This is a genomic window from Roseateles sp. GW821-FHT09G03 (assembly GCF_059416045.1).
In genome coordinates, this window is sequence record NZ_JBWKOK010000004.1 from 185,061 (window position 1) to 240,884 (window position 55,824).

49 protein-coding genes and 2 tRNA genes (1 of these 51 cut by a window edge) are annotated in these 55,824 nt (G+C 69.7%); 21 read left to right on the top strand and 30 right to left on the bottom strand.

Annotation, left to right across the window (positions count from 1 at the left end; all coding sequences use genetic code 11):
* Positions 1–2: 2 nt before the first annotated feature.
* From AC07OZ_RS16280 to hemC, 6 genes are all read right to left on the bottom strand, one after another.
* A tRNA-Arg gene (locus AC07OZ_RS16280) sits at positions 3–76 on the bottom strand.
* A gap of 110 nt (positions 77–186) precedes the next feature.
* Positions 187–263 (bottom strand) — tRNA-Arg (locus AC07OZ_RS16285).
* 105 nt (positions 264–368) lie between these two features.
* Positions 369–1,616, bottom strand: a complete 1,248-nt coding sequence (locus AC07OZ_RS16290) for a heme biosynthesis HemY N-terminal domain-containing protein (protein WP_495468136.1) — start codon at positions 1,614–1,616, stop codon at positions 369–371.
* 10 nt (positions 1,617–1,626) lie between these two features.
* Positions 1,627–2,796, bottom strand: coding sequence for a uroporphyrinogen-III C-methyltransferase (locus AC07OZ_RS16295; RefSeq protein WP_495468137.1), 1,170 nt, complete (start codon positions 2,794–2,796; stop codon positions 1,627–1,629).
* Positions 2,793–3,647 carry a uroporphyrinogen-III synthase gene (locus tag AC07OZ_RS16300; RefSeq protein ID WP_495468138.1) on the bottom strand — a complete coding sequence of 285 codons (855 nt, stop codon included), beginning with the start codon at positions 3,645–3,647 and terminating at the stop codon, positions 2,793–2,795. Before AC07OZ_RS16300 ends, AC07OZ_RS16295 begins: the two co-directional genes overlap by 4 nt.
* Positions 3,647–4,576, bottom strand: a complete 930-nt coding sequence (gene hemC, locus AC07OZ_RS16305; RefSeq protein ID WP_495468139.1) for a hydroxymethylbilane synthase — start codon at positions 4,574–4,576, stop codon at positions 3,647–3,649. Before hemC ends, AC07OZ_RS16300 begins: the two co-directional genes overlap by 1 nt.
* 432 nt (positions 4,577–5,008) lie before the next feature.
* On the opposite strand from hemC, the gene ppc reads away from it, so the two are divergent.
* On the top strand, positions 5,009–7,765 hold the full coding sequence (gene ppc / locus AC07OZ_RS16310; protein ID WP_495468546.1) for a phosphoenolpyruvate carboxylase: 2,757 nt from the start codon (positions 5,009–5,011) through the stop codon (positions 7,763–7,765).
* Positions 7,766–7,855: 90 nt separating this feature from the next.
* Here the strand turns inward: ppc and AC07OZ_RS16315 are convergent, their stop codons facing one another.
* Both AC07OZ_RS16315 and AC07OZ_RS16320 read right to left on the bottom strand, forming a co-directional pair.
* A complete protein-coding gene (locus tag AC07OZ_RS16315) occupies positions 7,856–8,683 on the bottom strand; it encodes a LytR/AlgR family response regulator transcription factor (RefSeq protein ID WP_495468140.1) in 828 nt (275 codons plus the stop codon).
* Between the two features lie 94 nt (positions 8,684–8,777).
* On the bottom strand, positions 8,778–9,968 hold the full coding sequence (locus AC07OZ_RS16320) for a sensor histidine kinase (protein ID WP_495468141.1): 1,191 nt from the start codon (positions 9,966–9,968) through the stop codon (positions 8,778–8,780).
* Between the two features lie 162 nt (positions 9,969–10,130).
* Here AC07OZ_RS16320 and argH point away from each other — a divergent pair, with 162 nt between their 5' ends.
* The 3 genes from argH to AC07OZ_RS16335 are packed head-to-tail and all read left to right on the top strand — an operon-like array spanning position 10,131 to position 13,406.
* Positions 10,131–11,609 (top strand): argininosuccinate lyase, encoded by a 1,479-nt coding sequence (gene argH, locus AC07OZ_RS16325; RefSeq protein WP_495468142.1) that lies wholly within the window; start codon positions 10,131–10,133, stop codon positions 11,607–11,609.
* A 2-nt stretch (positions 11,610–11,611) separates the two neighbouring features.
* Entirely contained in the window at positions 11,612–12,103 is a 492-nt protein-coding gene (locus AC07OZ_RS16330; RefSeq protein WP_495468143.1) for a hemerythrin domain-containing protein, read from the top strand.
* 55 nt (positions 12,104–12,158) lie between these two features.
* Positions 12,159–13,406 (top strand): DNA polymerase Y family protein, encoded by a 1,248-nt coding sequence (locus AC07OZ_RS16335; RefSeq protein ID WP_495468144.1) that lies wholly within the window; start codon positions 12,159–12,161, stop codon positions 13,404–13,406.
* Between the two features lie 28 nt (positions 13,407–13,434).
* Here the strand turns inward: AC07OZ_RS16335 and AC07OZ_RS16340 are convergent, their stop codons facing one another.
* Positions 13,435–13,881: a YbaN family protein gene (locus AC07OZ_RS16340; RefSeq protein WP_495468145.1), complete on the bottom strand. Its 447-nt coding sequence runs from the start codon at positions 13,879–13,881 to the stop codon at positions 13,435–13,437.
* A gap of 101 nt (positions 13,882–13,982) precedes the next feature.
* On the opposite strand from AC07OZ_RS16340, the gene AC07OZ_RS16345 reads away from it, so the two are divergent.
* Together AC07OZ_RS16345 and AC07OZ_RS16350 are read left to right on the top strand one after the other, a co-directional pair.
* Entirely contained in the window at positions 13,983–14,924 is a 942-nt protein-coding gene (locus AC07OZ_RS16345; protein ID WP_495468146.1) for a LysR family transcriptional regulator, read from the top strand.
* Positions 14,925–15,027: 103 nt separating this feature from the next.
* The gene (locus tag AC07OZ_RS16350) at positions 15,028–16,179 is read left to right on the top strand and encodes an alpha-hydroxy acid oxidase (RefSeq protein ID WP_495468147.1); all 1,152 of its coding nucleotides are present in this window, start codon (positions 15,028–15,030) and stop codon (positions 16,177–16,179) included.
* Between the two features lie 83 nt (positions 16,180–16,262).
* On the opposite strand, the gene AC07OZ_RS16355 is transcribed toward AC07OZ_RS16350, so the two are convergent.
* The gene (locus tag AC07OZ_RS16355; RefSeq protein WP_495468148.1) at positions 16,263–18,422 is read right to left on the bottom strand and encodes a S46 family peptidase; all 2,160 of its coding nucleotides are present in this window, start codon (positions 18,420–18,422) and stop codon (positions 16,263–16,265) included.
* Positions 18,423–18,661: 239 nt separating this feature from the next.
* Between AC07OZ_RS16355 and AC07OZ_RS16360 the strand changes: the two genes are divergently transcribed.
* The 3 genes from AC07OZ_RS16360 to AC07OZ_RS16370 are packed head-to-tail and all read left to right on the top strand — an operon-like array spanning position 18,662 to position 20,515.
* Positions 18,662–18,925: a hypothetical protein gene (locus tag AC07OZ_RS16360; protein WP_495468149.1), complete on the top strand. Its 264-nt coding sequence runs from the start codon at positions 18,662–18,664 to the stop codon at positions 18,923–18,925.
* Positions 18,926–18,974: 49 nt separating this feature from the next.
* Positions 18,975–19,667, top strand: coding sequence for a DNA adenine methylase (locus AC07OZ_RS16365; protein WP_495468150.1), 693 nt, complete (start codon positions 18,975–18,977; stop codon positions 19,665–19,667).
* Positions 19,664–20,515: an 8-oxoguanine DNA glycosylase gene (locus AC07OZ_RS16370; RefSeq protein ID WP_495468151.1), complete on the top strand. Its 852-nt coding sequence runs from the start codon at positions 19,664–19,666 to the stop codon at positions 20,513–20,515. Before AC07OZ_RS16365 ends, AC07OZ_RS16370 begins: the two co-directional genes overlap by 4 nt.
* Before the next feature lie 16 nt (positions 20,516–20,531).
* Here the strand turns inward: AC07OZ_RS16370 and AC07OZ_RS16375 are convergent, their stop codons facing one another.
* Positions 20,532–21,434: a LysR family transcriptional regulator gene (locus tag AC07OZ_RS16375; RefSeq protein ID WP_495468152.1), complete on the bottom strand. Its 903-nt coding sequence runs from the start codon at positions 21,432–21,434 to the stop codon at positions 20,532–20,534.
* A 114-nt stretch (positions 21,435–21,548) separates the two neighbouring features.
* Here AC07OZ_RS16375 and AC07OZ_RS16380 point away from each other — a divergent pair, with 114 nt between their 5' ends.
* A complete protein-coding gene (locus AC07OZ_RS16380) occupies positions 21,549–22,799 on the top strand; it encodes an L-dopachrome tautomerase-related protein (RefSeq protein ID WP_495468153.1) in 1,251 nt (416 codons plus the stop codon).
* Positions 22,800–22,801: 2 nt separating this feature from the next.
* Here AC07OZ_RS16380 and AC07OZ_RS16385 read toward each other — a convergent pair whose 3' ends face one another.
* A complete protein-coding gene (locus AC07OZ_RS16385; protein ID WP_495468154.1) occupies positions 22,802–24,352 on the bottom strand; it encodes a methyl-accepting chemotaxis protein in 1,551 nt (516 codons plus the stop codon).
* A 100-nt stretch (positions 24,353–24,452) separates the two neighbouring features.
* Positions 24,453–26,921, bottom strand: coding sequence for a DNA internalization-related competence protein ComEC/Rec2 (locus AC07OZ_RS16390; RefSeq protein WP_495468155.1), 2,469 nt, complete (start codon positions 26,919–26,921; stop codon positions 24,453–24,455).
* Between the two features lie 63 nt (positions 26,922–26,984).
* On the opposite strand from AC07OZ_RS16390, the gene AC07OZ_RS16395 reads away from it, so the two are divergent.
* The 4 genes from AC07OZ_RS16395 (at position 26,985) to AC07OZ_RS16410 (ending at position 30,071) form a co-directional block, all read left to right on the top strand.
* Complete coding sequence (locus AC07OZ_RS16395; protein ID WP_495468156.1) at positions 26,985–27,452, top strand: RidA family protein; 468 nt, start codon at positions 26,985–26,987, stop codon at positions 27,450–27,452.
* Entirely contained in the window at positions 27,452–27,949 is a 498-nt protein-coding gene (locus tag AC07OZ_RS16400; RefSeq protein ID WP_495468157.1) for a disulfide bond formation protein B, read from the top strand. The genes AC07OZ_RS16395 and AC07OZ_RS16400 overlap by 1 nt, the downstream gene beginning before the upstream one ends.
* A gap of 49 nt (positions 27,950–27,998) precedes the next feature.
* On the top strand, positions 27,999–28,388 hold the full coding sequence (locus tag AC07OZ_RS16405) for a VOC family protein (RefSeq protein ID WP_495468158.1): 390 nt from the start codon (positions 27,999–28,001) through the stop codon (positions 28,386–28,388).
* A gap of 93 nt (positions 28,389–28,481) precedes the next feature.
* Positions 28,482–30,071, top strand: coding sequence for an alkaline phosphatase D family protein (locus AC07OZ_RS16410; protein ID WP_495468159.1), 1,590 nt, complete (start codon positions 28,482–28,484; stop codon positions 30,069–30,071).
* Between the two features lie 4 nt (positions 30,072–30,075).
* Here AC07OZ_RS16410 and AC07OZ_RS16415 read toward each other — a convergent pair whose 3' ends face one another.
* From AC07OZ_RS16415 to AC07OZ_RS16445, 7 genes are all read right to left on the bottom strand, one after another.
* Positions 30,076–30,699, bottom strand: coding sequence for a helix-turn-helix transcriptional regulator (locus AC07OZ_RS16415; protein WP_495468160.1), 624 nt, complete (start codon positions 30,697–30,699; stop codon positions 30,076–30,078).
* A gap of 297 nt (positions 30,700–30,996) precedes the next feature.
* The gene (locus AC07OZ_RS16420; RefSeq protein ID WP_495468161.1) at positions 30,997–32,385 is read right to left on the bottom strand and encodes a DUF1501 domain-containing protein; all 1,389 of its coding nucleotides are present in this window, start codon (positions 32,383–32,385) and stop codon (positions 30,997–30,999) included.
* 43 nt (positions 32,386–32,428) lie between these two features.
* The gene (locus AC07OZ_RS16425; RefSeq protein ID WP_495468162.1) at positions 32,429–34,180 is read right to left on the bottom strand and encodes a DUF1800 domain-containing protein; all 1,752 of its coding nucleotides are present in this window, start codon (positions 34,178–34,180) and stop codon (positions 32,429–32,431) included.
* A gap of 354 nt (positions 34,181–34,534) precedes the next feature.
* Complete coding sequence (locus AC07OZ_RS16430; protein ID WP_495468163.1) at positions 34,535–35,929, bottom strand: DUF1501 domain-containing protein; 1,395 nt, start codon at positions 35,927–35,929, stop codon at positions 34,535–34,537.
* A 20-nt stretch (positions 35,930–35,949) separates the two neighbouring features.
* On the bottom strand, positions 35,950–37,674 hold the full coding sequence (locus AC07OZ_RS16435) for a DUF1800 domain-containing protein (RefSeq protein WP_495468164.1): 1,725 nt from the start codon (positions 37,672–37,674) through the stop codon (positions 35,950–35,952).
* A gap of 358 nt (positions 37,675–38,032) precedes the next feature.
* On the bottom strand, positions 38,033–38,671 hold the full coding sequence (locus AC07OZ_RS16440; RefSeq protein ID WP_495468165.1) for a 3-oxoacid CoA-transferase subunit B: 639 nt from the start codon (positions 38,669–38,671) through the stop codon (positions 38,033–38,035).
* 10 nt (positions 38,672–38,681) lie between these two features.
* Positions 38,682–39,383 (bottom strand): CoA transferase subunit A, encoded by a 702-nt coding sequence (locus tag AC07OZ_RS16445; protein ID WP_495468166.1) that lies wholly within the window; start codon positions 39,381–39,383, stop codon positions 38,682–38,684.
* A gap of 155 nt (positions 39,384–39,538) precedes the next feature.
* Between AC07OZ_RS16445 and AC07OZ_RS16450 the strand changes: the two genes are divergently transcribed.
* From AC07OZ_RS16450 to AC07OZ_RS16465, 4 genes are all read left to right on the top strand, one after another.
* The gene (locus tag AC07OZ_RS16450; protein WP_495468167.1) at positions 39,539–39,961 is read left to right on the top strand and encodes a PaaI family thioesterase; all 423 of its coding nucleotides are present in this window, start codon (positions 39,539–39,541) and stop codon (positions 39,959–39,961) included.
* Between the two features lie 10 nt (positions 39,962–39,971).
* On the top strand, positions 39,972–40,526 hold the full coding sequence (locus AC07OZ_RS16455) for a LuxR C-terminal-related transcriptional regulator (protein ID WP_495468168.1): 555 nt from the start codon (positions 39,972–39,974) through the stop codon (positions 40,524–40,526).
* A 267-nt stretch (positions 40,527–40,793) separates the two neighbouring features.
* Positions 40,794–41,156, top strand: coding sequence for an HU family DNA-binding protein (locus AC07OZ_RS16460; protein WP_067269564.1), 363 nt, complete (start codon positions 40,794–40,796; stop codon positions 41,154–41,156).
* A gap of 106 nt (positions 41,157–41,262) precedes the next feature.
* Positions 41,263–43,209 (top strand): B12-binding domain-containing radical SAM protein, encoded by a 1,947-nt coding sequence (locus AC07OZ_RS16465; protein ID WP_495468169.1) that lies wholly within the window; start codon positions 41,263–41,265, stop codon positions 43,207–43,209.
* A 127-nt stretch (positions 43,210–43,336) separates the two neighbouring features.
* On the opposite strand, the gene AC07OZ_RS16470 is transcribed toward AC07OZ_RS16465, so the two are convergent.
* Positions 43,337–44,650: a cyanophycinase gene (locus tag AC07OZ_RS16470; protein WP_495468170.1), complete on the bottom strand. Its 1,314-nt coding sequence runs from the start codon at positions 44,648–44,650 to the stop codon at positions 43,337–43,339.
* 157 nt (positions 44,651–44,807) lie between these two features.
* A complete protein-coding gene (locus tag AC07OZ_RS16475) occupies positions 44,808–45,428 on the bottom strand; it encodes an FMN-dependent NADH-azoreductase (protein ID WP_495468171.1) in 621 nt (206 codons plus the stop codon).
* An 85-nt stretch (positions 45,429–45,513) separates the two neighbouring features.
* On the opposite strand from AC07OZ_RS16475, the gene pdxR reads away from it, so the two are divergent.
* From pdxR to AC07OZ_RS16490, 3 genes are all read left to right on the top strand, one after another.
* Positions 45,514–46,938, top strand: coding sequence for a MocR-like pyridoxine biosynthesis transcription factor PdxR (gene pdxR / locus AC07OZ_RS16480; RefSeq protein WP_495468172.1), 1,425 nt, complete (start codon positions 45,514–45,516; stop codon positions 46,936–46,938).
* Between the two features lie 85 nt (positions 46,939–47,023).
* The gene (locus tag AC07OZ_RS16485) at positions 47,024–47,491 is read left to right on the top strand and encodes a carboxymuconolactone decarboxylase family protein (protein WP_495468173.1); all 468 of its coding nucleotides are present in this window, start codon (positions 47,024–47,026) and stop codon (positions 47,489–47,491) included.
* 2 nt (positions 47,492–47,493) lie between these two features.
* The gene (locus AC07OZ_RS16490) at positions 47,494–47,814 is read left to right on the top strand and encodes a DMT family transporter (RefSeq protein WP_495468174.1); all 321 of its coding nucleotides are present in this window, start codon (positions 47,494–47,496) and stop codon (positions 47,812–47,814) included.
* Between the two features lie 51 nt (positions 47,815–47,865).
* Here the strand turns inward: AC07OZ_RS16490 and AC07OZ_RS16495 are convergent, their stop codons facing one another.
* The 8 genes from AC07OZ_RS16495 to AC07OZ_RS16530 all read right to left on the bottom strand — a co-directional run.
* Positions 47,866–48,957, bottom strand: coding sequence for a threonine aldolase family protein (locus tag AC07OZ_RS16495; RefSeq protein WP_495468175.1), 1,092 nt, complete (start codon positions 48,955–48,957; stop codon positions 47,866–47,868).
* 135 nt (positions 48,958–49,092) lie between these two features.
* Positions 49,093–49,842 (bottom strand): SDR family NAD(P)-dependent oxidoreductase, encoded by a 750-nt coding sequence (locus tag AC07OZ_RS16500; protein ID WP_495468176.1) that lies wholly within the window; start codon positions 49,840–49,842, stop codon positions 49,093–49,095.
* 100 nt (positions 49,843–49,942) lie between these two features.
* A complete protein-coding gene (locus AC07OZ_RS16505; RefSeq protein ID WP_495468177.1) occupies positions 49,943–50,527 on the bottom strand; it encodes a TetR/AcrR family transcriptional regulator in 585 nt (194 codons plus the stop codon).
* A gap of 71 nt (positions 50,528–50,598) precedes the next feature.
* Positions 50,599–52,866, bottom strand: a complete 2,268-nt coding sequence (locus tag AC07OZ_RS16510; protein ID WP_495468178.1) for a xanthine dehydrogenase family protein molybdopterin-binding subunit — start codon at positions 52,864–52,866, stop codon at positions 50,599–50,601.
* Positions 52,863–53,336 (bottom strand): (2Fe-2S)-binding protein, encoded by a 474-nt coding sequence (locus AC07OZ_RS16515; protein ID WP_495468179.1) that lies wholly within the window; start codon positions 53,334–53,336, stop codon positions 52,863–52,865. Before AC07OZ_RS16515 ends, AC07OZ_RS16510 begins: the two co-directional genes overlap by 4 nt.
* A gap of 156 nt (positions 53,337–53,492) precedes the next feature.
* Positions 53,493–54,785, bottom strand: coding sequence for a PepSY-associated TM helix domain-containing protein (locus tag AC07OZ_RS16520; protein WP_495468180.1), 1,293 nt, complete (start codon positions 54,783–54,785; stop codon positions 53,493–53,495).
* 13 nt (positions 54,786–54,798) lie between these two features.
* Positions 54,799–55,503 carry a hypothetical protein gene (locus AC07OZ_RS16525; protein WP_495468181.1) on the bottom strand — a complete coding sequence of 235 codons (705 nt, stop codon included), beginning with the start codon at positions 55,501–55,503 and terminating at the stop codon, positions 54,799–54,801.
* Position 55,504: 1 nt separating this feature from the next.
* On the bottom strand, positions 55,505–55,824 hold the final stretch of the coding sequence (locus AC07OZ_RS16530; RefSeq protein ID WP_495468182.1) for a TonB-dependent siderophore receptor. It continues 2,227 nt past the right edge of the window; only the last 320 of its 2,547 coding nucleotides appear in the window; its start codon lies beyond the right edge, outside the window — the gene reads right to left on this strand; its stop codon occupies positions 55,505–55,507.

The following is a 55,824-nucleotide window of genomic DNA, read 5'->3' on the forward strand; positions in this document are numbered from 1 at the left end:
GGTGCGGCTGGCAGGATTCGAACCCACGACCCCTTGGTTCGTAGCCAAGTACTCTATCCAACTGAGCTACAGCCGCTCGACTTTTACTGATCAGGAACCGCCGTCGTGGAAACGATTCCAGGTTTTTGTTGTTACTTCTTTTTTGCTTGCCGAATCTCCGGTGACCCGGACATTCAACAGTTTTTCTGGTGCGGCTGGCAGGATTCGAACCCACGACCCCTTGGTTCGTAGCCAAGTACTCTATCCAACTGAGCTACAGCCGCTGAAAGACTGCGACTATAGCATGCGTTTTTGAGGGTCTGCAAGTATCTCGGCGAAAAATCATTCCATGACCCGAACCGCAGGCCACTCCCGCCGCCCTCGAACCCTCACCCCAGGCGCGCGGCGGCTTCGTAGCAGCGGGCGCGACGCTCCGCGTCATCGTCCTGGTCCGCCATCTCGGCCAGACGCAGCCAGCTGCGACGACGGGCATTGAGCGTCAACTCACGATCCTCGGCCGCCTGTTCCAGCATCAGACGCGCCTTGCCCCACAGCTGACGCTCCGCCAGCGCGTGGCCCAGCGCGAAAGCCATCGTGCCGTCACGCGGGAAGCGCTGCACGGCGCCCTCCAGCCGCTGCAGCCATTCGGGTCCCAGTCCCGGCATGCACAGCACCAGCGCCTCGGCCAGCGCCTGACGCTCATCGGCGCCCTGCTCCGCGATCGATTCCCAGAACGGCCGCAACCAGCCTCGGCCATCCTCGGGCGCACCGAGGCCCGCCGCGCAGTTCGCGGCCCGCGAGGCCACGAACACATCCCTCCGGTCAGACGCGTCGAGTTGCTGCCAGATACCGCGCAGTTGATCGATGTCGCGTGCCGTGTCCAGCGCCTCGCAGGCGAGCGAACGCAGCAGCCCCTGCGCCGCCGACTTCGAGAAGCCCTGGTGCTTGGCCAGCAGGCGCGCGGTGCGCAGCGCCTCGAGCGGCTCGTGGGCGAGCCGGCTGCCTTGCAGCTTCAGCCGCAGCGCCTGCGTCCGGCGCGCGACGCCCGGGGTCAGTTCGCCCAGCAGGCCCAGCGCGCGTGGCGCATCGCGATCGTCGAGCGCCCATTCGGCGGCCAGCAATCTCGCGCCCTCTTCCTGCACGCGGGCGCCCGCCGAGGTCGCCGCCACCTGCAGGGCCTGGCGCAAGTGCTCATCGCGATTGCGGCGATCCTGCAGCTTGTGGGCGCTCTGCGCAGCCACCAGGTGCGCCAGGGCCATGAAGGCACCGTCCTGCGCCAGATCGGGCGTCTGCGCCTGAATGGCGAGCGCGCGCTGCGCCGCCTTCTGCGCGCGGCTGTAGCGGGCGCCGAAATATTCCGCCCAGGCCTCGCGCAAGGCGATCTGGGCGCTGCGTTCGCGCTGGGCCATGCGCCACAGGCGCGCGCGCTTGGGCAGCGTCAGCAGCGCGTCCAGCGTCTGCATCAGCGTCATCAGCGCGAAGCAGCCCGCCACCAGCAGCAGCAGGAACAGGTTGAGCGACAGGTCCATGCGCCAGCCGCGCCAGTAGAAGCTGGCGAGGCCGTCGTTGTTGCCCAGCGTGAGCGCCGCCACCACGGCGGCGACGAACAGCAGCACCAGCCAGATCACCATGCGCATGGCGATCTCCTCAGCGCGCGACCGCGCTCAGCGCGGCCAGCGTGTCGTCGGGGCGCGGCACGCTCACCTGACGGGACTGGCCCTGCACCTGGCGCAGCAACTCCGTCGTCTGGGTCAACTTGCGGGAACGCGCGTCGAAATAGCGGTCCAGCATCGCCTGCGCCTCGCGCAGGTCGACCTGCGCGGTGTCGAACTGCCGGCTCAGCAGCGCCAGCCGGGCGTTCAGCAGCCGCAGCTTGAGGTTCTCGCGGAGGAAGAAGGATTGCTCCGGCGCGATCAGCGCGGCTTCGGGATGCTCGATGCGCGTCACGCGCAGCAGACCGCGGGCTTCGCGCCAGACGTCACCGGACAGCGTCGTCCAGCGATCGCCGGCCTGGTCCCAGAGGCGGGTCCACCAGCCGGGTTCGCCGTCCTCGGCGGCCTGCGACGCGCCCGCCGAAGCCCCGGAAGCAGCTTTCCGCGACACGGCGGTCTTCACGGCGACGGGCGACGGGGTCGGGTGTTGCGCGGCGGGCGTCGCAGCCGCTCCCGCCGGATCCTGCCCGGGCTGGGCGACGGCCAGCAGCGGCAGGTCGTCGACCTGGCGCACGACCTCGTCCAGCTTGATCGTCAAGGTCGACACGTCGACGACGCTGACCGCCTTGATGCGCTCCAGGTCGCGCGTCACCGCGCGGCGGACGCCTTCCAGGCGCGGTTGCTTGTAGCGGCCCAGCCGCTCGTCGGCCTGGCGCAGCGCGGCCACCAGCGGCTCGGCGCTGCCGGTGATCGTGCTCTGCTGCATCGCGACCCGCAGCGAGGCCTCGATGTCGCCGACGACGTTCTCGTCGCGCGAGCGGTTCATCGACTGCATCAGCGTCTCGAGCTGCTCGCGCTGCACGGCGACCTCGGCCAGCCGCGCATCCAGCAGCGCGACCTTGGCCGCGGTGTCGCGGCTCAGGTCCTGCGCCTGGCGCGCCTGGTCGCGGGCGATGTTGGCCTCGCTCTGGCTGCTGTCCTGGCGCCGGACCAGTTCCTGTTCGACCTGCTTGAGCCGCTGCTGGCTCTGCCAGGCCAGACCGAGGGCCAGCAGGGCCACCAGGCCGACGCCGGCCACGACGGCCTGGGTCAAGGTGGCGCCGGATTGCCGGGCGGGCTTGTGGGTCGACGGAACGTCGGCCGCGGGGGTGGTGGTCTCGCTCACGTCGGCGATTCTAGGGTGGACCCTGACAGCATCCGGAAGCCGGCCGCGACGGCCTCCGCTTCCGGTCGCACCAAAACCACATGCCCCACGCCGAGGGCTTGTGCGCGGGCCGCGATGCGCTCGTGGGTCGCCAGCGCCCGGACGTGTCCCCACATTGGGAGAGACGGGTCGCCGCCCGCCCCCTCGACGGTGCCCCCCCGCGTCCCCTTTTCGAGGGCCTCCAGGTGTCCGATCGCCTCTGAACTGCTGAAGAGCCAGACATGGCGCTCCGGCGCTGCCAGCGCTTCGCGCAGGAGCGCAGCGGTCTCCTGGGACAGCCGGGGACAGGCCCGGCGGTAGACGCTGACCGCCGACACCTCGGCGCCGGCGTCGCGCAGCCGGTCGCCGAGCCATTCCCGCCCGCCATCGCCGCGCACCAGCAAGGCGCCGCGGCCGGACCAGTCCGCTCCCGCGACGCGGACCAGCTCCGGCCAGAGATGCTCCGAGTCGAGGCTGTCCGACTCCGCCGGCGGCTGCACCACACGCGCCGGCGGCACACCATGCTCGAGCAATGCTCGCGCGCTGCCCGGGCCGACAGTGGCTGCCCAGGTCCGCTCGGGCCAGACGGCGCCGGCGGGACGATGGTCGAAGAACTGCTCGACCGCGTTGGGACTTACGAACATCGCCAGATCCAGGTCCGGCAAGGTCGTCCAGGCGGCCGCGATGGGTTTCGGATCGCTGGCCGGTTCGATGTCGATCAGCGGGAGTGAGGCGGTCGGCACGCCCAGGGCCGCCATCCGTCTTGCCCAGTCGTCGGCCTGGGCCTGCGGCCGGGTCAGCAGCAGCCGGACCGGGGCGACGGCTTGCGCCATCAGACGTCCTTCAGATACTCGGTGGCGCCGAGCTCGCGCAGCGCCGAGGCGGCGGCGATGCCCAGCGTTTCGGCGGCGGCCAGATCCCCCACCGTCGCCTGCGAGCCCGCCCGCAGGAGGGCCCGTTCCGGCTCAATCGGGTGTCCCAGCGCAACGGAGAGCGTCAATCGGCCGTCCGCGGCCCAGACCGCATGCGCGGCCAGCGGCATCGAGCAACTGCCGCCGAGCTCGCGCGAGACCGCGCGCTCCGCCGCGGCGGCCAGCCAGGTCGGCCGGTGCGCCAGCGCCTCCAGATGCGCGGTCAAGGGCGCCTGGCCCGCGCGGATCTCGACGCCCAGCGCGCCCTGCCCGGCGCACGGGATCATCTCGTCGACCTCGAAATACTGCGTGATGCGACCGTCCAGGCCCAGGCGCTTCAGACCGGCGGCGGCGAGCACGATCGCGTCGTACTGGCCCTCGTCGAGCTTGCGCAGCCGCGTGTCGAGGTTGCCGCGCAGCGGTTCGATGCGCAGGTCCGGCCGCAGATTCTTCAGCTGGGTCACGCGCCGCAGGCTGGACGTGCCCACGCACGCGCCCTGCGGCAGCGCCGCCAGGTTCGCGTAGGCCGGCGACACGAGCGCATCGCGCGGGTCCTCGCGTTCGAGTACCGCCGCGAGCACGAAGCCCTCCGGCAGTTCCATCGGCACATCCTTCAGCGAGTGCACCGCGAGTTGCGCGCGGCCGTCCTCGAGCGCCGTCTCCAGCTCCTTCACGAACAGGCCCTTGCCGCCGACCTTGGACAGCGTCCGGTCCAGGATCTGGTCGCCGCGCGTGGTCATCCCGAGCAGCGTCACGTCGAGGCCGCGCGCGCGCAGCAGCGCCTGCACATGTTCCGCCTGCCAGAGGGCCAGCCGGCTCTCGCGCGTGGCGATCACGAATTCTTGGTTCATGGGGCGGCATGCTAGCCGAGCGGCGCCCCCTGTCCTCGGTCCCGCAGTCCCTCCATGGAGGGAAGCTCGTTTGCCGCGAAGCGTGGCTTGCGCGATCCCGGAGCAAATCGCTGCGGATCGCGGCGCCCGCGCCACGCTGGCGGGCGAGTCGCGCACGAAGAAACTGCTAAAGTCAACCGAAGGTAACTTCGTTACATCACCCCTCCCCCTGGTCCCTGACGAACCTCTGACGCCGCCATGCCCGCCAGTACCACCGCCTCCGCCTCGAAGTCCCGCGCCAAGGCCCGCACCCAGCCGGCCGCAACACCTGCCCCCCAGCCGGGCAACAAGCCCAAGCCGACGCCGAAGACGAAGCCGGCGACCCGGCCTCCCGCCAAGGCAACGACCGGCACCCGCTCGATCAAGACGATCAAGGACAAGAACCAGCCGCTGATGGACGACATCCGCCTGCTGGGCCGCATCCTGGGCGAGGTGATCCGCGAGCAGGAGGGCCGCGAGGCCTACGAACTGGTGGAGCGCGTGCGGCAGCTGTCGGTGGCCTTCCGCCTGAAGCGGGACACGCAGGCCGGCAAGCAGATGGACAAGCTGCTCAAGAGCCTGTCGGGCGAGCAGACGGTGAGCGTGATCCGTGCGTTCAGCTACTTCTCCCACCTGGCCAACATCGCCGAGGACCGTCACCACGTCCGCCGCCGCGAGGTGCACGAGCGCGAGGGTTCCTTGCAGCCGGGCTCGCTGGGCTATGCGCTGGAGCGGCTGTTCGACGCCGGCGTGCGGCCGGCGGAAGTCGCGAAGACGCTGGCGCACGGCTTCGTGTCGCCGGTGCTGACGGCCCACCCGACCGAGGTGCAGCGCAAGAGCATCCTGGACGCCGAGCGCGCCGTCGCCGAACTGGTCGGCGCGCGCGACCGCCTGCACACCGAGCGCGAACTGGCCGCGAACGAGCTCCTGATCCGGGCCCGCGTCACGCAGCTCTGGCAGACGCGGATGCTGCGCTACTCGAAGCTCACCGTCGCCGACGAGATCGAGAACGCGCTGAGCTACTACCACGCGACCTTCCTGCGCGAGATCCCCAAGCTCTACACCGAGCTGGAGGAAGCGCTGCCGGGCGAGGACGTCCCGCCCTTCCTGCGCATGGGCCAATGGATAGGCGGCGACCGCGACGGCAATCCCAACGTCACCGCCGACACGATGCGTCTCGCGCTGCGCCGCCAGAGCGAGCTGGCGCTGCGCCACTACCTGACCGAGATGCATGAGCTGGGCGCGGAGCTGTCGATCTCGCTGCGCCTGGCCGGCGTCACGCCGGCGATGCAGGCCCTGGCCGAGCGCAGCCCCGATCAGAACGAGCACCGGATGGACGAGCCCTACCGGCGCGCGCTGACCGGCATGTACGCGCGGCTGGCCGCGACGCTCGAGTCGCTGACCGGCACCGAGGCGCTGCGCCACGCGGTCGCGCCGCAGGATCCCTACCTGTCCCCCGAAGACCTGCTCGCGGACCTGCGCGTGATCAAGGAATCGCTGGAGCACCACCATGCGCACGCGCTCATTGCCCCGCGGCTCAAGCCGCTGATCCGCGCGGTGCAGGTCTTCGGCTTCCACCTGGCGACGCTGGACCTGCGCCAGAGCAGCGATCAGCACGAGCTCACCATCGTCGAGCTGCTGAAGAACGCACGCGTCTGCGAAGACTACTCGGCCCTGGGCGAACAGGAACGCCGCGCGCTGCTGGTCGATCTGCTGAACCAGACGCGGCCGCTGCGGGTGCTGGGTGCCGAGTACAGCGAGCGCGCCTTGGGTGAGCTCGCGATCTTCGAGACCGCGCGCGAATCGCTGAAGCGCTTCGGCCGCGAGGCGCTGCGCCACTACATCATTTCGCACACCGAGGACGTCAGCGACCTGCTGGAAGTGCAGCTGCTGCTGAAGGAAGTCGGCCTGCTGCGCGGCACGCTCGATGGCGACGCGATCAGCGACCTGATCGTGGTGCCGCTGTTCGAGACCATCGCCGACCTGCGCAACGCGCCCGGCATCATGCAGGGCTTCTACGAGCTGCCCGGCATGGCCGCGCTGGTGCGCCGCTCCGGCGGCGAGCAGGACATCATGCTGGGCTACTCCGACTCCAACAAGGACGGCGGCGTCTTCACCAGCAGCTGGGAGCTGTACCGCGCCGAGATCGCGCTGGTGAAGCTCTTCGACGAACTGCGCCAGCAGGGGCCGCTGACGCTGCGGCTCTTCCACGGCCGCGGCGGCACGGTGGGCCGCGGCGGCGGTCCGAGCTACCAGGCCATCCTCGCGCAGCCTCCGGGCACGGTGAACGGCCAGATCCGGCTCACCGAGCAGGGCGAGGTCATCAACTCCAAGTACGCCAACCCGGAGATCGGCCGGCGCAACCTGGAGACGCTGGTCGCCGCGACGCTCGAGGCCACGCTGCTGCATCCCACCAAGCAGGCGCCGCAGGCCTTCATGACCGCGGCGCAGGCGCTGTCGGACGCGAGCTTCGCGGCCTACCGCGGGCTGGTCTACGACACGCCGGGCTTCGCCGACTTCTTCTTCGCCACGACACCAATCCGCGAGATCGCGGAACTCAACATCGGCTCGCGCCCGGCCTCGCGCAAGGCGACGCGTGCGATCGAGGATCTGCGGGCGATCCCCTGGGGCTTCAGCTGGGGACAGTCGCGCATCACGTTGCCGGGATGGTGCGGCTTCGGCTCGGGCGTCCAGGACTTCCTCGGCAAGGGCAAGGGAGAGGACAAGGCGGGCCGCGACGAGAAGCTGGCGCTGCTCAAGCGCATGCACAAGCAGTGGCCCTTCTTCAAGACGCTGCTGTCCAACCTGGACATGGTGCTGGCCAAGGCCGACCTGGACATCGCGCGGCGCTACCTGGAGCTCGTCGAGGACAAGCGCCTGGCCAAGCGGATCTTCGGCGCGATCGAAGCCGAGTTCGCCCGCACCGAGGAAGCCATCGCGCTGATCACCGGCGAGAGCGGCCGCCTCGCGGCCAATCCGGCGCTGGCCCGCTCGATCGAACACCGGTTCCCCTACATCGATCCGCTGAACCACCTGCAGGTCGAGCTGATGCGGCGCTACCGCGCGATCCCGGCGGAGAAACGCGCGGAGGATCCGCGGCTGGAACGCGTCCAGCGCGGGATCCACCTGTCCATCAACGGCATCGCGGCCGGCCTGCGCAATACGGGCTGAGGCGACACGGCACTGAGGCGCTCCGCTTCAGTGCCGCAGCCCTTCAACGGGCCTGCGATTGAGCGGGCCTGCGCTTGAGCGGGTCGCGCTTCAGCGCTGACCCGCCAGCGCCTCGCGCACCGCGGCGACCTGCCGCCGCGAGACGGCGAGCCACTCGTTGACATGGGCGATCCGGACCGCCCAGCCGAGTTCGCCGCCGTTCTCCCCGTCGCTGTCGGCGGGCCCGTCGGTCGGCACGTGGCGCTCGAGTTCCCGCACCGCCGACCGGGCGACCAGCGCGTTGCGATGCACGCGCAGGAAGCGGTCGCCCAGGCGCTGTTCCAGATCGCTGAGCGAGCCGTCCATGACATGGCTCTGCGTCGCCGTGCGCAGCGTGAGGTACTTGAGCTCGGCCTTGAAATAGAGCACCTCGGCCAACGGCACGCGCAGCAGCCGTCCGCGCTCGGTGATGTTGATGACCGGCGCCTCGACGCCCGGCGACGATTCCTGTCCGTTGACGTCGCGCTCCTCGCGCGCCTTGGCGGCGGCCCGTTCGTCGATGCGCTGCACCGCTCTCGAGAGGCTGGCCTGCAGCCGCTCGCGCCGCACCGGCTTGGTCAGGTAGTCCAGCGCCTCCAGCTCGAAGGCCAGCAGCGCATGCTGCGCATGCGCGGTGACAAAGACGATGGCCGGCGCGAAGGGCCGCCCGCGCAGCGCCTGCGCCAGTCCCAGCCCGTCCAGGCCCGGCATCTGCACGTCGAGCAGGATCAGGTCGCAGGCATGGTCCTTGAGCCACGCCAGCGCCTGGTCGCCGCTGCCGGCCTCGGCCACGACCTCGGCGCGCGGTTCCTCGTTGGCCTCGACCAGACCGCGCAGGCGCAGGCGCGCCAGCGGCTCGTCGTCGACGATCAGAACCCTCAACGGTGGATGCGTCAGCATGTCCTTCCCTCCCGTCCCAATACGATGTCTGCGCTGTTTGCGCCGTCTGCCCCGTGGGCGTTCACTGCTGTCGTCGCCATCGTGAGCCGCTCCGTCATCGCGGCATCACGATGCGCACCACGAAACGTCCCTCGCCGGGACCGGCTTCCAGGCGCGCCGCCACGTCGTGCATCAGCCTCAGGCGCTGCCGCACGTTGCGCAGCGCCAGCCCGTGTCCCTTGCCGCGCGTCGGCAGTCCGACCGTGTTGACGACGCGGATCTCGATCTCGCTGCCGCGCGCGCGCGTCACGATGTCGACGTCGCCGCCGCCGTCGTTGGGCTCGACGCCATGGCGCACGGCGTTCTCCACCAGCGGCTGCAGCAGCAGCGGCGGCACGCGGGCCTCCGCGGCATGCGGATCGAGCTGCCAATGCACGCGCAGCCGGTCGCCGAAGCGCAGCTGCTCGATCGCCAGATAACGACGCGCCAGTTCGACCTCCTGGTCCAGCCGCACGCCTTCGGCCGTGGGTCCCGCGTCCGCGAGCGCCACGCGGAACAGCTCGGCCAGATCCTCCAGGACCTCCTCGGCGCGGTTCGGATCGACGCGCACCAGCGCGATCGCGGTGTTCAGCGTGTTGAAGAGGAAGTGCGGCCGGATGCGCGACTGCAGTTCCACCAGCCGAGCGAGCGCGTCCGCCGGCGCCTGCGCACGCTCGCGGAGCTTGAGCCAGCCGAGCAGCACCCCCGCCGCCAGCGCGCCGGCCAGCACCGCCGCGCCGCGCTGCAGGGTGCCGAGGGCGCCGATGTCCACCGCCTCCAGCAGTTGCACCCCGCCGTGCGCGCACAGCGCACCGAGCGCGATCGGCAGCGTCCATTGCGCCCACTCGGGCAGGCGCGCCAGCACCTGCTTGGCCGCGCAGACGATCAGCAGCCAGGCCAGCACGCCGCTCAGCGCCGCGACCGAGGCGCCGCCCATGGACCAGGCCCATTGCGCCATCGTCTGCGAGGTCATCGCCAGCCCCAGCGACAGCACCAGCTGCACGCCCAGCACGGCGCGCAGCACCAGACCGACGTGGCAGACATCGAAGCGCCGCTGCGCGTCGATCAGGCGCGGCGGCTCGGCGGGCCGCGCGTCCAGGCGGGTCTCCTCCCAGGCGGGCTGCAGCGGCATCGGCCGGCTCTCCGACGGCTGCGTGCTCATCGGCTGCGTGGACGGCTCCAGCGCGTCCAGACCTTCCCGGGACGGCTGGGTCGAGCGCCACGGGTCCTTCCCCGGCGTTCTCCCGTTGCTTGCCTTCGTGGCCATCGGATCCTCCCGTCCCCGCACTATCCGCCCTCCGGCTGCAGCCCCCTCGGGCGCCCCGGTGGCGCCCCTTTAGAATCGGCGGCTCATTCTCACCCAGGCGTCCGGCCGCTTCCTATGCGGACACGCCCGGGGCGCCGCGAAGTCGTAACGCCTTGCAAGCCGATGTCCTCCTCCCCCACTGACCAACTGCCCGACGGCCAACCCGCCGACAACCAGCTCGCCAACAAGTCGCAAGCCTGGTCCGCACTTTTCTCGGAGCCGATGAGCGACCTGGTCAAGCGCTACACCGCCAGCGTCGACTTCGACAAGCGCCTGTGGGCCGCCGACATCCAGGGCTCGCTGGCGCACGCGGACATGCTGGCCGCGCAGGGGATCCTCGGCGCCGAGGACTTCGCCGCGATCCAGAAGGGCATGGCGCAGATCCGTGAGGAGATCGCCTCGGGCCGTTTCGAATGGAAGCTGGACCTGGAGGACGTCCACCTGAACATCGAGGCCCGCCTGACCGAACTGGTCGGACTGGCCGGCAAGCGCCTGCACACCGGCCGCAGCCGCAACGACCAGGTCGCCACCGACGTGCGCCTGTGGCTGCGCGGCGAGATGGACACGCTGGCCGGCCTGCTCGCCGAATTGCAGCGCGTGCTGGTCGACCAGGCCGAGCGCCATGCCGACGTGATCCTGCCGGGCTTCACCCACCTGCAGGTCGCGCAGCCGGTGGCCTTCGGTCATCACCTGCTGGCCTACGTCGAGATGTTCGCCCGCGACGTCGAGCGGCTGCTGGACGCCCGCAAGCGCGTGAACCGCCTGCCGCTGGGCGCCGCCGCGCTGGCCGGCACCAGCTACCCGCTGGACCGCGAGCGCGTCGCGCGCACGCTGGGCATGGAAGGCGTCGCGCAGAACAGCCTGGACGCCGTCAGCGACCGCGACTTCGCGATCGAGTTCAGCGCCGCGGCCGCGCTGATCATGGTGCACATCTCGCGCCTGTCGGAAGAACTGATCCTCTGGATGAGCCAGGCCTTCGGCTTCATCGCGCTGCCGGACCGCTTCTGCACCGGGTCGAGCATCATGCCGCAGAAGAAGAACCCGGACGTGCCCGAGCTGGCGCGCGGCAAGAGCGGCCGCGTGGTCGGCCACCTGATGGGCCTGATCACGCTGATGAAGGGCCAGCCGCTGGCCTACAACAAGGACAACCAGGAAGACAAGGAGCCGCTGTTCGACACCGTCGACACGCTCAGCGACACGCTGCGGATCTTCGCGGAGATGATGGCCGGGCTGACGGTCAAGGCCGACGCGATGGAACGCGCGGCGCTCAAGGGCTACGCGACGGCGACCGACCTGGCGGACTACCTGGTCAAGCAGGGCCTGGCCTTCCGCGACGCGCACGAGATCGTCGCGCACGCGGTGAAGACGGCGCAGGCGCAGGGCATCGACCTGTCGGCGCTGCCGCTGGACGCGCTGAAGCAATTCGATGCGCGCATCGGCGAGGACGTCTACGAAGTGCTGTCGCTCAAGGGCTCGCTGAACGCGCGCAACATCCTCGGCGGCACGGCGCCGGCGCAGGTGCGCGCGCAGGTGGCCCGCCACCGCGCGCGTCTGGGCGCGAGCGACGCGACCAGCGGCGCCAACACCGTCGCGAAGGCTTGAGCATGAGCGCCCTGGCCTGGACCGACGAGCTCGTGCTGAATCAGCCGGAGCTCGACCACACGCACGAGGAATTCGTCGCGCTGCTGAACCGCTACGCCGACACGCTCGATCGCGGCGAGGACGCGCTGCCCGCATTCAAGGAACTGCTCGCCCACACGGAGGAGCACTTCGCGATGGAGGAGCGCTGGATGGCGGCGACCGGCTTCGAGCCGGAGAACTGCCACAGCAGCCAGCATGCGATGGTGCTCAACGTGATGCGCGAGGTGGTGCGCTACGCCGAGGAACTGGGCGACCGCGAGCCGCTGGCGATCGTGCGCACCGAGCTGTCGCAGTGGTTCCCCGGCCATGCCGAGATGATGGACGCGGCGCTGGTCTACACGATGGAGCAGCGCGGTTTCGATCCGAAGACCGGCGAATGCCGTGATCCGATCAAGGCGCCTGCCGGGGCCGAGGACACCGTGTCGGCCTGCGGCTCGACGAGCTGCGGACACTGACCGTCGCCGCCCCTGCTGACAGCGAGTGTCAGCGCCGGGGCTCACAATCCCTCGCATGGCCGAGCCGACGCCAGCGTTGCCCGATCGCCTGATCGCTCATCTGGACATGGACGCGTTCTACGCGTCCGTGGAGCTGCTGCGTTATCCGGAACTCAAGGGCCTGCCGGTGGTGGTCGGCGGCCGGCGCGCCCACACGCCGCACGAGCGGCCCGACGGCACGCGCGAATTCTTCAAGCTGGCCGACTACACCGGCCGCGGCGTCGTGACGACGTCCACCTACGCGGCGCGCGATCTGGGCGTGTTCTCCGCGATGGGGCTGATGAAGGCGGCGCTGCGCGCGCCGCAGGCGATCCTGCTGCCGGCGGACTTCGACTCGTACCGGCACTTCTCGCGGCTGTTCAAGGCGGCGGTGCGCGAGATCGCGCCGGTGATCGAGGACCGCGGCATCGACGAGATCTACATCGACCTGACCGACGTGCCGGGCGCGCGCGAGGCGGTCGGTCACGACCCGCTCGGCGGCGTGCGCGCAATCGCACGGGAGATCAAGAATTCGGTGCAACGCGCGACCGGGCTGACCTGCTCGATCGGGGTGACGCCGAACAAGCTGCTGTCCAAGATCGCGTCGGAGCTCGACAAGCCCGACGGCCTGACGCTGATCATGATGGAGGACCTGCCGACGAAGATCTGGCCGCTGCCGGTGCGGCGCATCAACGGCATCGGGCCGAAGGCCGGCGCGAAGCTGGAGAGCCTGGAGATCCACACGATCGGCGAGCTCGCGGCCGCGGCGCCGGAACTGCTGCTGCAGCACTTCGGCACAGGCTACAGCGCCTGGCTGCGCCAGACGGCCTGGGGCCTCGACGAGCGGCCGGTGGTGACCTACAGCGAGCCCGTGTCCATCAGCCGGGAGACCACCTTCGAGCGCGACCTGCACGCCAGGCGAGACCGGCCGGAGCTGTCGCGCATCTTCACCGCGCTGTGCGAGCAGCTCGCCTCGGACCTGCAACGCAAGGGCTACCTGGGGCGCACCATCGGCATCAAGCTGCGCTTCGAAGGCTTCCGCACGGTGACGCGCGACCTGACCCTGGACGCACCGGTGCAGGACGCGGCCTCGATCCGGCACGCGGCGGGGCTGTGCCTCAAGCGCGTGGACCTCAGCCAGCGGCTACGACTGCTCGGCGTGCGGGTCGGCAAGCTGAGCCGGCCTGGAGACATCGAGCCGAAGACGCGCGGACGTGCCGCGCCCGCGCCGAAGGACGATTCGCCCGCGAGGCCGAAGCCGGAGAACCTGACGCTGTTCAGTTGAGAGGTGAAGCGATTGAGACCACGCTTCATCAACGGGCCGTAGGGAGCCTCCAGAGCCAGAGCCCTACCGCCAGACAGCAGACGGCGGGTAGCCACGGCAGGACCGGCATGACGAAGGCGGAAATGATCGAGCTGATCGCCATCATTCCCCACGCCATCTGCTTGGCCCGGAGCGGCACCGCACGATTGGCGCGCCACTGGACGATCATCGGCCCGAAGCGGGGATGGCCGACGAGCCACGCCTCGCAGCGCGCAGACCCGCGCGCGAAGCAGAACGCCGCCAGCAGGACGAACGGGGTCGTGGGCAGCAGCGGCAGGAAGATGCCGATCAGGCCGAGCACCAGGCTCAGCGCACCGCCCACCATCCACGGGAGACGGCGCCACAGGGAAGCCTGCTCCAGCACACGCACGGTCGCGTCGTCGGCCGCGGCCTCATCGGCGGCGGCAGTCAGGCTTCTCTCGGGAACTTCGGACATCGCGCCACTGTAGCCGCGCTGTGAGGTGCCACGTGCGCTCGCCATCCATCGACCCTGCCGATCCGCCGGCTCGCGAGGCCGCTGAAGCTACAGTCGCGCCCATGAGCGACTCCTCGCGCCTCCCCGTCGGCGAGCCCCTGGCCGACACCTTGCGCCTGCCCTCGATCGACGGCCTGCTGGCCTTCGAGGCCGTCGCGCGGCTCGGCAGCCTGGAGCGCGCCGCCGAAGGGCTCCACGTCAGCGCGAGCGCCGTCGGCAAGCGCATCGCGACGCTGGAAGAACGGCTCGGCCAGCCGCTGCTGACGCGCAACCCGCTGCGTCTCACCGCCGCCGGCAAGGAGTACCTCGCGCAGGTCCGGACCGCGCTGTCACTGCTGGCCGCCGTGCCGCTGCACCGGCGCGAGCAGCAGCGCGTCGTCCGGCTCAGCATCACCAGCCCGCCGACCTTCGCCCGGCAGGTGCTGGTCCCCGCCCTGCCCGGCTTCGAGGCCGCGCATCCGGACATCGAGCTGGAACTGTTGCTGTCGACGCCCTACCTGGACCAGCCCGCGCCGCCGGCCGATGTCGAGATTTTCGCGGGGACCCTGCCGGCGGGCGGCGAGGTGCTGCTGGACGACGTCATCACGCCGATGGCCGCGCCGTCGCTACTCGCGCGCCTGCCGGCGATCCACGCGCCGGCGGACCTGGCCGCGGCCCCGCTGCTGCGCACGCCGCTGCAACCCTGGCAGCCGTGGCTGCGCGCCGCCGGACTCGACTGGCCCGAGCCCGCGCAGGGCACGCGTTTCGTCGACCTGGGCCTGACGCTCGAGGCCGCCGCCTGCGGCCAGGGCATCGTGCTCGGCCGGCCAAGCCTGGCCGCGACCTACCTGCGGGGCGGCGCGCTCAAGCGCCTGTTCGACCTCGCCGTGCCCGCCGCGATGCCCTACGGCCTGGTGCGGCACGCCGACGGCGACGCGGCGCGCGCCTTCTCGCGCTGGCTCGTCCGGCATTGCCGGACGCTGAGCACCGCATCGGATGCGGCCGAGAGCGCAGGCACGGCCTGACCGGCGCCCTCCGGGAACTCCCTGAGGCCGCCGGAACGTTCCTCCGACCCGGCCCGCGAAACTTTCCGGCCCGTCGCCGCGCGGCTCCCCTAGCATTCCGCGCATGAGCGTCATCACCTGCATCGAAGACCTGCGCGTGCTCGCGCAGCGCCGTGTCCCGCGCATGTTCTACGACTACGCGGATTCCGGCTCCTGGACCGAGAGCACCTACCGCGCCAATGAATCCGACTTCCAGTCCATCAAGCTGCGCCAGCGCGTGGCCGTGAACGTGGAAGGCCGCAGCACCGCGGCCACGATGATCGGCCGGCCGGTCGCCATGCCTGTCGCGATCGCGCCGACCGGCATGACCGGCATGCAGCACGCGGACGGCGAGATCCTCGGCGCGCAGGCCGCCGAGGCCTTCGGCGTGCCGTTCACGCTGTCGACGATGAGCATCTGCTCGATCGAGGACATCGCCGCGCACACGACCGCGCCGTTCTGGTTCCAGCTCTACGTGATGAAGGACAAGGGCTTCATCCACAGCCTGATCGACCGCGCCAAGGCCGCGAAGTGCGAGGCACTGGTGCTGACGCTGGACCTGCAGATCCTCGGCCAGCGCCACAAGGACCTGAAGAACGGCCTCTCCGCGCCGCCCAAGCTCACGCTGCCCAACCTGATCAACATGGCGACCAAGCCGCGCTGGTGCCTGGGCATGCTGGGCACGCCGCGGCGGCAGTTCGGCAACATCGTCGGCCACGTGAAGGGCGTCGGCGACATGGGCTCGCTGTCCGAATGGACCGCCAAGCAATTCGATCCGCAGCTGAGCTGGAGCGACGTGCAGTGGATCCGCGACCGCTGGGGCGGCAAGCTGATCATCAAGGGCATCATCGACGAGGAGGACGCGAAGCTCGCCGCGGCCACCGGCGCCGACGCGCTGATCGTCAGCAACCACGGCGGACGCCAGCTCGACGGCGCGGAGTCCAGCATCCGCGCGCTGCCGCGCATCGTCGAGGCCGTCGGCGACCGTCTCGAGGTGCACCTGGACGGCGGCATCCGCTCGGGCCAGGACGTGCTCAAGGCCTGGGCCCTGGGTGCGCGCGGCACCTACATCGGCCGCGCGTTCCTGTACGGCCTCGGCGCAATGGGCCGGCCCGGCGTGACGAAGGCGCTGGAGATCATCCACCGCGAACTGGACCTCACGATGGCCTTCTGCGGCCACCGCGAGCTTCGCCACGCGGGCCGCGACATCCTGCTGCCGGGCACCTTCCCGCAATGAGCGCCTGAAACGCAAACGCCCCGCGCGAGGCAGGGCGTTGCGTGGAGCGACCGCCAGGATCGCTCAGCAGGAAGACCGCGCGATCACAGCGCGTTCATTTCCTTCAGCAGGCGGTCCGCCTTGTCGACGACCTTCATCTGCCACAGCATGTAGCGCGCATCCAGGCAGATGCTGCGGTTCATGTGGTCGTTGAAGTCCCAGTCGGAGATCACCGCGTCCAGCGTGCCGTCGAACAGCAGGCCGACCAGTTCGCCGTTGCCGTTCAGCACCGGCGAGCCGGAGTTGCCGCCGGTCGTGTCCAGCGTCGCCAGGAAGTTCACCGGCACCGAGTCCAGCGCCTTCACGCCGTACTTGTCGAACTGGCGCGCCTTGATCGCGGCGAGCTGCTCGGCGGGCGCGTTGAACTCGCCCGTGCCGGTGTGCTTGGCCACGATGCCGCGCAGCGTCGTGAACGCGGTCCAGGTCGTGCCGTCCACGCCCGGCGAACGGCCCTTCACCTGGCCGAAGGCCACGCGCAGCGTGCTGTTCGCATCCGGATAGACCGGCTGGCCGAGGCTGCCCTTGAAGTCGATCTCGGCCTGCATCGTCGCGGCATAGGCCTGTTGCGTCTTGCCGGCCAATTCCTTGTCGCGGTTCTCGCGCGCTTCCTCGTCGGCATGCAGCGCCACGGCGGCCTTGACCAGCGCGTCGGTGCTGCCTTCGAAGGCCGCGGCATCACGCGACAGCCAGGCAGTGCGCTCCGCCTTGTCGGTCAGCTTCGTGCCCGCGTACAACGCGTCGACGCGCGCCGTCACGGCCGCCGCGTCCATGCCGGCGCGCACGCCCAGCGCGTTCAGGAACGCGGCGTTCAGCTGATCGGCCGGCAGGGCCAGGTATTGCGTCAGGAAGTGGCTGACCACCTTCTTCTCGGTGATCTCGTCGAAGCGGCGGTCCAGCGTTTCCACGGCCTGCTTGCGGCGCAGCTGGTCGCGGTCCTGATAACCGGTCTTGCGTTCCGCGTCCGGCTTCTTGCGCTGCAGCGCCTGCTCGTACAGGTCGCTCGCGCTCTTCACGAGCAAGGGCGTCGCGTAGCTCAGCAGGAACTCGCGGCGCACGATGGCCTGGCGCTCGGCGATCAGGCGTTCCACCTCCACCAGCGACGGGCCGTAGGCGGCGCGGCGCTTGGCGTCGGCGTTCACCCAGGCCTTCATCTGGTCGAAGGCCGCCTGCTTGCGCGCGAGGATGTCGCTGCCCGCGTAGCTGGCCATCTGGCCCTGGTAGTTCTTGTAGTAGTTGTTGACGCCGGCGACGGTGTTGGCCAACTTGATCTCGGCATCACGGCGGCCGGCGGTGGCCTCCTTGATCAGGTCGAGCTGCTCGCCCATCGCCTTCACGCGGTTCGGGAAGTCCCACGAGAACGCGAAGTCGACTTCCGAGGGCAGGCGATGGCGGTTCGTGCGGCCCGGGTAACCGGCCACGGCCACGAAGTCGTTCTCGTTCAGCGGCGCGCTCGCCATCTTCAGGAACTGCTGCGGCTGGAAGGGCTTGTTGTCCTTGCTGAAGTCCGCCGGCTTGCCGTCCGGGCCGACGTAGGCACGGTAGAAGCTGTAGTCGCCGGTGTGGCGCGGCCACATCCAGTTGTCGGTGTCGCCGCCGAAGAGGCCGACGCCTTCGGCCGGCGCATGGACCAGGCGCACGTCGCGGATCTCCAGCTGCTTGGTCAACTGGTACATCAGGCCGCCGTAGAACGCGCCCACCGAGCAGCGGTGGCCGGCGTCCTTCTCGCACGCGGCGACCAGCGACTTCTCGTTGGCCTCGATCGCGTCGATGCGGGCCTTGCCCTGCAGCGCGGCGGTCTTCTTGTCGATGACCTTGTCGGTGACGTCGGTCAGCGCGACCGTGACCAGGATGCGGCTGCCCGGCGCGGCCGGCAGTTCATCGGCCAGCGACGCGGCCAGGAAGCCGTTCTTCAGCAGGTCCTTCTGCGGCGTCGAGTTGTACTGGATGCTGCCGAAGGCGCAGTGGTGGTTGGTCACCACCAGGCCTTGCGGGGACACGAACGAGGCCGTGCAGCCGCCCAGGCTCACCACCGCGCCCATCGGATACCCCAGCGGCTGCGACAGCCGCGCCGGGTCGAATTTCAGGCCCAGGGCCTTCATGTCCTTGGCCACCAGCGGCAGCTGCTGCGGCATCCACATGCCTTCGTGCGCCTGGGCGCCGGCCGCGGCGTACAACGCCAGCGCGGCCCACATCAGTCGTTTCATTCGCGGGACTCCTGTCCACCTTCTGAGAAGGGGCGAACCATACACGAGCCCGCCGGCCCGGCCCCGTGCCGGTCGGCACCCGGCCCCCATGCCGCATGGCGGGATAACCCGGAGTTCCAGTCGGGCTCCACGAGCGTGGGATGGGGAAACCCTGACTCCAAACTTACACTCTCGCCCATCCGATCCCCGGCCCGTTCCGGCCCTTCCGAACCCCCTCTCCCGTCGTCCAGGAGCCCGCCATGACTCTCAAGCAGCTCAGCCAGGTGAAGCGCTGGATGGTGATGCACAGCGCCCGTCACCCGGTGGAGCTGGCGGTCTGGAACATCGTGCTGACGATCTGGATGCTGGGTTTCATGGGCGTTCCGGGCGCGTTATTGATCCAGGCGTGGATCGCACTGCCGTTGTGCCTGATGGCCTGGCTGCTGCCGATGGCCTACACCGGCGGCCGTCGCCGCCTGCACCGGTCGGGCCGCCTGCGCTGCGACTGGTTGACGGCGCTCTGAGCCTCCCGGCGCCTTGACATCATCGTCACTTCTGACGATGATCCGGCGCATGAAGTATCCAGGCGGCAAGGGCAAGACGTACCAGCACGTCATCAACCTGATGCCTCCGCACCGGGTGTACATCGAGACGCATGTCGGCGGTGGCGCGGTCCTGCGCCACAAGCTGCCGGCGGCGCGTTCGATCGCCATCGACGCCGACGAACGGGTCATCGCTCACTGGCAAGACCTGGCCCTGCCCGGTGTCGAGCTGGTGCATGGCCGTGCCGAGGACTTCCTCGCACGGCACCGTTTCGAGGGGGACGAGCTGGTCTACGTGGACCCGCCCTATCACCCCGAGACGCGTCGGCAGACGCGCATCTACCGGCATGAATACGACGCCGCGGACCACGAGGCGCTGCTCGCGCAACTCGCGGCGCTGCCGTGCCGGGTGATCGTGTCGGGTTATGCGCATCCGTCGTACGACGCCCTCCTGCGGGGGTGGCGGACGGCGGAGTTTCGCGCGAAGACCCACACCGACGTGCGCACGGAGACGCTGTGGTTCAACTTCGAACCGCCTGAGATGCTTCACGACAGCCGGCACCGCGGAGCCACCTTCCGCGAGCGCCAGACCCACAAGCGGCGTCTCGAACGCCTTCAAGAGCGTGTCCATGCCATGGATCCGGTCGAGCGCGCCGCGTTCGCCCAATGGCTGAACACCACCTATCCAGCCGCCCAGAGAGGCGGCGTTCCCCTTCTCCCATGACCCAGATCGTTGCCCTCGTCTCCCGCCACGGCTCCCTCCAAAGAGAACTTCCCGACCCCCATCACCTCCTGCTGACCGGCGTGCGCTGGGGCGCCGTCGAGGAATTCCCTACCCCGGCCTACTGGACACAGCAGGCCTTGCGCCACCGCCTCGATCGCCTGGATACGGCACAGCCTGCGGCATCGGGCCGCTCGCTGGCCGAGGAGGTCGGCGCGTCGCTGCTGGGCGGTCCGGGCATCCCGGCCGCCGTGGGCCTCGCCGCGTTCGCGCGCATCCGCGAGCGCGGCGCCTTCGTGCAACCCGGCGTCTGCGAGCACACGCTCACCGCGTGGCTCAGCGAGCCGCTGGACGTCGAGGGCAAGGCTCTGGGCTTCCGCTTCGCGGCACAGAAGGCGAAGCACCTCGCGGCGGTGATGCCGGCATTGCTCTCGGCGCCGGACTTCGAGGCCGGCCAGGAGGTGCGCAACTGGCTGATGGAACTGCCGGGCGTCGGGCCGAAGACGGCGTCGGCCATCGTGCGCGGCTGGTCGGCCTCGGAGGACGTGGCGCTGCTCGACGTGCACCTGCTGCGCGTCGGCCAGGTGATCGGGCTGTTCCCGCGCAAGCTGACCGTGGAGCGGCACTACCTCGAGGCCGAGGCGCGCCTGCTGAAGCTGTGCGCGGCGATGGACGTGCGTCCGTCGGAACTGGAGGCGGTCGTCGCGGCGGAGATGAGCCGCTCGCCCGAGACGGCGCGCTTCCTGGTCGACCACCTGAAGGCGACCGAGATTGGCACCAAGGCCGCGACGTCGGCGAAGACCCGCGCCATGCGCGAACCGGAGCAGATCGCGCTGGTGTTCACGGCGTGAAGCCGGGGCACGATCATCATTCGGCGGGAGACGTGAGCGCCTCGATCAACGCCCGCGCCGCCGCCGACTGGTGGCGGTGCGGCGCGTAGACCAGCGAGAACGGACGCGTCCGCCCGCCGAGATCCGCCAGCACCTCCACCAGGCGCCCGCTGTCGAGCCGCTCGCGCACGATGAAGTCGTAGGTCTGGCAGATCCCGATGCCCTGCTCCGCGAGCGAGACGGCGCCGAGCACGTCGTCCGAGATCTCGATCGTCGAGGTCGGCTGCCACTCGATTTCTTCGCCCGCGACCAGGAACGACCATGGCCCCAGCCGCCCGGTGCGCGGCATCACGAACGGCAGGCAGCGATGCAGGGTCAGGTCTTGCAGGCTCCTCGGCTCGCCCGCCCGCCGGAGATAGTCCGGCGCGGCGACCAGCCGCAGGCGCGCGTCCTCCAGCTTGCGTGCGACCAGCCCGCTGTCGGGCAGATGCCCGAGCCGGATCGCCAGGTCGAAGCCCTCGGCGACGAGGTCGACATTGCGGTTGGTGATGTTGAGCTCCAGCCGCACGCCGGGATGGCGGTCGATGAAGGGCAGAAGCAATGCGGGCAGCCGGTGGTGGCCGTAGGTGGTGGGCGCGCTGATCCGCACACGGCCGCTGAGCGCGGCGCCTTGCGATTGCGCTTCCGCCTCCGCGTCGCCCAGCAGGCCGAAGGCCTGACGCGCCTGCTCCAGGTAGCGGCGACCGGCTTCGGTCAACCCGATGCGGCGCGTCGTGCGACGCATCAGCTGTTGGCCGAGTCGCGTCTCCAGGCGGACGACCGCGCGGCTGAGCACCGATGCCGTCGTCGACAGCGCCGTGGCAGCGGCCGTGAACGATCCCTGCTCCACGACCGCCAGGAACGCTTCCACATCGCCCAGGTAATCGAATCGGCGGCTCATCTTGTCTTCCAAGGAATCAATGAATTGGTGCTGGCGTAATTTATCTCCAATGTCGGCATCAATAGAGTCGGTTCATCGATTTCAGCCCGGACTGCGGGCGCCACGAGGACCCCCATGAACCGCTCTCGCCCGACCTTCCGCCTTGCCCGGCGCGCATTGACCGCGCTCGCCGCCGTCTCGCTGACCTCTGCCTGGAGCGCCGACACCGCGGCGCTGGAACGCTGGCGCAGCTACAGCGGCGTGACCTGGGAGGCGGGCTCCGCGTCGCAGGTGACTTCCGTGAGCTTCCGCAACTCCGTGAACGCGCCGATCGCCGGGATCCACTTCGACGCCAAGGATCGCGCCTTCGTCAGCACGCCGCGGCTGATCTCGGCGGACACGCCAGCCACCTTGAGCCTCCTGGACACGTCCGTCGACGGCGGCCCTGCACGGCTCACCGCATTCCCCTCGGAGACGGGCAATGCGACGGACGCCGCGCCAGCGCTTCATCTGCGCAACGTGCTGGGCTTCCACATCGACCGCCGCAACGGCTGGCTCTGGGCCCTGGACATGGGCTTCGTCGCCGGCGAGGCCGAAGCGCCGGCGGGCGGTCAGAAGATCGTCGTCTACGCGCTGGCCACGGGCCGCGTGGTGAAGCGCATCGCGCTGGACAGCGTCGCTGATCGCAAGGGCAGTTTCCTCAACGACATCGCCGTCGATGAAGGGCGCCGCGTGGCGTTCCTGTCCGACAGCGGCCTGCGCAGCGCGCCGCGCAACCAGGCGGCGATCATCGTGGCGGACTTCGACTCGGCGCGCGTGCGCCGCGTGCTGAGCCAGCATCCGTCCGTGATGCCCGAAGCCGGCGCCCAGGTCGTGTCCCATGGCGAGGAGGTCTGGCCGGGAAATCCGCTGGTGCTGGGCATCAATGGCATCGCGCTGTCGCCGGACGCGCGCACGTTGTACTGGACCGTCACGACCGGCACGAAGGCCTTCGCGATCGACACCGCCGTGCTGCGCGACGCGAAGGCGGACGGCGCCCGTGTGGCGGCGGCGGCCCGGACGCTGGGCGATGTCGGCGGCAACACCGACGGCATCGTGACGGACGCGCGCGGTCGGCTCTACATCACCGACGTCACCCGCAACGGCATCGTGCGCTACGACCCGGCCTCGCGGGCGATGACGCTGATCGCCGCGGACGCCGGCGTGTTCTGGCCCGACACGCCCACGATCACGGCGGGCGGGGACCTGCTGTTCACCGCCAGTCGATTGAACGGGCACTTCGCCGGTGCCGTGAAGGCGGGCGACGAACGCTACGACCTCTGGCGACTCCGGCTGGACGCCGCGCCGTCCGGCGCATCAAACGCCGGGACGACCACGGCCCGCTGATCTCACCCCGTCAACCGGAACCTCGCCACCACCTGGCTCAGTCGCGCGGCCTGTTCCTTCAGCGCCTCGGCCGCGGCGGCGGATTCCTCGACCAGCGCGGCGTTCTGCTGCGTCATGGTGTCGAGCTGCGTCACCGCCGTGTTGACCTCCGACAGGCTCTGCGTCTGCCCGCCGGTGGCCGAGGCGATCTCGCGGATCAACTGGCTGACCTGCTTCACCGCGTCGACCACCTGGGTCATCGTCGACCCCGCGTCGCCGACGGCGCGCGAGCCGGTCTCGACCTGCTCGACCGAATCCGCGATCAGCGTCTTGATCTCGCGCGCCGCCTGGGCGCTGCGTTGCGCCAGGCCGCGCACCTCGGACGCGACCACGGCGAAACCCCGGCCCTGCTCGCCCGCCCGGGCTGCCTCGACCGCGGCGTTGAGCGCCAGGATGTTGGTCTGGAAAGCGATGCCGTCGATCACGCCGATGATGTCGGCGATGCGCCGCGACGACTGCTGGATGCCCGCCATCGTCGAGACGACGCGGCCGACCATGTCCCCGCCGCGGCTGGCCACGCCGGCCGCGTCCTGGGCGATGCGGCTGGCCTCGTCGGCGCTGGAGGCGCTCTGGCGGGCGGCATCGGTCAGCTGGTGCATCGCCGCCGAGGTCTCCTGCAGGTTCGACGCCGTCTGCTCGGTGCGGCTCGAGAGATCGAAGCTGCCGGTGGCGACCTCGCGGCTGGCCTCGGCGATCTGGTCGGCGCTCGCGCGCACCGTCGACATCGACGCATGCAGCGCGTCGCGCATCTTGCCGAGCGCGCGCAGCAGGTCGCCGAGCTCGTCCCGGCGCGAGGCCGTGTCGATGTCGCGCAGATCGCCGTCGGCGATCCGGTCGGCCGTGGCTGAAGCCGCGCGCAGCGGCATCGTCAGCGAACGCGTCAGCAGCCAGCCGACCAGCGCGCCCAAGGCCATCGCGACCGCGACCAGCGTCCAGATCGCCGTCAGCACGACACGATAGTCGGCGCGTGCATGCTCGTGCGCGAGATCGGCGCCCTCGGTGTTGATCTTCACGAGCTCCGATTGACGCTGGGTCGCGCCCCGGAACGCGGTGCGCGAATCGCCGCGCAGCAGCGTCACGGCCTCGTCCCGCTGACCGGCGCCGAGCGCCGCCACGTAGCGCTCCTGCGCCGCGCGATACGCCTGGACCTGCCGTGCGAGATCCTCGAAGACCTGCCGTTCCTTGTCGCTGGAGACGAGCTTCTCGTAGGTCGACAGCAGGCCGGGCAGCACGCGCCATTGGTCGGTGAGCCGCGCCGCCTCGTCCGCGATCGTCTTCGGGTCGCCGCCGACGAGCATCTGCAGCTCCGCGCGACGCATCTGGTTCATCGATTCACCCATGGCGCCCAGCGTGCGCGTGCTGGGCAGCCAGTTGGTGGCCAGATCCTCCACCTTGCCCTCGACCTGCGCCACGCGGCTCGCCGAGAACACGCCCATCGCCAGCATCAGCAGCACCAGCAGCGCGAAGCCCAGGCCGAGCCGGACACCCACCTTCAAGTCGGACAGCATTCCCATGTGTTCCTCCCTTCGGCGCCTGTGTGGCGTCGTCCTCGAAAGCTAGCACCTGACGGGCGGCATGCACAGCCCCGGCGACAGGGGGCAGCGTGGAACGCGCTCAGGGCGGAAGGTCGGCAGGGACCGCATCCGCGGCGTCCGCATCCGGCTCCGCGCTGCTCGCAGGCAGATCGGCGAGCCATGGCGCGATCGGCAACGCCGGGCGGACACCCGCCCCCGCCGGCACACGCAGCCAGTAGCGTCGACGCGTCGCCCGTTCGCACTCGTCGATCGGCGATGCCCGTCGGTCGCTGCGCCAGCGCCATGCCCCGCAGTCGACCGTGTTGAGCAGCAGCGCGTCGGCGGCGAGGTAACGCGCCACGACGTCCGGCTTCGGATGGCCGAAGCGGTTCAGATACCCCGACTGCACCGCCGCCACGCGCGGCGCGACCGCGCGCACGAACGCCGCCGTCGAGGAGGTCCGGCTGCCGTGATGCGGCACGACCAGGACCTCGGACCGCAGGCCGTCCTCGCCATCCTCGCGCACCAGACGCGCCTCCTGCGCCGCCTCGATGTCGCCGGTCAGCAGCACGCGGCGGCCGGCGGCCTCGACGCGCAGCACGCACGAACCGGCATTGCGCCGGGCCTCCTTGCGCTTCTGGCCCTGATCGCCAGCCCTGCCCGTCTCGCCTGCCTCGCCCGGCTCGCCGTCCGCGATCGGCCACAACACCTCGAAGCGCACGCCGTCCCAGGTCCATCGCTGCCCGCGCCGGCAGCCCTCCCCGCCTGGCACGGCGCCGAGCCGCCGCTCGACCGGCATCGCCGCGAGCAGGCTCGCGGCGCCGCCCACGTGGTCCTGGTCCGCGTGGCTGATCATCAAGACGTCCAGTCGCCGCTCGCCGAGCCCGTACAACAGCGGCAGCAGCACGCGCTGTCCGGCATCGGAGCCCGGCCCCCACGACGGGCCGGCGTCGAAGACCATCGTGTGCGCCTGCGTGCGCAGGATCGTGGCGCCGCCCTGGCCGACGTCGGGCACCCAGAGCTCCAGCTGATCCGGCGCGGGGCGCTCGATCACCGGCCAGAACATCGGCACGCACAGCGCGAGGCCGCCGAGCCGCAAGCGCCACGGCCACGGCATCGCGAGGGCGGCGCCGCCGGCCAGGCCCAGCGCTTGCGCCCAGGCCGTCGGCCACGGCAGATGCCAGACTGCCAGCGGAAGGACGCGCAGCGCTTCCAGCATCGCGTTCATCAGCGCGACGCACCAGGCGCCGAGCGTCCACAACGGCGGGCACAGCGCGCCCAGCATCGCCAGCGGCGTGATCACGTACGAGACCAGCGGAATGGCGAAGGCATTCGCCACCAGGCCCACGATGGACAGCTGCTGGAACAGCAGCAGCGTCAGCGGCGCAAGACCGAGCGTCACCACCCACTGCGTGTGCCAGGCGTTGCGCAGCGCGCCGCGCCAGCCGGGATCGGCGCGATGGTCCGCGGCCATCAGCAGCGCGACGGCGCAGAACGACAACCAGAAGCCGGCCTGCGTCAGCGCCCACGGGTCGGCGGCGCACACGCCGGCGGCCGCCGCGCAGAGGCTCATCGGCCACGGCCAGCGCGCGCCGGTCTGGCGCAGCAGCGCGAGGATCGCGAGCAGCCCCACCGTGCGCTGCGACGGCACGCCCCAGCCGGAGAACAACGCATAGAGCCCGGCTGCGACGACGCCGATCCACATCGCCGCGCGCGGCGCCGGCAGCCACAGGCACAGCCGCGCGCTGCGCCGCCAGGCCCAGCCGGCCGCGGCGCCGGCGAGCCACGCGAACATGGTCACGTGCAGGCCGCTCACGCTCAGCAGGTGCGAGACGCCGGCATCGCGGTACAGCCCCCAGTCGGCGGCGTTCACCGCACCCTGATCGCCGAGGCTCAGCGCGGCGAGCACACCCGCGCCGCGGCGGTCGCGCCGCTCGCTCAACTGGCGGTCGATCGCGTCGCGCATCGCCTGCCGCAAGGCGTCGACGCTGAAGCCGCTCCCCTCCAGCCGTTCCTGCCCCTTGCTGCGACAACTGCCGGCGGCGGGCAGGTCCTGGTCGAGCATCCACAGCGCCTGGTCGAAGCCGTGCGGATTCATGAGGCCATGCGGGCGTCGCAATTTGACGTCGAGGCGCCACCGCTCGCCGGCGCGGGGCGGGAACGGCATCTGATAGCAGGACAGCAGCACGCGCGGCGGCGCACCGGCGCCGATCGTGGGAGATTCCACGTCGAGGATGAAGCGCCAGCCCTCGACACCGCCGATGCCGTCCGTGCGCTGAGGAAGGCTGGCGACGCGGCCGGTGAGCGTCATGACCTGGCCCTCGATGTCGACGGCAGGCACCTCGGCCATGCGCAGGCCGGCACGCGATGCAGTGAGCCCGGACCCGGCGATCGCCGCGAGCATCGCCCACGTCAGCCAATGGGTCCGCGCCTGGCGTGCGAACGGCAACGCCATCGTGAACACCAGCGTCACGGCGATCGCGGTCCACGCCCGCCAGGCGCCGGGGCCGGGCAGTTCCGGGAGGACGTGGACCAGCCCCATGCCGAGCAGGGCCGCGAGCGGGGCCAATGTCCAGCGCCATGCCGGGGTGTAGGATTCCCGGCGATTTTTTCCACTTCCGCGCAGATCCCCATGAGCACTTCCGTCTACGACCGCCTGACCCAACTCGGCATCGAACTGCCTCCGGTGGCGGTGCCCGCCGCGGCCTACGTGCCGTTCGTCCGCACCGGCAACCTCGTGTTCCTGTCCGGTCATATCGCGAAGAAGGACGGCAAGCCCTGGGTGGGCCAGCTGGGCAAGGACACCGACACGGCGACCGGCCAGAAAGCCGCGCGCGCGATCGCGATCGACCTGCTGGGCACGCTGCACGCGACGGTCGGCGACCTGAACAAGGTCAAGCGCGTGGTGAAGCTGATGAGCCTGGTCAACAGCACCGGCGACTTCACCGAGCAGCACCTGGTCACCAACGGCGCCTCCGAACTGATCGGCGAAGTCTTCGGCCCCGAGAAGGGCGCGCATGCCCGCAGCGCCTTCGGCGTGGCGCAGATCCCGCTCGGCGCCTGCGTCGAGATCGAGCTGATCGCCGAGATCGCCGACTGATGCGCGCCCTGACCGCCTCGCGCGTGCTGGCCTTCAGCGCGCTGGTCTCGCTCGCCGCCGTGGCGGCGGCCCTGGTCGCGCAGTACCAGTTCAACGTCAAGCCGTGCCCGTGGTGCGTGATGCAGCGGGGCATCTTCCTGCTGATCGCGCTGGTGAGCGCGCTGGGCTGGGTGCTGCAGCGCGTGGGTTTCGCGCGCGTGCTGGCGCTGCTGCTGTCGGGCGCGCTGGGCGTGGCGGGCCTGTTCGCCGCGGGTTACCAGCACGAGGTTGCCTCCAAGCTGGCCAGCTGCGACATGACCTTCGCGGACCGCGTGCTGACGATGTTCAAGCTGGAAGATCGGATCCCGAGCATCTTCATGGTCACGGCCAATTGCAGTGAAGCGTCCGCGTACACGCTGCTCGGTCTGCCTTACGAGATCTGGAGCGGCGCCCTGTTCACCTTGATCGCGCTGCTGTGTCTGCTGACGCTCAAGCGCGGAGCCGTCCATCGTCGGTGAGACGACCGCCGATGTCTTTGAGATCGATCAACCTGTCGGGAGTTCCCACATGAAACGAGTCACTGGCATCGGCGGCATCTTCTTCAACGCCAAGGATCCGGCGGTCCTGCGCGATTGGTACAAGACGCATCTGGGCGTGGACGTCCAGGCGTGGGGCGGCGCGGCGTTCACGTGGACGGACGAGGCGGGCCAGCCTACGGGCGGCTCGACGATCTGGTCCATCGGCGCGGCCGAGGGCGGCGACGGCTTCGGGCCGAACAAGGCGCCCTTCATGATCAATTACCGGGTGGCGGACCTCGCGTCGCTGCTGAAGGCGCTGCGCGACGAGGGCTGCAACGTCCTTGAGAAGACCGACGACTCGGAGTACGGCAAGTTCGGCTGGGTCATCGACCCGGAAGGCAACAAGGTCGAGCTGTGGGAGCCGCCGGCGGGGCAGTGAGAACGGTCGGCTGACGCTGGCCGGTCACCTCCCCGTCACACCCTCCCGGCAGCATCGCGGGCTTCGCCCTTTTGATCTCTCCGGGAGACCCGCATGGACCGCCGCCTCTTCCTCCACGCCAGTACCGTTCTTGGAGGCGCTTCGCTGCTGACGCTGCCTGGCGCGCATGCGCAGGCCCCCGCCGTCATCACGCGCGACGCGAAGCGGCCGCAGATGCCGCACGGCATCCAGTCCGGTGATCCCATCGCCGACGGCGCCGTCGTCTGGACCCGCGGCGACCGCCCGAGCCGGCTCTGGCTCGAGTGGTCCACCACCGCCAGCTTCGCCAACCTGCAGCGCGTGCGCGGGCCTCATCTGCTCGAGGACTCCGACTTCACGGGCCGCGTCGACCTGCGCGGCCTGCCCGCCGGCCAGGAGATCTTCTACCGTGTCGTCCTGCAGGACCTGCACAACGAACGCGTCCTCTCCGAGCCCGTCGCCGGCCATCTGCGCCTGCCGGCCGCCTTCGGCGCGAAAGGCGTCCGCGACGTCCGCTTCGCCTGGAGCGGCGACACCTGCGGCCAGGGCTGGGGCATCAACGAGCAATGGGGCGGCATGAAGATCTACGAGCAGATCCGCCGCATCAATCCCGACTTCTTCCTGCACAGCGGCGACACCATCTACGCCGACAGCCCCATCCCCGCCGAGATCAAGCTCCCCGACGGATCGCTCTGGCGCAACGTCGTCACCGAGCAGACCAGCAAGGTCGCCGAGACGCTCGACGAATACCGCGGCCGCTACCGCTACAACCTGATGGACGCCAACGTCCGCCGCATGTCGGCCGACGTGCCCCAGATCTGGCAGTGGGACGACCACGAGGTCACCAACAACTACTCCGACAGCAAGGACCTCTCCGGCGACGCCCGTTACACGGAGAAGAACATCCCGCTGCTCGTCGCCCGCGCCACCAAGGCCTTCCAGGAATACGCGCCCATGCGCCGCTTCGGCGACGTCGAGGGCGAACGCATCTACCGCCACCTGCCGCAGGGTCCGCTGCTCGACGTCTTCGTCGTCGACATGCGCAGCTACCGCGGCCCCAACAGCGCCAACCTCCAGACCGAGGAGAACGCCGACAGCGCCTTCATGGGCCGCCCGCAGATCGCGTGGCTGCTCGACGGATTGAAGCGTTCGAAGGCGGTCTGGAAGGTCATCGCGGCCGACATGCCGATCGGCCTGCACGTCAACGACGGCAAGGACGCCGAGGGCCGTGACAAGTGGGAAGCGATCGCCAACGGCGACGACGGCGCGCCTCGTGGCCGGGAACTGGAAATCGCGCGTCTGCTCAGCGAGATCAAGCGCCACCAGCTGCACAACATCGTCTGGCTCACCGCCGACGTGCACTACACCGCCGCGCACTTCTTCGATCCCGCCAAGGCGAAGCACACCGACTTCCTGCCCTTCTGGGAATTCGTTTCGGGCCCGCTCCACGCCGGCGGCTTCGGCCCCAACAAGGCCGATGGCACCTTCGGCATGCAGGTCGCGTATCAGAAGGGGCCAGGCATTGCCAATGCCGCTCCCGCGCCCGACACGCAGTTCTTCGGCCAGGTCGACATCGACGCGAAGACGCGCGCGATGACGGTCACGCTGAAGGATCTGGAAGGTTCGACCCTCTACAAGAAGACGCTCGAGCCGAAGCGCACCTGACGCCTCAAACCCGCTCCATCACCCGCAACACGCCCTGCATCGGCGGCAACTGCGCCACCATCGACACGAGGTCGCGGATGCTCTCGGTCGCTGTCTTCGCCCGCACGCTCGCGATCTGCGTGCGCACGGTCGAGATGGCCACCCCGTGGCGATGCGCGATCTCCTGCGGCTGCAGCCCCGAGCAGAGCGACTGCAGCACCTGCAGCTCCGCCGCGGTCAGTTGATGCTCCCGTGCGAAGGCGAGCATCGGCAGCTCCCCGCACAGGTTGCGTTTGCCGAGCACCACCATCGCCTGGGACGGGCGCCCTTGCCCGTCCTGCAGCGGCAGCACCGACAGCGACAGCCTCCCCGGACCACGCCCCAGACAGATGAGATGCCGCAGCCCGCGCTGCACATCGGCGAGCGCGCTCTCCAATCGCAATTGATCGTTGCGCTGCGACGCGATCAGCTGGCCGTCGACGATCTGCAGCGGCGACGTGTCGTCGAGCTGCCGTCGCGCGGTGCTGTTGGCATACAGCAGCTGCCCCTCGCCGGCGACGAGACAGACCCCGAGGTCGATCTCCTCCAGCGCGTGGCGCCACCATCGATCCGGCGATCCCCGCCGGCGTTCCGGCCCTCGATAGGACATCAGCCGGCCCAATTCCGCGGACCTCCCCAACATTCCGTCCATCTCAGCCTCCCTGGTCGGGCCATGCGTGGATCGCGCCCCTCGACTTGCGCTCGGTCTTGTTGTCGATGTCTGTGCGTGGGGGCGTCGTCGAGATGTTAGGAGAACGTCAGGGTCTTGCGTAGCAGAACATGACGGACGGGGCCCCCTAGGGTTGGGGGAACCGGCGATGTCGGGTTCGGCGTGGTTATTCCGGGAGCCCTCCGGGCGCGGAGAAACCCGTATCCATCGGGACTATCCGCGATCCACCATGGTGCGTCAGGCCATGAAGCCGAGGTCCACGCCGCCGAAATTACCGATGTTGGGCAGCACCGTCTTCAACTCGGAAGGCGGCACGCCCATCCACAACGCGAGCGTCGAGGCGAGCTGGTCCACCGACGTCGTCGGCAGCAGCCGGCCCTGGCCGACGTCGTCCGGCCCGTTCACGCTCACCGACGGCGCCGTGCCGTAGAAGCGTCCGCCCCTGACCGCGCCGCCCATCACCAGGTGATGCGAACCCCAGCCGTGATCCGTGCCGTCGCCGTTGCTGCTGAGCGTGCGGCCGAAGTCCGACGCGGTGAACGCCGTGACCTTGTCCGCCATGCCGAGTTCCTGCAGCGCCGCGTCGAAGCTCGCCAGCGCGCCGCCCACCTGCTGCATCAGCACCGGGTGCCGCGTCGTCAGGTTGTCGTGGAGGTCGAAGCCGCCCACCGACACGAAGAACACCTGCCGCGTCGTCCCGAGCGAGGCCCGCGCCGCGATCAGACGCGCCACCATGCGCAGCTGCTGCGCGAGCGCGTCGGTGGCGAAGGCCGTCGACATCGACGCGCCGCCCGCCAGCGCGCCGGTCAGCGTCGACTGCAGGTCGATCGAGCGCGCGGTGACGCGGTTGAGTTCGCCCTCCATCGGATGGGCGCGTTCCTCGGTGATCAGCGACTTCATCAGGTTGGCGCAGGCCGACGAGCCGAACAGCGAGCTGCCGATGCCCGCGATCGCCTGCTTGCCGCCGACGCCCATCTGGTACTGGAAGGCGTTGTCGCCGGCCTGGAAGATCGCGTTGCCCGAGATGTTGATGCAGGTCAGCGCCGAGCGTCCGTTGGACGACAGCATGAAGTCGGCCATGCGGCCGCCCCACCCGGTGCGCGCGCCTTCGACGTTGGACGATTGCCAGAGGCTGGACTGGTCGTTGTGCGAGAACAGCTTGGGCGGCAGCGGCACGGCGCCGGACTTGTACTGGGCGAGCGTGGTCGGCGCCATCAGCGTGCCGATGTTGAGCATCACGGCGAGCCGGCCGGCGTCGAAGACCGGCTTGACCGCCGACAGCCCCGGCGCCAGCGCCATCTGCCGGCCGTCGGGCAGCGCGAGCGTCGGCGACAGCGCGGTCGCCGCGAGCGCGTCGCGCCCGATCGCCAGCGTGGGCCGGATCGCCGTGTAGGCCTGGTGGCTCACGGCGTCGTAGGGGATCACGGTGTTGCCGTGGTCGTTGCCGCCGTACAGGAACACGCACACGAGCGCCTTGTAGTCGCCGCCGGCGGTGGCGGCCGCGGCATCGCCGATCGCCCCGAGCTGCAGCGCCCAGGGCGCGGCCGTCGCGGCCACGGACGCGGCCGAAGCGCGCTTGAGGAACTCGCGGCGATGCAGCGAGGACAGCTTGGAAACATGAGCCATGAGAGGTCTCCGGTGACGGCCGCGCGATCGGCGCGGCGTCGGGTCATTTCTGGACTTGGTATTCGGGGCAGGCCAGCAGCAGCATCCAGCCCGCGCGGGCGCGGTTGAGCCGGCCGGCGTCGGTCGCCGCCGCGATCGTCCCGACCGCCGTCGCGATGCGCTGCTGCGTGGCGTCCGACACGCCGCCGCCGCCCAGCAGCAAGGCCTGGCGCGCCACCATCGCGCGCGCATCGGCGGCAAGCGCCACGTCGGCGCTGAAGTCCGGCTTGGCATCCCCGAGACCGTCGCTCAGCATCTTCTGCATGAAGTTGAGATAGCCGGTGACCGTCACCTCGTTGACCAGCTGGAACTCCGGCGCCGTCACGCCCGCCGCCGTCATCGACGAGCTCGGCGGGACATACCCCGGGCGGAAGAAGTTGAAGACCGACGGACTGAAGAACGGGCTCTGACCCAGCCGCGTTTCCGCGTCGGTGGTCTCGAAGATGCTCCACTGCCCCGCCGACGTCAGCGCGACGTTGCGCGCCACCTGGACGAAACGCAGCACCGGCTCGCGCAGCTTGCCGGAGCTGGTGACGCCGGCCTCGGTCAGGCGGGCCTCGGGATCGAGCAGCACGGCGCGCAGCACGGCCTTCAGGTCGCCGCGCACGCCCTGCCCGTTGTCGTTGAACACCTGCGCGACGCGCTGCACATAGGCGCCGCTCGGGTTCGAGCAGACGAAGCGCTGGATCAGCTGCCGCCCGAAGAACGGGCCGACGTTCGGGTGGTTCGCCAGCGTGTCCAACGCCTGGCGCAGCGCCGTGGGGCCGTCGGCACCGGCGGCGATGGTCGCGCCCAGCACCGTCTTCGCGCCGGTGGAGAAATTGGCCGCGCTGTGCACCATCGGGCGGCGCATCACGCCGTACTCGGGACCGCCGCTGTTGCCGGCGGTGTCGAAGTCCCAGCCGGTGAAGGCCCGCGCCATCTGCGTGACCGTCGTCTGGTCGTAGGTCTCGACCGGTCGGCCGCCGCTGGTCTGCACCGTGCCGTCGAGGTTCAGCTGCACCAGGCCGATGGTGAACAGCTGCATCACCTCGCGGGCGAAGTTCTCGTCGGGCTGACGGCCCTTGCCGTCCTCCTTCCTGCTGCCGCGCATCGCCAGGAAGGCGCCCATCGCCGGCGACAGCGTCACTGCCTCCAGCAGTCCGCGGAAGGTGCCGAAGGCGTTCTCCTCCAGCAGGTCCGCATAGGCGGTCATCGCCAGGGTGCGCCATGGGAAATCGAAGCTCTGCGCCGAGACGACGAAGATCTCCGACAAGGCCAGCACCATGCGCTGGCGCAGCTGGTCCGGCGAGCTGATGAACTTGCGCCAGACGGAGTTGTAGAAGCCGTTGTAATAGAAGTACTTGTTGGCCTCGATCGCATAGCCGTTGCGGACCACCCAGTCCCAATGGGACTCGGTGCGCGGCGCGAGGAACTGCAGGTCCAGCCAGGCGTTGTAGCCGACGGACTTCAGCGTGGCGATGTCGGCCTCGCTCGCGGCGAAGCCGGCCTGCGCGAGGAAACGCGCGGCCTGGGCGTCATTGGGCAGCGGCAGCCCCGCGCCCGCGACGGGCGCCGGGGAGGGTGCCGGCGCCGGAGCGGGCGCAGGGGCCGGCCCCGGGGCCGGTGACGGTGCGGGAGCGGGCGTGCCGTCGGGCGTCGGCACGGAGCCGGACGGAGCGGCCGGCGAATCGCCGCCGCCTCCCCCGCCGCCGCAGGCGCTGAGGGCAGCGGCAGCCGCGGTGACGGCTGCGGAAGACCAGGGGAATCGGAACATGGTGGGGTGCGTCGGTACTGCTGACGGCCGCGACTCTAGAGAGTCCCACCGCGGAAATCAGCATCCGATCCGCAACAGCGGAAAGGCCCGGAAACGCATCCGGTTACCGTGCCGTTCGACCTCGACAGTCGTCCGTTTCCCCCGTGATCATCGGCACTCCCGTCGATCGACCGGTATTTTTTCCGGCTTCGTCGACCATCCCGTGCGGGTTCTCACGACCTGACCCTCAGGCCATGCCGACGCGTTCGCGACGCGACCTTTTTCCGCCGTTCCCCACGGCCCGCCGACCTCGCCCGATGTAATTGGCAGGGACAAACCCGCCAGTCCCAACGATCGCCCGTGAGATGTTCGAAATCAGGCCGCAAAGAGCCCGAGGTCTTTCTGGGTGAAGTTCACGATGCCCGGCAGGATCCCCGGCAGGTCGGCCGCCGGCACGCCCATCCACAGCGCCAGCGTGGCCGCGAGCTGGTCGACCGAGGTGGTCGGCAACAACCGGCCCTGGCCGACGTCGTCGGGCCCGTTGACGGCGACCGTCGGCGCCGCGCCGTAGAAGCGCCCGCCCTTCACCGCGCCGCCCATGACGAGGTGGTGGCTGCCCCAGCCGTGGTCGGAGCCGTCGCCGTTGGAGCTCAGCGTGCGGCCGAAGTCGGACGCCGTGAAGGTGGTGACGTTCGGGGCGACACCGAGCTCGGCCAGCGCCGCGTCGAAGCTGGCCATCGCGCTGGCGACGTTGCCCAGCAGCACCGGCTGCTGCGACATCAGGTTGTCGTGCAGGTCGAAGCCGCCGATCGAGACGAAGTACACCTGCCGCTGCACGCCCAGCGAAGCGCGGGCGCCGATCAGGCGCGCGACCGTCTGCAGCTGGGCCGCCAGGCCGTTGCCGTTGGTCTCGAACGGCGTCTGCAGCGTGGTGGTGGCCAGCGCAGTGGTGATGGTGCCCTGCGCATTGACCGAGCGCGCGGTCACGCGGTTCAACTCCTGCTCCATCCAGTGCTGGCGCTCGCCGGTGATCATGCCGCGCAGCGCTTCCGCGCAGGCGGCGGAACCGAACAGCGAGCGGTTCGCGCCGTTGATGGCGACGGCGCCGCCGCTGCTCATCTGATACTGCACCGCCTGGCCGCCCGACATGAACACGGCGTTGCCGGACACGTTGATGCAGCTGAAGGTCGCGTTGCCGTTGCTGGACAGGAACTGGTCGGCCAGCCGGCCGCCCCAGCCCGAGGTCGCGCCCTCGGGCCGCGACGACTGCCACAGGCTGGACTGGTCGTTGTGCGAGAACAGCTTGGGCGGCAAGGGCACGCTGGCGGCCTTGTACTGCGCCAGCGTCGTCGGCTGCATCAGCGGGCCGATGTTGAGCATCACCCCCAGCCGGCCGGCGTCGAAGACCGGCTTGAGCCGGTTCATCGTCGGCGCGAGCGCCATCTGCCGGCCGTCGGGCAGCGCGAGCGACGGCGTCAACGCCGTGGCGGCGAGCTGATCGCGCGGGATCGCCAGCGCCTGGCGGATGTTGGCGTAGGCCTGGTAGTTCGCCGTGTCATACGGGATCACGGTGTTGCCGTAGTCGTTGCCGCCGTACATGAACAGGCAGACGATGGCCTTGTAGTCGCCCGGCGCGGCGGCCGCGGCGGCCTCGCCGATGGCGGCCAGCTGCAGCGCCCAGGGCGCGGCCGTGCCGGCGATGGACACCGCCGACGCGCGCTTGAGGAATTCGCGACGGCGCAGCGCGGGAAGCTTGGAGATGTGGGTCATGGTCGGCTCCGCTCGGCTGGTTATTTCTGGACCTGGTATTCGGGCGCTGCCAGCACCATCAGCCAGGAGGCCTTGACGCGGTTCAGCCTGTTGGCATCGGTGTCGCCCTTGATCGTGGCGACGGCGGTGGCGATCGTGGTGATCGTGGCCTCCGAGATGTCGCCGCCACTCATCAGCTGCGCCTGGCGCCGCACCAGCGCGGGCACGTCAGCGGCCAGCGCGATATCGGCGGTGTAGTCGGGTTTCATGTCGCCGACGCCGTTGCCGATCAGGCCCTGCATGTAGTTCAGGTAGCCGGCGACGGTGCTCTCGTTGCAGAGCTGGAACTCGGGCGCGGTCACGTTGTTGGTGCCCAGCTGCGAGTTGGGCGGCACATAACCGGGCCGGAAGAAGTTGAAGACCGAGCCGCTGCGCATCGGGCTCTGGCCCAGGCGCGACGACGGGTTGCTGGTGTCGCCGATGGCCCAGAGGTCGCCGGGCGAGCTCAGGCCCACGGTGCGCGCCCACTGGATCATGCGTTGCAGCGGTTCACGCAGCTTGCCGGCGCTGGGCGCGGTCGAGCGCGTGCGGGCCTCGGTGTCGAGCAGGATCGCGCGGATCACGGCGCGCATGTCGCCGCGCACGCCCTTGCCGTTGTTGTCGAAGACGGCGGCGACGCGTTGCACATAGGCGGGGCTCGGGTTCGAGGCCACCAGACGCTGGATCAACTGCCGGCCGATGAACGGGCCGACGTTGGGATGCGCGCTCAGCGTGTCCAGCGCCACCTTCATCGCGGCGGCGCCGTCGGCCGTCGCGGGGATGACGGTGTCCAGCACCTTCTTCTCGCCGGTGGAGAAGCGCGACGCGTTCTGCCGCATCGGACGCTTCATGTAGCTGAAGTCGAGGCCGTCCACGTCGGAGGAGTCGACATCGAAGTCCCAGCCGGTGAACACGCGCGCCAGGTCGGTGATCTGCTGCAGCGTGTAGGTGTCGACGGTCTTGCCGCCGACCATCTTGGGCGTGCCGTCGGCGTTGAGCTGGTTCAGGCCGATGGTGAACAGCTGCATCACCTCGCGGGCGTAATTTTCGTCGGGCTGGCGGCCGGTCTTCGGGTCTTCCTTGCGGTTGCCGCGCATGGCCAGGTACACGCCCATCGCCGGGGACAGCGTCACGCCTTCGATCAGGGCGCGGAAGCTGCCGAAGCAGCGTTCCTCGAGCATGTCGACGTAGCCGGCGGTGGCGAACTGCGGCCACGCGATCGGCAGGCCGTTCATCGAGACGACGAAGATCTCCGACAGCGCCAGCACCACGCGCTGGCGGAGCTGATCGGGCGAGGAGATCAGCTTGCGCCACAAGCTCGCGTCGACGCCGTCCAGGCTGTAGCGGTTGGCCTCGGCGCCCTTGCCCTTGGCCACGAGCCAGTCGTAGTGGCTCTGCGTGCGCGGCGCGTCGAACTGTTGATCCAGCCAACGGGCGACACCGGACGTCTTGACGCTGGTCAGGTCCGCCGCGCTGGCGGCAAAACCGGCCTGGCCGAGGAAGCGCGCGGCTTCAGGCTCGGTCGTGGGAACGTCGGTCTGGGGATTGCTGTCGGGGCCGGCGGCGCTGTCCCCGCCTCCTCCACCACCGCCACAGGCGGCGAGCAGCGCCGCGGCAGCGGCAGCCGCCAAGGCGGCCGTCGTGCCGATGGCTGTGGTGTCTTCAACGACGCGATCGTCGTCGGGCAGTGCGGGCGGTGCGAAGTGGGTGGTGGCGGCGGCAGTCATCTCGGCATCGGCTCCAAGCAGCGGATGCGGGATGGTGGCGAGGGCCGGACTTCAATTCACCGTCATTCGTACAACTTGTGAAAGGCGCGGCAACAGGCCGTTGCGGTGTGACTTATTCACGCGCGAAAGTTGTCAGGGTCGGATAAAGGCGGGAAACGAACTGGAAACAATCGCCTGCGCGTTGGCAGGCGGGGTGCCTGGGGTCACATCTTGCGGGAGGCCAGGCGCGGGCACTCCACGGTGCAGGGGGCATCCCTCCGGGAACCCCCAGCACCATTCCGGCCCCACCCCCGCTCGCTGCCCAAGGGCCTGGGGAGTGCGAGTGGCAGGGCTTGCCACGAGCGGGGCCAGGTCTTGCTCAGACCAGCGTGACGCCGGTCTTGCTCTGGACGAACTCGCGGGTCACTTCCGGGGCGAGTTCGACGAGCTTCAGGCCCTGCGGGGTCACGTCCATCACGGCCAGGTCCGTGATGATGCGGTTGACGACGCCGACGCCCGTCAGCGGCAAGGTGCAGCTCGGGATGATCTTCAGGTCCTCGGTGCCGTCCTTCTTGCGGGCGACGTGCTCCATCAGCACGATCACGCGCGGCACGCCGGCGACCAGGTCCATCGCACCGCCCATCCCCTTCACCATCTTGCCGGGGATCATCCAGTTGGCGAGGTCACCGCGCTCGCTGACCTGCATCGCCCCCAGGATGCTGAGGTTGATCTTGCCGCCGCGGATCATCGCGAAGCTGTCATGGCTGCCGAAGATCGACGAGCCTGGAATCGTGGTCACCGTCTGCTTGCCGGCGTTGATCAGGTCGGCGTCGACCTCGTCGTCCGTCGGGAACGGACCGATGCCGAGCATCCCGTTCTCGCTCTGCAGCCACACTTCCTTGTCGGCCGGCACGAAGTTCGCCACCAGCGTCGGAATGCCGATGCCGAGGTTCACGTAGAAGCCGTCTTCGAGTTCCTGCGCGGCACGGGCCGCCATCTGGTCTTGGGTCCAGGGCATGTCTCTCTCCTCAAGCCGCGGGGCGGATGGTGCGCTTCTCGATGCGCTTCTCAGGATTCGGGTTGTGCACGATGCGGTGCACGTAGATCCCGGGCAGATGGATGCTGTCGGGATCCAGCTCGCCGACCTCGACGACCTGCTCCACCTCCACCACGGTGACCTTGCCGGCCATCGCGCAGGCCGGGTTGAAGTTGCGCGCGGTGCGCCGGAAGATCAGGTTGCCGCTCTTGTCGGCGATGTGCGCCTTGACCAGCGCGACATCCGGATTGAGCGCGCGCTCCATCACGTACTGATGGCCGTCGAATTCGCGGATCTCCTTGCCCTCGGCCACCAGCGTGCCGACGCCGGTGCGGGTGAAGAAAGCCGGGATGCCCGCGCCGCCGGCGCGCAGCTTCTCGGCCAGCGTGCCCTGCGGCGTGAACTCGAGTTCGAGTTCACCGGCCAGGTACTGGCGCTCGAACTCCTTGTTCTCGCCGACGTAGCTGGAGATCATCTTCCTGATCTGCCGCGTCTCGAGCAGCTGGCCCAGGCCGAAGCCGTCCACGCCCGCGTTGTTGCTGATGACGGTCAGGCCCTTGGTGCCGCTGTCCCGCAGCGCCGCGATCAGCGCCTCCGGAATGCCGCACAGGCCGAAGCCGCCGACGGCCAGCAACTGGCCGTCCGCCACGATGCCGTCCAACGCCGCCTTGGCGTCGGGGAAAAGCTTGTTCATCCGATGTCTCCTGCTTGCCGTTGAATCACGGGTTTCAGAACTGGTCCAGAACCGGTCGGCCAATCTACTACGTAAGGCATTACGTAAGCGGTACGTAGAATTGATTAACTGCTCCCGCGCAGCCATCCCGCCACCGAGTCCCCGAAGGAAGCCCGATGACCCTGCCCCCGGACGCCCTGTCCCTGGACGCGCTGCGCGCGCAGATCCCGAAGATCTTCGCGCCCTGGATCGTCGCACTCGGCCTCGAACCCGTCCATGCGGAAGACGGCCTGCTGCGATTGACGATGCCGGTCGCGCCGGAGCTGGTCCACGTCGGCGGCGTGATGTGCGGGCAGGCGTCGATGGCCGCGGCCGACACGGCGATGGTGCTGCTGATGATGCGCGAGCTGGGCGAGTTCCGCCCGATGACGACCGTCCAGCTGCAGTCGACCTTCATCCGCCCGGTCTCGGGCGCGCGCTGCACGATCGAGGCGCGCCTGCTGCGGCGCGGCAAGAACCTCGCGTTCGGGCAGATCGACCTGCTCGACGAGCAGGGCCGGCTCGCCGTCCAGTCGACGACGACCTACGCGCTGTTGTGACGCCAGCCCCATGAGCCTCGACTACCGCACCGCGTTCGACCAGGCCCCGATCGGGCTGGTGATCTCCGAGCACCGCCTGATCAAGGACTGCAACCGGCTGGTGCTGGAGATCTTCGGCGCGCAGCGCGAGCAGCTGATCGGCCACAGCTTCGCGCTGCTGTATCCGACCTCCGTCGAATTCGAGCGCACCGGCGAGCGCATCGTCGCCAGCCTCGATGCCGCCGGCTATTACGCCGACGAGCGCGTGATGAAGCGTGTCGGCGGGCCGCGCGCGGGCGAGCTGTTCTGGTGCCACGTGTCGGGCCGCGCGCTGGATCCGTCGCAGGCGCATGCGAGCGGCATCTGGAGTTTCGAGGACCTGTCCGCGACGCGCCAGCTCAAGGCCGACCTCACGCCGCGCGAACGCGAGATCGCCGCGCTGCTGATCGAGGGCCTCACCAGCAAGCTGATCGGCCGCAGGCTCGGCGTGAGTCCGCGCACGGTCGATGTGTACCGCGCACGGCTGATGAAGAAATACGGCGCGGCCAGCACGCCGGACCTTGTCCACCGTCTGCTCGTGTCATGAGTTTTCCTGCGTGACGTATTCCCGGGCAAGGCCTGACGCCGCCGGAAAACGCCCTGGAATGTCCCCTTGCAACATCAAGGAAACCTCGTTGCAAGCGCTCACAAGATGCCTGGGAACCGCGATTCCGACGGCGTTCGCGCAAGACGTGACCCCGGATAGGCGATTTCATCGATGATTTGCGGGGCAACCCGGGGATGCGCACGTGATTTCTCACGCACAATACGCGCCGTCCGGCGTTAGTCGGGCCCTAACCGCAGAGTCAAACGAATGAACAAGACTGAACTGATCGAACACCTGGCTTCCAAGCACGAACTGACCAAGGCCGAAGCTGGCCGCATCCTGGAAACGCTGCTGGACGCGGTGGTGTCCACGGTGAAGAAGGGTGGCGCTGTTTCCATCCCTGGCTTTGGTGCCTTCAAGCAACACGCCCGTGCCGCCCGCACCGGCGTGAACCCCAGCACCGGCGACAAGATCAAGATCGCCGCCGCCAAGCTGCCGAAGTTCACCCCGGGCGCCGGCTTCAAGGCCGCCGTGGACCCGAAGGCTGCCGCTCGCAAGGCTGCCGCCAAGCCGGCCAAGGCCCCCAAGGCCGCCGCTGCCAAGCCCGCCAAGAAGGCCGCCAAGAAGTAATCCACTTCTGGCGCATGCCGATCGCCACGCCCGCTCCGGCGGTCCTGGCGGTCCCGAACAAACCCGGCCTCTGCCGGGTTTGTTTTTTTGCTCCTACAGTTCCGACATGTCCGCCCCCGCGCCAGCCGCTGCGATCTCCCCAGCGCCCACCCTGCGTGTGCTCTCGCTCATCCCCCCGATGACGCAGCTCAACACGCCCTACCCGTCCACGGCCTACCTGACGGGGTTCCTGCGCTCGCGCGGGTTCCAGGCGGCGCAGCGCGACCTGGCGCTGGCGCTGGTGCTCAAGCTGTTCTCCCGCGACGGGCTGAAGCGCGTGCGCGCCGCCGTGCACGCGATCCCGCTGCCGGACCGCGGCATCGCCTCGCGCCATTTCGACGAATCCTTCGACCGCTACTTCGCCACGATCGCGCCGGCGATCGCGTTCCTGCAGGGCCGCGACCCGACGCTGGCGCACCGCATCAACACGCGGACCTTCCTGCCCGAGGGCGCGCGATTCCAGACGCTGGAGGTCTACGTCGCCGAGGACGGCGAGGATCCGCTGGCCTGGGCCTTCGGCGCGCTGGGACTGCAGGACCGCGCGCGGCACCTGGCGACGCTGTACCTGAACGACCTGGCCGACGTGCTGCGCGAATCGGTCGATCCGCGTTTCGAGTTCGTCCGCTACGCCGAACAGCTGGCGACCAGCCAGCCGACCTTCGACCCGCTGCACGACGCGCTGAGCGCGCCGCCCAACCTCGTCGACGATCTGCTGCGCGAGCTGACGCTCGCCGCCATCGATGGCGAGCGGCCCGATGTCGTGCTGCTGTCGGCGCCCTTCCCCGGCGCGGTCTACGCGGCGCTGCGGATCGGCCAGACGATCAAGCGGGAGCGCCCGCACATCAAGATCCTGTTCGGCGGCGGCTTCGTCAACACGGAGCTGCGCGAGCTGACCGAGCCGCGCCTCTTCGACTACGTGGACTTCGTGTCCCTGGATGCGGGCGAGCGGCCGCTGCTGGCGCTGCTCGACCACATCGCCGGCAAGCGCAGCCGGCAGCGGCTGGTGCGCTGCTTCATCCGCGAGGACGACGGTGAGCTCGCGGGCCAGGTCCGCTACATCAACTTCGTCGAGCCGGACGTCCCCTTCGAGGACGTCGGCACGCCGACCTGGGACGGCCTGCCGCTGCACGACTACCTGTCGCTGCTGGACATGCTGAACCCGATGAACCGGCTGTGGAGCGACGGCCGCTGGAACAAGCTGACCATCGCGCATGGCTGCTACTGGAAGAAGTGCAGCTTCTGCGACATCACGCTGGACTACATCTCGCGCTACGAGGCGGCCTCGGCGAAGACGCTCGTGGACCGCATCGAGGCGATCGTCGCGGAGACGGGCCAGACCGGTTTCCACTTCGTCGACGAGGCGGCGCCGCCCAAGGTGCTGAAGGCGCTCGCGCAGGAGCTGATCGATCGCGGCGTCTCCATCAGCTGGTGGGGCAACGTGCGCTTCGAGAAGACCTTCACCCCCGAGCTCTGCCAGTTGCTGGCCGACAGCGGCTGCATCGCGATCAGCGGCGGCCTGGAGGTCGCGTCGGACCGCCTGTTGAAGCTGATGCAGAAAGGCGTGTCGGTCGAGCAGGTGGCGCGCGTGACGCGTGCGTTCACCGAGTCCGGCATCCTGGTGCACGCCTACCTGATGTACGGCTTCCCGACGCAGACGGTGCAGGACACCGTCGACGCGCTCGAATACGTCCGCCAGCTGTTCGAGAACGGCTGCATCCAGAGCGGGTTCTTCCATCGCTTCGCGTGCACGGTGCACTCGCCGGTGGGGCAGGATCCGAAAGCCTTCGGCGTGGAACTGCTGCCGCTGCCGCCCTCGCCGTTCGCGAAGAATGACGTCGGCTTCGTCGACCCGACCGGCACGGACCACGATGCCATGGGGGATGCGCTGAAGAAGGCGCTCTACAACTTCATGCACGGCATCGGCGTGGAGCAGGACGTGCGACGCTGGTTCAGCGTGCGAGTGCCCAAGCCGAAGGTGTCCAAGCAGTTCATCGCGGAAGCGCTCGACGTCTGAGGCCGCTTTCATCCGGGAGGATGAGCGCGGGCTCTCCACGGGGCATGGGGCACCCCTCCAGGGACCCCAAGCCCCATTCCGGCCCCACTGTCGCCCGCTGACCCCGGGCCTTGGGAATGCGATTGGCTCAGCGCATGCCGGCCGGCGCGATCATCGTCGCGGCAGGCACGGCATTCGTCGACGTCGTCGTGCCAGCACTGGGATCAGGCAGGCGCACCGGCCGGATGTCCAGCCGCACGTCCAGCAGCGTCACGTCCTTTCCGTCGCCGTCAGTGTCGATCCATCCCTGCGTGTCCGCACCGCGATAGAGCCGGAAGACAAACCCCGTACGGTCGCGATCGCCCTTGGCATCGGGACGGATGCGCGCGGCCATCGCGCGCACCTCGGCGGCGGGCGAGCTCAGCAACTCCGTCATCGCCTGGACGATGCGGTTGTCGCCGAGGATGTCCGGCTGGAAGCTGTCCACCGGCCCGCGTGAGGACACGGCCCCGCCTTGCGTCGAGGCACGGATCGGCACCGGCGAGCCGGCGGCCGTCTTCCTCGGCGCCGGCATCGTGACGCCGGAGCGCAGGTCGTGGCGGTCGCCGTTGTCGAGGTAGCTGAGCCGCGCGCCGCGCACGTTGAACATCCCCAGCGACGGATCGCTGCGCGCGTCGCGCAGGTCCACGAACAAGGCGCCCCGCCCGCCGATGACATCGATGCGATCGCCATGCACGACGGCGGCGCTGTTCTCCTCGACGCCGAGTCCGAAGCGATAACCCTTGGCCATCATCAGCGGCAGCATGCGGCCGATGCGTCCGCGCTTGAGGAAGTGCTGGTCGACGAAGAGCTCGTTGCCGACGAAGCCGAGTCCCTGATCGATCTCATGACCCTCGCGCAGCGTGCCGCGCATGACCTCCATGACGTTGAGGGCGTCGCGGAACATCACGCGGCTCATGATCGCCGCGCCCGCGCTGGTGCCGGCGACGACGCCGCCGCGGCGGTAGACGTCCCAGATGGCATCGAGCATCGCGGTGCGCCGCCCGTCGGGCTGCAGCGTGTCGACGATGAAGCCCTGCGCGCCGCCCGAGAAGAAGACGGCGTTGGACGCGCGCACCTTCGCGATCAGCTCGGGGTCGTTGAGGTTCTTCTGCAGGTCCGCGCCTTCGAGGCGCGGCGCGACGGGGATGTGCTCGGCCTGGGCGCCATGCTTCCTGAGCACGTCGATGATGAGCTTGGCGGAGAGTTCCGGATTGGCCGCGGCCGTGGCGAGCACGGCGAAGTGCGCCTTGCCGGGGCCGCCGGCCTCCTGAACGATGCGCTGCCAGACGGCGTCGTTGTCCATGCGCAGCGCCCCGCCGATGACGATGGCGGTCTGGGCCGAGGCGGCACCGGTGCCGAGCAGCGCCGCCACGGCGAGCAGCGCGCGGACCCGGATCGAGATCATGCGGAAGGCGTCCATGCCGCCTATCTTGCATATCGCATGCCAGATGGGAAGCAGGGACTGCCTTCAACCTGGGGATGCGAATGGGGAATTTGGCGTGTCCTCCCCTGAATGCAGGCACGCCGACCTGGGCGGACAGCGCACGATTGGCACTAGGCGCCCACGTGCTGCCGCTTCAAACAGCATCGGCGCGCAGATTCTGGAAGTGCGCCTGGATCGCCTCGTCGGTGCGCGTCCGCGTCTCGGCGAGCACCTCCGGGCCTCGCGCCGTTCCCTGGACCGAGAAGAAGTGGAGATCGAGCAGACCGATCTGCGCGAGCACCGTCCGCAGGTACGGGGTCAGGAAGTCCGGCTGTCGCGCGTCCGGGCCCGAGAACACGCCGCCGGACGCGATCGCGATGTAGACCGGCCGGTCCCGCAGCAGCGGCTGCTTGCCCTGCGGCGACAGCGCAAAGGTGCGGCGCACCCGCACGACGTGATCAATCCACGCCTTCAGCCCCGACGGCACCATCAGGTTGTGCATCGGTGTGCTGAGCACGACGAGGTCCGCCGCCTCGAGTTCCCCGATCAGCAGGTCCGACCGGGCGGCCGCACCCTGCGGCATGGGCTCGGCGGCGGACGACTGCGCCCGCGCGTAGTCCGCATCGATGTGGCCGAGGCTGCCGTCGCCGACGTCGCGCTCCAGCATGGCGACCGGCGCGTCGCACGCCAGGGTGTCGATGATCCTGCGGCCGAGCCGGTGGCTCTCCGCGGCGTGTCCGTTGGGACTGCAGGTGATGTGAAGGAGTTTCAGCATGCGAGGCAGTCTAGGGAGATGATGCCCCTGGTCGAAGAGCCAAGCTTCGCCATTCCGACTGGGCCAAGATTCCGCCGCCACCGCCATGATCTCTCCGCCACCTTCCACCATCGCCGCGCCGGATCCGCTGGCCGCGGAACCGCTCTACCGCCAGGTCTACCAGCGCTTCCGGGAGGCCATCGCCAGCGGCGTCCTCAAGCCGGGCGACCGCATTCCCTCGGCACGTGCGCTGATGGCGGAGCTGGGCCTGGCGCGCGGCACGATCGAATCGGCCTACTCGCTGCTGGCCGCCGAGGGGTTCATCCAGGCACGCGGACAGGCCGGCACGATCGTCGCGCCGGATCTCCAGGCCCGGCACCTGCCGGCGGTCCTCGAACCACCCGCCAGGACGATGACCGCCGCGCCGAGCTTCCGTCCCGAGACGACCCTCCCGTTCCAGATGGGACTGCCGGCGCTGGACGCCTTCCCGCGCAAGATCTGGGCGCGCCTGGGCGCACGCTGCGTGCGCGCGATGCAGCCGGCGGACATGGCGCATCCGCCGGTCCTCGGCCTGCCGTCGCTGCGCGCGGAGATCGCCGCCTATCTGCATGTCGCGCGTGGCGTGCGCTGCTCACCGTCGCAGGTCTTCGTGACCTCGGGCTATCGCCACAGCCTCGCGCTGATCGCCCAGTCGCTGCTCCAGCGCGGCGACCGCGTGTGGATGGAGAACCCCGGCTATCCGCCCACGCGCGAGTTGTTGACGCAGATGCTGCTGAAGCCGGTGCCGGTGGCCGTCGACGCCGACGGCCTCGACGTCGCCCAGGGCCTGCGCCTGTCGCCACGCGCGCGCGCCGCGGTGGTCACGCCCGCGCACCAGAGCCCGTTGGGCGTTTCGCTGTCCCTGCCACGCCGGCTCGCCCTGCTGGACTGGGCGCGGCGCCAGGAGGCCTGGATCGTCGAGGACGACTACGACGGCGAGTACCGCTACGTGAGCCGTCCGCTGCCGGCGCTGCAGAGCCTCGACCGCGACGGCCGCGCGCTGTACGCGGGGACCTTCAGCAAGGTCCTGTTCCCGAGCATCCGGCTGGCCTACGTCGTCGTGCCCGAGGCGTTGGTGGAACGCTTCGCGCAGACCGCCGAGGTCATCACCGGCGGCAGCCCGCAGCTGACACAGGCGATCGTGAGCGCCTTCCTGTCCGAAGGCCATTTCGCACGGCACATCCAGCGCACGCGCAAGCTCTACTCGGCGCGGCGCGCGCTGACGGTCGCGGCGCTGGAGCAGGGGCTCGGTAGCACGCTGCGCATCGACGAGCAGCCCGGCGGCATGCATCTGATCCTGCGCCTGCAGGGCCGCCGGTCCGACCGGAAGCTGGTCGAGCGCATGGCCGCCGCCGGCCTGTACGGCGAGGCACTGAGCGACTGGACTCAAGGCGGCGCCAGCGATCCGGCGGTGCTCGTGGCCTTCACCAACATCGCATCCTCGCGCGACGCGGTGTCACTGGCCAAGCGGCTGCAGCAGATCATGGCCTAGTCGTTATCCGCCATCTTGGCTCTTCGTGAATGGGCCATCGCGGGACACCATGACGTCCTTCGCAACCCCATTCACCACGACCACCATGACCTCACGCATCGACTACGCCAAGACCTCTCCCGAAGGCTACAAGGCCTTCGGCAACGTCTACCTCACCGTCCAGCAATCGGGCCTGCCCAAGGCCCTGGTGGACCTCGTCTACCTGCGCGTCTCGCAGATCAACGGCTGCGCGTTCTGCATCGACATGCACACCCGCGACCTGGTCAAGTCGGGCCTGACCATCGACAAGCTCGCGCTGCTGCAGGTCTGGCACGACGCCGGCGCCGTCTTCAGCGGCCGGGAACGCGTCGCCCTGGCCTGGGCCGAGGCCGTGACCCGCGTCTCGGAGACCGGCGTGTCCGACGCCGACTACGCGCCGGCCGCCGCGGAGTTCAGCGCCAAGGAACTCGCCGATCTCACTTACGCGATCGGCCTGATGAACGCGTTCAACCGCTTCGGCGTCGCGTTCCGATCGACGCCCGCGGCGGCAGCCGCGGCAGCGAAGGCGGCCTGACCATGGCGTGGCTGTTGCTCGTCGCCGCCGGGCTGCTCGAGATCGTCTTCGCCCTGGCGATGAAGTCCTCAGGCGGATTCGTGCGGCTCGTGCCGTCGATCGTCACGGTCGTCTCGGGGCTGTGCAGCGTCGTCCTGCTGTCGATGTCGCTGCGCACGCTGCCGGTGGGCACCGGCTATGCGGTGTGGACCGGCATCGGCGCCGCGGGCACGGCCATCTTCGGGATGGTGATGCTGGGCGACTCGGCGGCGCCGATGCGCCTGCTGTGCATCCTGCTGATCGTGTCCGGTGTGATCGGCCTCAAGCTGGTGTCGGCCAGCTGACACCGCCGGGCCTATGCCGATGCGCAGGCCCGGCGCACGTCCAGTGCACGCTCACCGCGCGCTGGCGATCAATCGTGCGAAAGCCCGGGTCACGGCTTCGTCGTCCAGGGCGAGCAGGTTGTCGCCGACATAGATCTCCGTCACGGCCCGGCCCGGCGAGCCCGTCTCGCGCGCCGCGTTGAACAACCACAGGCCGTCGCTCTCGGCGATCGCGTTCCGGGCCTCCACCAGGCGCTGCACGTCGCCGTCCATGTGGACATGGAACATGTTCGCGTGCGGCGCGGCGGGATTGATGCGGAGGCCGTCGACCTGGCTCAAAACCTCGACCACCTGCACCGTGCGCTCGAAGAGGCGAGGCATCAGCGCGAGACGCTCGTCCAGGCGACATGCCGCGGACGCGGCAAGCGGCGCCAGCTGATAGATCGTTCCGCCCATGCGTCGGCGCCACACACGCGCCTGAGCCATGACGGCCTCCTCGCCCGCGAGCAGCGCGCCCGAGAAACCGCCGAGGCCCTTGTAGGTCGAGACGTAGACCGTGTCGACACCGCTCACGATCTCGGCGTAGCTCTTGCCGTACCAGGCGGCGGCTTCCCACAGGCGCGCGCCATCGAGATGGAGTCGCGTGCCCGTCTCCGCCGCCCAGTCCTTGATCGCGGCGAGCTCTTCCCAGGTGGGCGACTGTCCACCGATCACACGGGCCGGGAGTTCGAGAACCACCGCGGACAAAGCTTCCGCCGGCTGCGCCAGATCGTTCCGGTTCAAGGTCCGGTGGGGCTGACCGAGGATCGTCGCGTGCAGCCCCATCAGATGCGAATAGGCCTGCTCCTCTTCCGTCGCCACATGGCAGGTCGCATGCATGCCGAAACGCGGCAGCCGCTTGTCGTCGGCATGGAGACGCAAGGCGATCAACTGCGCCATGACGCCGCTGGGCATGAAGACGGCCGCCGGTTTGCCCAGCAGGCCCGCGACCTGCTGCTCCAGAAGCTCGACGGCACCTCCCTCGCCATAGACATCGGCAGCCACGTCGTTGGCCCGCGCCCAGGCCGCGACCGCTTCCAGCTCGTCGGCGAATGATCGGGGCGCAAAACCTGACACCCAGCGGGTGCAGCGCTTCTTCAGGGCTTGAGTCTCGGAGGGCGTCATCGCTGTCTCGCTCGCGGCAATCGGATCGCGATTGAATCACGACCGAAGACTCGCGGCGCGCGGCAGAGGACGCGACGAGACGCTGTCTTCGCGCCTCGTCCCGCTCCGCTCCGCCTGCCCCCCGCTCCGCGGTGCTTACAGCTTCGTGCCGCCGCTCGCGTCGATGATCTGACCCGTCGTCCACGCGCCATCCGGTCCCGCCACGAAGGCGACCACCCCGGCGATGAACTCCGGCTTGCCGACGCCCGGCAGCGCCTGGACCTGCGCCAGCGTCTCCTTGCCGCCCGGCTCGTTGATCCACGCGCTCATGCGGGTGTCGATGGCGCCGGGGGCCACGACGTTGACCGTGATGTTGCGCGGGCCCAGTTCCGCCGCCAGTTGCAGCGTCAGCGCGTCCACGAAGCCCTTGCTCGCGGAGTAGGCGGTGATGCCCGGGAAGGCGATGCGCGTCGCCGCCGTGCCGATGTTGATGACGCGGCCGCCGTCGGGCATCACCGGCACCACACCCTTCGTGACCTGGAACAGGCTGCGCATGTTGACGCTGACCAGGCGCTCGAAGTCCTCGACGCTGGTGTCGGCCAGTCCGGCGAACACGGCGATGCCGGCGTTGTTCACCAGGATGTCGACGCGCGGCAGCTTCAGCGCGATCACGCGCTCGACCAGTTGCTGACCGCCGTCGACGGCGGACAGGTCCGCCTGCACGACATGCGCCTTGGCGCCAGCGGCACGCAGCGACGCGGCCAGGGTTTCCACTTCATCGCGGCCGCTGCCGTAGTGCAGCACCACTTCCGCGCCGTCGGCGGCGAGACGCTGGGCGATGGCGGCGCCGATGCCGCGCGACGCGCCGGTGACCAGGGCGATTTTTCCTGCAAGGGGCTTGCTCATGATGTGCTCCAAATAGACCAATCGGTCAAATTAAGGGGAAAGAAAGGCCGCTCGCGCGGCCGGAGGGAAATGGGGTGGATAGTCGGTGATCAGCGGCGGATCACGCCCTGTCGAGCACCGCCGTCGCGAGCGCCACGGAGCGCTCCATCTGTTCGCGGCTGCGGCCCGCCTGTGCGGCCACGCGCAACCCGCTGGTCAACGCGATCATCAGTTCGGCGAGTTCCGCCGAGGGAGTCCTGCTGGCGATCGAACCATCCCGCTGGCCGCGCTCGACGGCCGCGCGCAGCATCTCGTGCGTGGCCTGCCAGCGGCTCGTCAGCGCCCAGGCCAGCGGGGCGTCGGACAGGCCTTCCAGCAGGCCGCTCGTGACGATGCAGTGCTTGTCGACCGGGTTGGGGCTGGAGCAGCTCGCGACCATCGCCTCGAAGTACAGGTCGATCGCCAGTCGTCCGGTCTCGGCTGCCTGCACCGCGGCGACCGTGTGCGCGGCACGCTGCACCGCGCAGTCGATCGCCTGCAGGTACATCGCCTGCTTGTCGCCGAAGGTGTTGTACAGGCTCTGCTTGCCCAGGCCGGTCGCTTCCTGCAGGAGCGCCAGGCTCGTGCTCGCATAGCCGTGCGTGGCGAAGACGTCGGTCAGACGCTCCAGGACTTCGGACTCGGAAAAGCGGCGTTCGCGTGGCATGGGACGGATCCTACGGCGTATTGGACCGATCGGTCAATAGCCGTAGTTTCCATCCGGTTTCCACGCTGGACTCAAGCCTTCGACAGGTCCGTGTCCTTCAACGGCAGTTGCCGGATCCGCTTGCCCGTGGCCGCGAACACCGCGTTGAGCACGGCCGGCGCGGCCACCGCGATCGTGGGCTCGCCGACGCCGCCCCAGAAGCCACCCGACGGCATGACGATGACCTCCACCGCGGGCATGTCGTACAGGCGCATGACGCCGTAGGTGTCGAAGTTGGTCTCCGCGATGGCGCCGTCCTTGACGGTGTTGCCGCCGAAGAGCGCCGCGCCCAGCCCGTACACGAACGAGCCCGCCACCTGCGCCTCCACCTGCTGCGGATTGACGACATGGCCGGGGTCGGTGGCCGCCACGATGCGGAGCACCTTGAGCTGTCCGTCCTTGACGGTCACCTCGGCGACGGCCGCCGTGTAGCTGCCGAAGCCCATGTACTGCGCGATGCCGCGGAACACGCCCTTCGCCGCGGGCTTCGTCCATCCCGCGCGGTCGGCCACCGCCTGCAGCACCGCGAGGTGCTTGGGCCGCTTCGCCATGTGCTGCTTGCGGAACTCGAAGGGATCCTTGCCGGCGGCATGCGCGAGCTCGTCGATGAAGCACTCGCTGTAGATCGCGTTCTGGTTGGTGTTCACGCCGCGCCAGTAGCCCGGCCGCACATGCGGATTGCGCATCGCGTGGTCGATCAGCAGGTGCGGCACCTCGTAGCCGAAGTGGCCCTCGGGCGAGTCCGCCAGCAGTCCCTGGAAGACGGTCGCGTCGCCGTTGGCGGTGATCGCCTTCGGATTGACGAAGGACGTGATCGACTGGCCGGCGATGCGCATGTGCAGCGCCGCGATGCGCCCCTGCCCATCGAGCGTGGCGCGCAGTCGGCACTGCGTCACCGGATGGAAACGGCCCTGGAGCATGTCCTCCTCGCGCGTCCACATCATCTTGACCGGCACGCCCGGCCGCTGCTTGGCGATGCGCACCGCCATGGCCAGGTAGTCGGTCGCGAGGCGGCGGCCGAAGCTGCCGCCGATGCGCATCGGATGGACTTCACACGCGGTGATGTCGAGCCCGGCGGCATCGGCCACCGTCGCGAGTGCCGCTTCCGCCACCTGCGTGGGCGCCCAGACATCGCAGCGCTGCGGCGTCCATTGCACTGTCGCGGAAAGCGGCTCCATCGGCGCGTGGTTCTGGAACGGCGTGCCGTAGTCGGCCTCGATCACGCGCGAGGCGCCTTGCAGCTGGGTCTTCGCATCGCCCTGACGGTTGCCGACGAAGGGCGTGTCGCCTTGCAGTCCCTCGCTGATCAGCGCGGCGATCGAGGCGCTGGTGACCGTCGCGTTGGGTCCCTTGTCCCAGACGATGGGCAAGACGTCGAGCGCGCGCTTGGCCTGCCAGAAGCGGTCGGCCAGCACGGCGACCGTCGCGTCGTCGACCTTGATCACGTCGCGCACGCCCGGCATCTTGATCACGGCCTGCTTGTCGAAGCTCACCAGCGTGCCGCCATGGACGGGGCAGGCCTTGGGCAGCGCGACGATCATCCCCGGCAGGCGCAGGTCCATGCCGTAGACCAGCGAGCCGTTGAGCTTGTCGGCGGTGTCGAGCCTCTTCAGCGGCTTGCCGGCGATGCGCCATTGCGACGGGTCCTTGAGGACGACGTCCTCTGGAATCGGCAACTTGCTCGCGGCCTGGGCGACAGCGCCGAAAGTGGTTTGACGCTTGGACGCTGCATGGCGGATGGTGCCGCTCTCCACGCTGCATTCGGCAACGGGAACGGCCCACTGCTGGGCGGCCGCGCTGACCAGCATCGAGCGCGCGGCCGCGCCGGCCTTGCGCACGTAGTCCTGCGAGCCGCGGATGCCGCGCGAGCCGCCGGTGCCCATGTCGCGCCACACGCGGGCACGCGCCCGGTTGGCGCCGGGCTTCACCAGCTCGAAGCGGACCTTGGCCCAGTCGCACTCGAGCTCCTCGGCGACGAGTTGCGCGAGGCCGGTCAAGGTGCCCTGCCCCATCTCCGCCCGGGCGATCCGGATGACGACGGATTCGTCGGGATGGATCAGCAGCCAGGCCGTCACCTCGGGCGACGGCGCGGCTCCTGGCGCCGGCGATGCCGTCTGCGCCAGAGCCTGTGCCCCCGGCAGCGTGAACTCCAGGGCCAGGCCACCGGCGGCGAGACCGGTCGCCTTAAGGAAGTGGCGTCGCGTGGCGCCCGTGGCTGCGGCACTCGTGGCTGCGGCACTCGTGGCTTCGGTGCTTGCGCTCGCGCCCGCGGTCGAGACGTTGGTCGTTGAGGCGCTCATCGCTGTGCTCCCGCGCCACGCAGGCGTTGGGCCGCCAGCCGCGTCGCGGCCAGCACGCGCGGGTAGGTGCCGCAGCGGCAGATGTTCGTGATGCCCGAGCGGATGTCGTCGTCGCTGGGATCGGGCGTCTGGGCGATCAGGGCGGCGGCGGCCATGATCATCCCGGGCTGGCAATAGCCGCATTGCGCGACGTCCAGTTCGGCCCAGGCTTCCTGCACGACCTTGAGGCGCGTCTGCCCCAGCCCTTCGATGGTCACGATCTTCGCGGTGGCCGGCAGCGCGCTGACCGGCACCACGCAGGAGCGCAGCGCCACGCCGTCCATGTGCACCGTGCAGGCGCCGCATTGCGCGACGCCGCAGCCGTATTTCGTGCCGGTGAGCTGCAGCTCCTCGCGCAGCACCCACAGCAGCGGCGTGTCGCCGTCGACGTCCGCGCGCAGCTGGCGGTTGTTGACATTCAGCTCGGTCATGGCTTGCCCCCTTGTTGCCGGATCCGGTTGGCGAGCAGTGACGCGGCGCCCGGACGGTGCGGCGGCGACCCTCGCTGTCGGGGGACTCTAGGTGGGGACAGGCCCCCGCACAATGCGGTCAACCGATGCAGGCGCCGCGTCTGTGCGAGGAGCAGGTCAGACCCGCGCTGAACGGGTCTGTGACTGCGGTTGGGCGTGCGCTTGGGCGTGCGGCGGGGGCTCAGCGCCCGCGGCCTTCTTGAGCCGCTTCATCGCCGCCTCGCGCTCGAGCCGCTTGCGGCCCAGGTACAGCCACCAGCCGGTGATCGTGAACGCGGGCAGCATCAGCGCCGCGATGAACATCGCGATGCGACCGGGCAGCCCGAACAGCGTGCCCATGTGCAGCGGATAGATCGCCGCCAGCGCGCGGCCACCGGCGGCCTTGGCGCCGTAGCGCTCGTCCTTGACGACCTCGCCGCTCGACGCCTTGATCGTCGTGCGGTTGCGTGCGCGTTCATGCGGGGGCGAGGTGTCCAGCCAGGTGAAGAGGATGGGCGCCTTCGCACCGGTCGGGACGCGCACAATGACCTCGCTCCATCCACCCGGCACCGCGGCGCGCTCGAAAGCCTGCCAGGCGGTGTCGATCGCGATCTGCTTGTCGACTACCTTCTCGATCTTCGCGTTTACCGTCTTCTCGGTCTTCGCTTCGGCCACCTTATCGGCGTTCTTCTCGGTGTTCTTCTCGGCGTTCTTCTCCGCCATCGGCTTGGCCGGCGCGCGCGGTGCCCGAGGCTCGCCGAGCCACGCGCTCACCGGATCCCGCACGCCGTCGAAGGCCCAGAAGATGCCCGTCAGCGTCACCGGCACGTAGGCCACGAGGCAGGCCGTTCCCACGACCAGGTGCAGCCGCCGCAGCAAGGCGCGACCGCGCGTCTTGCGGTCGATGCGCCACCAGTCCGCGACGCTCTTCCAGTCCCGCGGCCATCGCAGGTACAGGCCGGACAGCGCCAGCACCAGCAGCCCGATCGCCAGCACGCCGGTCACGATGCGTCCCGGCTCGCGCGGCAGCAGCAGCCAGCGGTGCAGCGATTCCGCCACCTCGAAGAAGTCCGCGCCCTTCACGTCCGGCAACGGCGCGCCGGTGACGGGGTTCAGGTAGATCACGTCGCCGCGTCGCTCGCCGGGAGCGGGCTCGAGGATGGCCTTGGGGGTCCGCCCTGGTTCCGCATACAGCGTGAGCGTCGCCACGCGCCGTTCCGGCTCCGCCGTGGCGAAGCCTTGCAGCAGCGCATCCGGTGTCGCGGGACGATACGACGGCGCTTCGATCTTCAGCACGCCGGGATTGATCGCCTCGGTGATCTCCTGGCGGAACGCGAGCGTCGCACCGGTCAGTCCGATGAGCAGCAGGATCGAGCCTGCCGTGATGCCTAGCAGCCAATGCAGCTGGGTCCAGAACTTGCGCGCGGTCATCGCCTTCCTTGGGTCATCGTCCTGCCGCCCAATCGACGGCCGCGTCGAACAGCGCGAGGCCGCTCGGCGAAAGATTCGTGAACGTGTCGTTGTCGAGGAACACCATGACGCGGCGCGCCGGCGCGAGGGACTCGTAGTCCATCGTCGCGCCCTTCTCGTAGCCGAAGAGCGCCGCCTTGCCCGGTTCCCCGTAGATCGTCGCGATCGTCGTCGCGCCCGGGCCCGGCCGGCCCCAGCCCATGCCGGCCTGCTTCACGTACACGTTGGCCAGACCCGCCGGCAGGCCGCCCGCCATCGGATGCGGCGCGTTGACGATCCAGAGGTAGCGCTCCTTCGTCTCCGCGCCGAAGTCGACGTCGTGCTTCTTGCCCGTCATCGCGAGGTCGTCGAGGAAGTCGCTTTCCCAGGTCAGCAGCGGCACGCGCACGTGCCGCCAGCCCGGATCGACGTCCTTGCTCGACACGGTCGACGAGATCACCACCAGCGCCGCATTCACGGCCACATCCGGCGAGGCCTTCTGATCTTCGAGCTGGACGGTGAAGCCGCGCTCGCCCAGGCGCTTGGCCACCGCGTCATCGACCGCGCGATGAGGGCCGCTCTTCTGCACGACAAGCACGACGCGCTCGCCGGCCGCGGACGCGAGCGTCGTCGCGCCGAGGCCGATGGCCACGAACATCGCGCCGACCGCGCGCCGCAGGAGTCCTCGCCGAGCGTTCATCTCAGAACTCCATCGTCGCCGACAGCAGCACCTGCCGCGCGTCGCCCATGGACACGGCATAGGTGTTCACGCTGGACGTGTAGTAGGTGCGGTCGAACAGGTTCTTGACGTTCAGCTGCAGCTTCAGCGGACGGCCGCCGGCCTTGGTCTCATAGGTTGCGAAGGTGTCGGCGACGCTGTAGGCCGGCAGCACGAAGCTGTTGGCGGAATCGCCGGGGCGACGGCCGATGTAGCGCGCGCCGCCGCCGATGCGCAGCGTGCCGGGGCCGATCTGGCCGAAGTCGTGGACCACCGACAGCGAGCCCGTCGCGCGCGCCACGT

What these genes read in the sequence shown, in the direction of transcription:
- AC07OZ_RS16290 (WP_495468136.1), bottom strand. Translation starts at nt 1,616, where the DNA reads ATGCGCATGGTGATCTGGCTGGTGCTGCTGTTCGTCGCCGCCGTGGTG.
- AC07OZ_RS16300 (WP_495468138.1), bottom strand. Translation starts at nt 3,647, where the DNA reads ATGGCGCAAGCCGTCGCCCCGGTCCGGCTGCTGCTGACCCGGCCGCAG.
- hemC (WP_495468139.1), bottom strand. Translation starts at nt 4,576, where the DNA reads ATGAACCAAGAATTCGTGATCGCCACGCGCGAGAGCCGGCTGGCCCTC.
- ppc (WP_495468546.1), top strand. Translation starts at nt 5,009, where the DNA reads ATGGACGACATCCGCCTGCTGGGCCGCATCCTGGGCGAGGTGATCCGC.
- AC07OZ_RS16315 (WP_495468140.1), bottom strand. Translation starts at nt 8,683, where the DNA reads ATGCTGACGCATCCACCGTTGAGGGTTCTGATCGTCGACGACGAGCCG.
- AC07OZ_RS16320 (WP_495468141.1), bottom strand. Translation starts at nt 9,968, where the DNA reads ATGGCCACGAAGGCAAGCAACGGGAGAACGCCGGGGAAGGACCCGTGG.
- argH (WP_495468142.1), top strand. Translation starts at nt 10,131, where the DNA reads ATGTCCTCCTCCCCCACTGACCAACTGCCCGACGGCCAACCCGCCGAC.
- AC07OZ_RS16330 (WP_495468143.1), top strand. Translation starts at nt 11,612, where the DNA reads ATGAGCGCCCTGGCCTGGACCGACGAGCTCGTGCTGAATCAGCCGGAG.
- AC07OZ_RS16335 (WP_495468144.1), top strand. Translation starts at nt 12,159, where the DNA reads ATGGCCGAGCCGACGCCAGCGTTGCCCGATCGCCTGATCGCTCATCTG.
- AC07OZ_RS16340 (WP_495468145.1), bottom strand. Translation starts at nt 13,881, where the DNA reads ATGTCCGAAGTTCCCGAGAGAAGCCTGACTGCCGCCGCCGATGAGGCC.
- AC07OZ_RS16345 (WP_495468146.1), top strand. Translation starts at nt 13,983, where the DNA reads ATGAGCGACTCCTCGCGCCTCCCCGTCGGCGAGCCCCTGGCCGACACC.
- AC07OZ_RS16350 (WP_495468147.1), top strand. Translation starts at nt 15,028, where the DNA reads ATGAGCGTCATCACCTGCATCGAAGACCTGCGCGTGCTCGCGCAGCGC.
- AC07OZ_RS16355 (WP_495468148.1), bottom strand. Translation starts at nt 18,422, where the DNA reads ATGAAACGACTGATGTGGGCCGCGCTGGCGTTGTACGCCGCGGCCGGC.
- AC07OZ_RS16360 (WP_495468149.1), top strand. Translation starts at nt 18,662, where the DNA reads ATGACTCTCAAGCAGCTCAGCCAGGTGAAGCGCTGGATGGTGATGCAC.
- AC07OZ_RS16365 (WP_495468150.1), top strand. Translation starts at nt 18,975, where the DNA reads ATGAAGTATCCAGGCGGCAAGGGCAAGACGTACCAGCACGTCATCAAC.
- AC07OZ_RS16370 (WP_495468151.1), top strand. Translation starts at nt 19,664, where the DNA reads ATGACCCAGATCGTTGCCCTCGTCTCCCGCCACGGCTCCCTCCAAAGA.
- AC07OZ_RS16375 (WP_495468152.1), bottom strand. Translation starts at nt 21,434, where the DNA reads ATGAGCCGCCGATTCGATTACCTGGGCGATGTGGAAGCGTTCCTGGCG.
- AC07OZ_RS16380 (WP_495468153.1), top strand. Translation starts at nt 21,549, where the DNA reads ATGAACCGCTCTCGCCCGACCTTCCGCCTTGCCCGGCGCGCATTGACC.
- AC07OZ_RS16385 (WP_495468154.1), bottom strand. Translation starts at nt 24,352, where the DNA reads ATGGGAATGCTGTCCGACTTGAAGGTGGGTGTCCGGCTCGGCCTGGGC.
- AC07OZ_RS16395 (WP_495468156.1), top strand. Translation starts at nt 26,985, where the DNA reads ATGAGCACTTCCGTCTACGACCGCCTGACCCAACTCGGCATCGAACTG.
- AC07OZ_RS16400 (WP_495468157.1), top strand. Translation starts at nt 27,452, where the DNA reads ATGCGCGCCCTGACCGCCTCGCGCGTGCTGGCCTTCAGCGCGCTGGTC.
- AC07OZ_RS16405 (WP_495468158.1), top strand. Translation starts at nt 27,999, where the DNA reads ATGAAACGAGTCACTGGCATCGGCGGCATCTTCTTCAACGCCAAGGAT.
- AC07OZ_RS16410 (WP_495468159.1), top strand. Translation starts at nt 28,482, where the DNA reads ATGGACCGCCGCCTCTTCCTCCACGCCAGTACCGTTCTTGGAGGCGCT.
- AC07OZ_RS16415 (WP_495468160.1), bottom strand. Translation starts at nt 30,699, where the DNA reads ATGTCCTATCGAGGGCCGGAACGCCGGCGGGGATCGCCGGATCGATGG.
- AC07OZ_RS16420 (WP_495468161.1), bottom strand. Translation starts at nt 32,385, where the DNA reads ATGGCTCATGTTTCCAAGCTGTCCTCGCTGCATCGCCGCGAGTTCCTC.
- AC07OZ_RS16425 (WP_495468162.1), bottom strand. Translation starts at nt 34,180, where the DNA reads ATGTTCCGATTCCCCTGGTCTTCCGCAGCCGTCACCGCGGCTGCCGCT.
- AC07OZ_RS16430 (WP_495468163.1), bottom strand. Translation starts at nt 35,929, where the DNA reads ATGACCCACATCTCCAAGCTTCCCGCGCTGCGCCGTCGCGAATTCCTC.
- AC07OZ_RS16435 (WP_495468164.1), bottom strand. Translation starts at nt 37,674, where the DNA reads ATGACTGCCGCCGCCACCACCCACTTCGCACCGCCCGCACTGCCCGAC.
- AC07OZ_RS16440 (WP_495468165.1), bottom strand. Translation starts at nt 38,671, where the DNA reads ATGCCCTGGACCCAAGACCAGATGGCGGCCCGTGCCGCGCAGGAACTC.
- AC07OZ_RS16445 (WP_495468166.1), bottom strand. Translation starts at nt 39,383, where the DNA reads ATGAACAAGCTTTTCCCCGACGCCAAGGCGGCGTTGGACGGCATCGTG.
- AC07OZ_RS16450 (WP_495468167.1), top strand. Translation starts at nt 39,539, where the DNA reads ATGACCCTGCCCCCGGACGCCCTGTCCCTGGACGCGCTGCGCGCGCAG.
- AC07OZ_RS16455 (WP_495468168.1), top strand. Translation starts at nt 39,972, where the DNA reads ATGAGCCTCGACTACCGCACCGCGTTCGACCAGGCCCCGATCGGGCTG.
- AC07OZ_RS16460 (WP_067269564.1), top strand. Translation starts at nt 40,794, where the DNA reads ATGAACAAGACTGAACTGATCGAACACCTGGCTTCCAAGCACGAACTG.
- AC07OZ_RS16465 (WP_495468169.1), top strand. Translation starts at nt 41,263, where the DNA reads ATGTCCGCCCCCGCGCCAGCCGCTGCGATCTCCCCAGCGCCCACCCTG.
- AC07OZ_RS16470 (WP_495468170.1), bottom strand. Translation starts at nt 44,650, where the DNA reads ATGGACGCCTTCCGCATGATCTCGATCCGGGTCCGCGCGCTGCTCGCC.
- AC07OZ_RS16475 (WP_495468171.1), bottom strand. Translation starts at nt 45,428, where the DNA reads ATGCTGAAACTCCTTCACATCACCTGCAGTCCCAACGGACACGCCGCG.
- pdxR (WP_495468172.1), top strand. Translation starts at nt 45,514, where the DNA reads ATGATCTCTCCGCCACCTTCCACCATCGCCGCGCCGGATCCGCTGGCC.
- AC07OZ_RS16485 (WP_495468173.1), top strand. Translation starts at nt 47,024, where the DNA reads ATGACCTCACGCATCGACTACGCCAAGACCTCTCCCGAAGGCTACAAG.
- AC07OZ_RS16490 (WP_495468174.1), top strand. Translation starts at nt 47,494, where the DNA reads ATGGCGTGGCTGTTGCTCGTCGCCGCCGGGCTGCTCGAGATCGTCTTC.
- AC07OZ_RS16495 (WP_495468175.1), bottom strand. Translation starts at nt 48,957, where the DNA reads ATGACGCCCTCCGAGACTCAAGCCCTGAAGAAGCGCTGCACCCGCTGG.
- AC07OZ_RS16500 (WP_495468176.1), bottom strand. Translation starts at nt 49,842, where the DNA reads ATGAGCAAGCCCCTTGCAGGAAAAATCGCCCTGGTCACCGGCGCGTCG.
- AC07OZ_RS16505 (WP_495468177.1), bottom strand. Translation starts at nt 50,527, where the DNA reads ATGCCACGCGAACGCCGCTTTTCCGAGTCCGAAGTCCTGGAGCGTCTG.
- AC07OZ_RS16510 (WP_495468178.1), bottom strand. Translation starts at nt 52,866, where the DNA reads ATGAGCGCCTCAACGACCAACGTCTCGACCGCGGGCGCGAGCGCAAGC.
- AC07OZ_RS16515 (WP_495468179.1), bottom strand. Translation starts at nt 53,336, where the DNA reads ATGACCGAGCTGAATGTCAACAACCGCCAGCTGCGCGCGGACGTCGAC.
- AC07OZ_RS16520 (WP_495468180.1), bottom strand. Translation starts at nt 54,785, where the DNA reads ATGACCGCGCGCAAGTTCTGGACCCAGCTGCATTGGCTGCTAGGCATC.
- AC07OZ_RS16525 (WP_495468181.1), bottom strand. Translation starts at nt 55,503, where the DNA reads ATGAACGCTCGGCGAGGACTCCTGCGGCGCGCGGTCGGCGCGATGTTC.